A 56,867-nucleotide genomic window follows, 5' to 3' on the forward strand; every position below is an offset into this window, starting at 1 on the left:
CGCCACGCTGGTCACCTCGGGCACCATGACCAACCGGATCGACCGGCTGGCCGCCGCCGGGCTGGTCGAGCGGCATCCCGACCCGCAGGACAAGCGCGGCGTGCTGGTGCGGCTCACCGCGGCCGGCCGGGCCCGGGTGGACGCGGCGTTCGCCGACCTGCTCGGCCGCGAGCACGCCATCCTGGAGTCGCTCACCCCCGAGCAGCGCGACGCGCTGGCCGGGCTGCTGCGCACGCTGCTGATCCCGTTCGACGCCGACGCCGACACCGCGCCGCGGCACCCGGCGTGACGGCTCAGCCGGCCTCCTCGGCGAGCATCAGCCACTGCTCCTCGACCTGCGCGGCCTCGGCCTGGACCGCCTTCAGCTCGGCGTCCAGCTCCTGGAGGCGCTCGTAGTCGGTGGCGTGCGCGGCGAGCAGCTCGTGCAGTTCCGCCTGGCGTGCGGCGAGCTTGTCGAGCCGCCGTTCCAGCCGGTCGAGCTCCTTGCGGGCCCGCCACGCCTGGGCGGAGCTCTTCGGCTTGGCCTCGGGCGCCTTGGCCGCCTCGGCGGCGGGCGGCTTGCCGGTGCGGGCCGCCGACGTGCGGGTGGGGGCCGCGCCGCGGCGCCGCCGGTCCAGGTACTCGTCCACCCCGCCGGGCAGCAGCGACAGCCTGCCGTCGCCCAGCAGCGCCATGACGCGGTCGGTGACGCGCTCCAAAAAGTAGCGGTCGTGGCTGACCACGACGAGGGTGCCGGGCCAGCCGTCGAGCAGGTCCTCGACCTCGTTGAGCGTCTCGATGTCCAGGTCGTTGGTGGGCTCGTCGAGCAGCAGGACGTTCGGCTCGTCCATCAGCAGCCGCAGCAGCTGCAGCCGGCGCCGCTCGCCGCCGGACAGGTCGCCGACCGGCGTCCACTGCCGCTCGCCGCGGAAGCCCAGGCGCTCCAGCAGCTGGCCGGCGGTCCACTCGCGCTTGCCGACGGTGATGCGCCGCCTGATCTCCTCGACCGACTCCAGCACCCGGCGGCCCGGGTCGAGCTCCTCCAGGTTCTGCGACAGGTGCGCCAGGCGGACGGTCTTGCCGCGCACGACCCGCCCCGCCGCCGGGGCGACGCCGCCGTCCAGCAGCCGCAGCAGCGTGCTCTTGCCGCTGCCGTTGACGCCGACCAGCCCCACCCGCTCGCCGGGGCCCAGCCGCCAGGTCAGCCGCTCGAACAGGTCGGCGCCGCCGACCGTGACGGTGGCGTCCTCCACGTCGATGACGGTCTTGCCGAGCCGCGCGGTGGCGAAGCGGGTCAGCTCCACGGTGTCCCGCGGCGGCGGCTCGTCGGCGATCAGCGCCTGCGCGGCCTCCACCCGGAACTTGGGCTTGGACGTGCGGGCCTGGGGGCCGCGGCGCAGCCAGGCCAGCTCCTTGCGCAGCAGATTCTGCCGCTTGGCCTCGGCGGCCGCCGCGATGCGCGCCCGCTCGGCCTTGGCCAGCACGTACGCCGAGTAGCCGCCCTCGTAGCGTTCGACGCGGCCGCCGACGACCTCCCAGGTGCGGTCGGTGACCTCGTCCAGGAACCACCGGTCGTGCGTGACGACCAGCAGCGCAGTGCCGCGGGCCGCAAGGTGCCGGGCCAGCCAGTCGATGGCCTCGATGTCGAGGTGGTTGGTGGGCTCGTCCAGCACGAGCAGGTCGTGCTCGGGGACCAGCAGCCGGGCCAGCGCGACGCGGCGCCGCTCGCCGCCGGACATCCCGGCGACGGGCGCGTCCAGGTCCAGATCGGCCAGCAGGCCGGCGAGCACGTCGCGGACGCGGGTGTCGCCCGCCCACTCGTGCTCGGCGCGGTCGCCGAGCACCAGCGACCGCACGGTCGCCTCCTCGGGGAACTCGTCCCGCTGGGTCAGATATCCGAGCCGCAGCCCGCGCGCGTGGGTGACGCGGCCCTCGTCCGGCTCGATCCGCCGGGCGATGATCGACACCAGGGTGCTCTTGCCGCCGCCGTTGCGTCCCACGACGCCGACGCGGTCGCCGTCGTCGAGGCCGAGCGACACCGACTCCAGCAGCGGGACCGGCCCGTAGGCCTTGCCGACGTTCTCCAGATTGATCAGATTCACGACGTCCTCAAGGCTACCGATGCCGCCGGGTGCGCTGCTCGCGCGGCGTCAGCCGGTGAACGGCCCCTGCCCGTAGTACTGCTGCCCGTACTGCTGCGGCCCCTGGCCGTACGGGGGCTGCTGGGGCATGCCGGGGGGCGGCTGCTGGTACGGCGCCGGCGCGTCGCTCTTCCTGACCATGACGGCGACCACCACCACGAGCGCCACCAGCACGGCCGCGCCCAGGAGCACGAACAAGACCAGGAGGAGGGAAGAGACCATGCCGGGCTCCCAGGTGAGGACGGATCAGACAACGGCGGCGCCCGGAACGGGGCCGTGAGCGCACAGCAGGGAGGCGGCGACGCCTGTCTCCCCCAGGGCCGCGGCAAGGTCGGCGGCGTGGCCGCCGGTCTCGGCGAGGAAGGCGCACGTCGGGCCCGAGCCGGAGACCAGCGCGCCCAGGGCGCCGAGTTCGAGGCCGGCGTCGAGGGTGCGGCGCAGCTCCGGCTTCAGCGACAGCGCGGCCGGTTGCAGGTCGTTGTGCAGGGCCGCGCCGAGCTCCTTGGCGTCGCCCGAGGCCAGGGCCGCGGCGAGCGCGTCGGACGCCTCGGGCGGCGGGACGCGGCGGCCCGCGCGCAGCCGGTCGCACTCGGCGTAGACGGCGGGCGTGGACAGGCCGCCGCGGGCGGTCGCGAACACCCAGTGGAACGTGCCCACGGTGGGCAGCGGGGTCAGCCGCTCGCCGCGGCCCAGGCCCACGGCCGTGCCGCCCAGCAGCGCGAACGGCACGTCGCTGCCAAGGCCCGCGGCCAGTTCCATCAGGTCGAGCCGTTCGTCTTCGTCCCACAGCCGGGCGCACGCCAGCAGCGCGGCGGCGGCGTCGGCGCTGCCGCCCGCCATGCCGCCCGCCACGGGGATCGCCTTGCGGATGTGCAGCGCCACGCGGGGTTCGACGCCGAGCCGGGCCGCGACCAGCCGCGCCGCCCGCGCCGCGAGGTTGCCGTCGTCGACCGGGACGTCCTCGACCGGCACCGGCGACCCGGGCGCGGCCCGCACCTCGATCCGCAGCCGGTCGGCGGGCTCGGCGGTCACCTCGTCGAACAGGGACACGGCGTGGAAGACGTTGACCAGGTCGTGGTAGCCGTCCTCGCGCGGCGGGCCCACGCTGAGCCGGACGTTGACCTTGGCGGGCGCCCGAACGGTAATGGCGGTCACGGAACGACAACCCTATGCCAAACCCGATGCCGGGGAGCCCGCGCCGGATGAACCATGCCGCGCCCCTCAGCCGCCGCTGACCGGCAGGTTGCGCGGGTTGAAGTACGGGACGGTGGCGAACTCGCGCAGCGCCGAGACGGCGGGCCGGTCGCCGGTCACCGAGTACTTGCGGCGCTCGTCGCGCGGATCGGTGGCGTTCTCGTTGGAGTTGAAGTACACCACGGCCTTGACCTGCGGGTGCTGCAGCGTCTGGGCGGCCTTGCGCAGCCACTCGGCGCGCCGCTCGCCGTAGGAGCGCGGCACCCCGAACTCGGCCACCATGATCGGCTTGGGCCGGCCGCCGGCCCACTCCAGGAAGCCGCGGATCGGCTCGGACAGGTCCCGGTACTCGTAGTCGACGCCCGGGTAGACGTCGGCGCAGATCCAGTCCACCTGGTCGTCGCCGGGGTAGAACGGCTCGGCCGCGCCGGAGGCGAACCCGCCGGCGGTGGGGCACCACACCCACGCCACGTTGGCGACCTTCTCCTGGGCGAACAGGGTGCGGATGTGCTTCCAGGCGGCCACGTAGTCGCCCGCGGAGTGCACCTTGGTCTGCAGGCTCTCCTTGTCCATGTCGCGCTGCCAGCGCAGGAACACCGGCTTGCCGAGGGCCTTGACGGCGCGCGCCCGCTCCCGGATCAGCGCGTCGTGTTCGCCGCGGACGATCTCCCGGGTGTCGGTGCCGGACCAGGTGAGCAGCAGGTAGCGGGAGCTGCGCGCGACGGCGGTGTCGGTCTTGTCGGGGAACTGCGACTTCCAGCCGTGGAAGGTCTGCACGATGTCCAGGCTCCGGCCGAGCCCGCGCTCGAACCCGGTGACCGCCGCCATGCCGGGCCCGCCCGGCGCGTCGTCGGCGTCGGCGCCCTGGTCGGCGGGCGACACCCACGCGCCGAAGTACGCGCCCTTGCCGGGCGGCGTGGGGGCGACACCCGCCCGGGCGGTGGTGCTGATCTTGGGTGTGGTGACCGCGCCGCTGCTATCGCACCCGGCCGCGACCGCCGTCACGGCCAGAGCCGCCGCGGGCGCCAGGGCCCGCGCCGCCCGCGAACGCGCCTTCAACATGTTCCTCCGCCTCATTCCGGTTACGTCCGGTCGTCCGGTCGCCCGCCGGTTCCGGTCCGCCTCCAGGACCATACTGGGCAAGCCTGGCGAAGGCGGCCACGTCCAGAGCTTCGCCCCGGGTTCGCGGGTCGATGCCCGCCGCGCGCAGCGCCCGTTCGGCCGCGTCGGGGCCTGCGGCCCATCCCGAAAGCGCGGCCCGCAGCGTCTTGCGGCGCTGCGCGAAGGCCGCGTCGATCACCGCGAACACCTCCTCGCGGGTGGCGGTGGTGGGCGGCGGGTCGCGGCGTTCGAACGCCACCAGGCCCGAGTCGACGTTCGGCACCGGCCAGAACACCGTGCGGCCCACCGGCCCGGCGCGGCGCGCCTCCCCGAACCAGGCCAGCTTCACCGACGGCACGCCGTAGATCTTGCTGCCCGGCGCCGCCGTCATCCGGTCGGCGACCTCGGCCTGCACCATCACCAGCGCGCGCCGCAGCGACGGCAGCGCGGCCAGCAGGTGCAGCACCACGGGCACGGCCACGTTGTAGGGCAGGTTGGCGACCAGCGCGGTCGGCTCGGGCCCGGGCGGGCGGGTCAGCCGCAGCGCGTCGGCGTTGACGACCTCCAGCCGGTCGGCCAGGCCGGGCGCGCGCTCGGCGACCGTGCCGGGCAGCGCCTCGGCCAGCACCGGGTCGATCTCCACGGCCACGACCCGGCGCACCGCCGGCAGCAGCGCCAGCGTCAGCGAGCCGAGCCCCGGCCCCACCTCGATCACCACGTCGTCGGACGTCACCTCGGCGGCGCGGACGATCCGCCGCACCGTGTTGCCGTCGACGACGAAGTTCTGCCCGAGCGTCTTGGTCGGCCGCACGCCGAGCCGTCCGGCCAGCTCGCGGATGTCCGCCGGGCCCAGCAGCGCTTCGCAGTCCCCCACCCGTCCAGTGTCCCAGTGTTCGCGGCGGCTCACGCCACGCACGGGGACGCGACCGCCCGCTCAGGGCGGGGGTTCAGGAGAACAGGCGGCTTCCGCAGTTGGGCCACTGCCCCTGCCAGCGGCCGTTCACCTTGTTGTAGAGCAGCTGGGCGCGGTAGGTCTGCTCGGCGGCGCTGGCGTCGCTGGGCTTGCCGGTGCCGCCGACCGACGTCCACGTCTGGATGGAGAACTGGTACAGCCCGTAGTACCCGGCCGGGTTGACGGCCTTGGGGTTGCCGCCGGACTCGCACTTGGCGAGCGCCGCCCAGTTCAGCCGGGCGGCCGCGCCGACGCCGCTGGGCTTGGGGCCGACCCCGATGATCTGCGTCACCGGCTTGCGCTTGACCTTCTGCGCCAGCACGATCTTGACCTTCTTGCCGCGCCGCTTGGCGTAGGCGGTCTGCACGACCTTCAGTCCGTCCCGGCCCTTGCGCAGCACCTTCTCGCTGAACGGCGGCACCGACGACGACTTCTTGCGGACGACAGGGGCGGGCACCTTGACCGTCGTGGTCACCGGCTTGGACAGCAGCCGCCTGATCTTGATGGTGTCGCCGGCCTGGGCGGTCCTGGGCGGCGACACCAGGTCGTAGGGGCCCAGCGTGACCTTGGCCTGGGCGAGCACCTCGTCGACGGTCGTACCGGTCGTCATGGCCGTGGTCTTCTTGCCGTCCACCACGATCACGACCTTGCGCGCGGGCGGGGCGCTGGTGCGCGGGGCGTCCGCGACGGCGGCGGTGTTGCGCGGCGCGGGCTTGTCATCGCCGCCGCAACCGGCCGCCAGCGCGAGGGGCACCGTCAGGAGCACGCAGAACGCCGAGATACGGGGGGAACGACGCACCTAATCCTCCAGCTACGCCAAGGGGGCGCCGAGGCATACAAAGGGCCCGGCCGACGGCGCAGCACATTAGAGCCACCCGACCACCCTCCGCCACCACAACGGCAGATGTGACGGCCGATGACATAGCGGACGACCGGTCAGGCGGCGCCCGGAACCCGGAGGATCGAGCACACAGGACGGGAAAGGGCCGCCGATTCCAGACCGGAGCGTTCAGGCCGGGGGCGGATCACCAGGGGCCGAAGACGCGTTCCCCGGTCGCGGCGATCGCGGCGCACAGCTCGTCGGCGTCCATGCCCTTGACCTCGGCCATGAAGCGGACGGTGTGCGGGATCAGGTACGAGGAGTTCGGCTTGCCGCGGTGCGGGACGGGCGTCAGGAACGGCGCATCGGTCTCCACCAGCAGCAGGTCCGCCGGGGCCGCCCGCAGGGCCTCGCGCAGCGGCTCGGCGTTCTTGAACGTCACGTTGCCGGCGAAGCTCATCACGTAACCACGGTCGGCGCACTCCTTGGCCATGGCGGCGTCCCCGGAGAAGCAGTGGAACACCACTTTCTCAGGGGCGCCCTCCTCGCGCAGGATGCGCAGCACGTCGTCATGGGCCTCGCGGTCGTGGATCACCAGCGCCTTGCCGGTGCGCTTGGCGATGTCGATGTGCGCGCGGAACGAGCGGTGCTGGTCGTCCTTGGGGGCCCAGTCGCGGTAGTAGTCCAGGCCTGTCTCCCCCACCGCCCGCACCCGGGGCAGCGCGGCCAGCTCGGCGACGTCGTCGAGCACCGCGTCGCTGACGCCCGTGGTCTCGTTCGGGTGGATCGCCACGCCCGCGTACACGTCGTCGTGCTCGGCGGCGACGTCGGCGGCGAAGCGCGAGGACGCCAGGTCGCAGCCGATGGTGACGATCCGGGTGACGCCCACCGCCTTGGCCGCGGCCAGCGCCTCCTCCACCGGGACGTCCAGCATGTCCAAATGGCAGTGGCTGTCGAAGACGTGGACCGGCAGCGGGTCGGGAAGCGGGGGGAACCGCTCCGCCGCGTAGCCGTCGGACCTGCCGGATTCGCTCACTGCCCACCTTCCATCGCACCGTTCCTCGCCGAAGGGACGAGGCCGCGCTTTCAAGACTACGGGCCCAGCCGGACGCGTTCGACCCCGGTGGCACGGTGTTGGACGGCCCTTTGGGCCCGGTTCGCCGTGCCGTTCCGCGTTCAGCCGATAACCTGCGGGAGGCCCGGACCCGGACGCGGAGAGCAGCAGCCACATGACCGAGACCACGATGCGTGAGACGGCCGCCCCGACGAGCGCGTCAGAGGGGCGGTCGCGCGGACGGTGGCGGCGACCGCTTGCGTGGACGCGGCGGCTGTCCTCGCGGCGGCGCGCGGTGCTGCTGTCGGTGTTCGTGGCGGCGTGCGCGGTGCTGGCGCAGTGGGTGCTGATGGTGCCGCCGCTGTACTTCGACCCGTACTACGTGTGGGAGGCGGCCCGGCACTGGCCGGACATCCCGCTGGACCAGTGGCCGTTCAGCGAGGTCCCGCACCAGGTGACGCGGATCGGGCTGGTGCTGCCCGCCCGGCTGGTCATGGAGGTGCTGGGGCAGGGGCAGGCGGCCTACTTCACGGTCGCGGCGGCGGGCGGCTGCCTGTTCTTCGTCGGCTGCTACCTGGTGGTGCGGTCGCTGTTCGGGGACGCGGCCGGGGTGGCGGCCGCGCTGCTGATGCTCATCCACCCGTTCTTCACGATCACCAACCCGTTCGGCCACGAGATCACCTGGTCGACCGGGGTGATGCTGCCGGACATGCCCGGGGCCGGGCTGTTCGCGATCGGGATGGCCGCTCTGGTCACGGCGAGCCGCCGGACGGGGCGGGCGCAGACCCGGCTGCTGCTGGCCGCGGGGTTCTTGCTGGGGTCCTCGTTCCTGGTCCGCGAGTTCCTGGCGTTCCTGTTCCTGCCGATCCCGCTGTACCTGTGGCTCCTGCGGATCCCGTGGCGCCGCAACATCGTGGTGGGCGCGCCGATGGTCGCGGTCCTGGCGTTCAACCTGGTGCACAACGCGCTGGTGTGGGGCAACCCGATGGCGGGGCTACGGTCGGCGGCCGGGCACGGCGGGGAGCCCAACGAGCCGGTGACGCGGCCCTGGGCGGCGGGCTCGTTCCCCCGCGCCATGGAGGACTGGCACTGGCTCGGCGTGATCTTCCTGGTGGCGCTCGGCCTGACCGTCGTGGGCTGGGCGGTGACCCGGGACCGGCGGCTGGCGCTGGTGCTGGTGTGGTTCCTGGCGCTGTGCGTGCCGATCACGCTGCTGTCCGGGGTGATCGACCCGCACGACATCTCGCTGCGGGGCTGGCTGGTGCGCTACTGGTTCTCGGTGCTGCCCGCCCTGCTGGCGGGCGGTTTCGGCGCGCTCATCCTGCTGGCGCGGCGGCTGCCCGCGGGGGCCGCCCGGTTCCGCAGGGCGGGCGGCGTCGCCGCGGCCGTGCTGGCGGCGGCGTACACGATGACGGCCGTGCAGGCCGTGCCCGACCTGCCGCGCGACCGCGCCTGGAACGAGCTGCGGGTCTGGCTCGCCGGCCATGACGACATCCCGGTGATCTGGGCCGACCGGCGCCTGGCGCAGACCATGACGTTCTACACCCGCTCCATGTGGGGCGACGTGCAGTGGCACGGCCGGATCCGCGACTTCGAGCACTACACCCAGGCCCTGCCGGCGGGCGCCTACCAGGCCCCCATGCTCTACACGCACTGGCGCGGCATGGAGTCGCAGATCGCCGCCGGGTATCGGCCGGGCCCGCAGAACGGGTGGCGGCTGCTATGGCGTTCATCCGACGGCGTACTGGAGATCTGGGACCACTCCGGCCGCTACAGCTGACCCCCGCGGGCCGCTCACTTGTGGGCGGCGCTCGGCGAGGGGCGCTGCCAGGCGACCCAGTCGCCCTCGGCGGTGCGGTGCTTGGCCACGACACGCCATCCGGGCGGCGCGGTGCGCCAGGTGGCGGACGCCGACGTGCTCTTGTCCCACGCCAGGATCACCAGCTCCACGTCGGTGGGCGGCGCCTGGTTGAGGCCGTCGAAGCCGCGCACCTCGGTCCACCACACCCAGTACAACTGCGGCAGCCGGATCTTCCAGGCGACCGACCAGTCGATCGCCACGGTGCGCTGCTCGCGCGGGTCGGCGATCTGCCGCAGGTCGGTCATCGCGGTGTAGTCGCGCACCAGCGGCCGGGCGATGTACCGGGTGGCGGTGACGTTCATGGCCAGGTGCAGGCCCATGAACAGCACGGCGAGCGTCAGGTACCCGTACCTGGGCACCTGGACCGCCAGCAGCGCCGCGGCGAGCAGCGCCAGACCGGCGAACGTGGCGGGCCACAGCCGGAACTCGTTCCAGTTCCAGGTCAGGAACGACGGCTCGGGGAAGTCGTACTGGTTGAAGGCGTAGGTGGTGAGCCGGTCCCCCGCGTACCACTGGACGATCCAGGCGGTCAGCAGGGCCAGCCCGGCCGCCGCCCCCGCCGCGGCCAGCACGTCCCTGCGGGACGCGCGCAGCACGAACGCCGCCCCCACCGCGAACAGGATCGGCACCACGCACGCCAGGTAGCGCCCGTAGGCGTAGTTGCCCACGCGGTACTCGTCCGGCAGCGCCGCCGACGTGGCCAGTGCGATGCCCACCAGCAGCGCGAGCAGGGCCAGGGCCAGGGCGCGCAGCCGCGGCGGCGTGCCCCGGCGGACGGCCACCGCCGCCGTCACCACCAGGCCGACGCCCGCCAGGCCGCCCGTGACCGCGATCTGGTACCAGAGCTGGCCCGTGCCCAGCGACAGCATCCACCCCCAGCCGTCGACGGTGGTGAGCCGCTGCACGACGTTGGCCTCGAGGTTGTTGTCCCCGTGGGGGTACATGTGCGGCAGCAGGTAGCCGTTGAGCATCGTCCCCGCCGCGGTGGCGGCCACCGGCGGCAGCACGCCCAGGGCCGTGGCGCGCCAGGGCCGCCAGCGCAACACGGCGACCAGGCCGACCAGGCCCACGTGCACCAGCAGGACGATGATGCCGCGCGTGTGGGTCGTGTAGGCGTAGGCGGCCAGCAGCCCCGCGCCCGCCCCGTACAGCGTCGTCCGGGCCGTGGAGCCCTCGGAGGTCAGCCACGAGTGCGCGAGCAGCAGCCAGCCGAGCAGCACCACCGGCAGCACCGCGTCGGTCAGCACGAACTCGGCGAAGAACACGACGGCGGGGATGAGCGCGGTGGCGTGCGCCAGCGCGTACGCCCGGCGCCGCGACAGCCCAAGGCGGCGCAGCAGGACGAAGGACAGCGGCAACATGCCCGCGCTGACCAGCGCGTTGATGCCGATGCACAGGCGGTAGACGGAGACCGGCTCGTCGGCCAGCCAGTACGCCGGCATCAGCAGCAGCGGATAGCCGCCGCGGTAGATCGTGCTCCAGGACAGGTCGGCGTCGGGGCCGCCGGTCAGCACCCGGGCGGCGAACAGGTAGCCGGTCTCGTCGGGGGTGGCGACCGGCATGGTCTGCCCCGAGGCGAGCCACAGCCGCACCGCCACCTGCCCCAGCCAGCCGAGCAGGAGAAGCGCTTTCCAGCCGCGCAGCCGACGCGCCGCCCGCACGGCCCGGGGCCCCGCGGAGCGGACCGGTGTGCGCGCGACCGGAAGCGTCGCCGTCTGCGGACCCATCACAGCGCGCCGGGACGGTCGCCGGGATCCACGGGTGGATGATCCATCGCCGAGTCAGCCTGTCACAATCCGGCAGTCAAGGCGTACACGGGCAGAAAACGCTCAGCCGATTCTCGGAATCCGGCGCGGGACTCTCGCAATCCGGCGCGGGACTCTCGCAATCCGGCGCGGGACTCTCGCAATCCGGCGCGGGACGCGACATGCCGGTCACGCTGCGCCACGGTGCGGGGGCGTACGGGTTCGCGGGATGACATGACGTTGCGCTTTCGGCGGTCCAGCGGTGCGACGGGACGCGATCGGACGGCCGGGCGGCGGGACGCTCCGGCCGGATCGTGTCAGCGCTCGGCGTCCCCATCCTCGGCGGAGTCGTCCGCCTTCTTGGGCTTGACGTTGACGATCTTGACGTTGCCGCCGCCGAAGGTTTCCGCGGACTTGGGAGCCTCGGCGGCCTTGCCCCCCTTCGCCGACTTCGCGGACTTCGCAGCCTTCGCGGACTTCGCGGACTTGGCTCCGTTGGCGACCGCCGCGGGCTCGTCGCTGTCGTCGCTGTCGTCGCTGTCGTCGCTGTCGTCGCTGTCGTCCGCCTCGGCGGCCTTGGCGGCCTCACGGGAGACCCGGTGGGCGGCGGCGTCCACCACGCCCGCGGCCTCCTCGGCCACGTCCACGACCGGCGGGTGCTGGCGGCGGCGGATGCGCAGGATGCTCACGAACAGCGCGGCGAACACCGCCTGCAGGCTCATCATCAGGGCGGTGGCGGCCGGCACGACGATGCGCAGCGACTCGCGCGGGTTGAGCTCGCCGAAGTTGTTGACGCGCCAGTGCAGCAGCGAGGCGATCAGGCCGGCCAGGCCCGCCAGGGCCAGCAGCCCGCCGAGCACCAGGCCGCGCTCCAGACTCAACCAGTCGATGACGCGCTTGACCCGCGGGTCGTGCGGTAGGAATCCCTCCTGCATCGCATAGACCTTGGTGAGCAGGGCGAAGATCACCGACTGGAAGCCGATGATCATGGCCGCCGAGGCGCCGACCAGGGTGTCGACGTCGAAGGCGATCTCGCCCACGGTCACCGGGCCGAAGGAGAGCGCGATCCCCGCGATCAGCCCGAGCGTCATAAACAGCAGGCCGGGGATCAGAAACAGCCAGCGCGGGCTGTAGAGCAGGAGGAAGCGCAGATGACGCCAGCCGTCCCGCCAGGTGTTCAGGTGCGGCGGACGCGAGCGCCCGTCCGGCGACAGCGTGGTGGGCACCTCGCGGATGTCGTACTTGGCCAGCGTGGCCTTCACCACCATCTCGCTGGCGAACTCCATGCCGCCGGTCTGCAGGCCGAGCCGCATGATCGACTCCTTGTTGAAGGCGCGCAGCCCGCAGTGGAAGTCGCCGATCTTGCTGCCGAAGAACAGCCGGCCGATGAAGCTGAGCACCGGGTTGCCCAGGTACCGGTGCAGCGGGGGCATGGCGCCCGGGGCGATGCCGCCCTTGAAACGGTTGCCCATGACCAGGTCGGCGCCGTCCCGCAGCTGCTCCAGGAACGGCATCAGCGCGGTGAAGTCGTAGGAGTCGTCGGCATCGCCCATGACCACGTACTTGCCGCGGGCGGAGCGGATGCCGCCCATCAGAGCGTTGCCGTACCCCTTGTCGATGACGGGCACCACCCGGGCCCCGGCGTCGCGGGCGAGCTGCTGGCTGCCGTCGGTGCTGCCGTTGTCGGCGACGACGACCTCGCCGTCGATGCCGTGCTCCTCGAAGAACCCGATCGCCTTGCGGACGCAGGTCTCCACCGTCTCGGCCTCATTGAGGCACGGCATCACTACGGAGAGTTCCACACGATCTCCTTCGTTACCCCTGGTGACCGTCTGCGGTATTTTCCACTAATCTCGTCATGTCCCGCCGGGCGGCCCGTCCAACGCAATGATGCCTGCCCGGGAGGGGCGTTGCGCGCCGCTCCCACCAAGAGCGCCCGTATCGTGTTGCGCACTTGCTACCCGAACACCCGCTCCATCACGGCCGCGGGCGGCAGGCTAGAGGGGACAAGCATACGGGCACCGCGGTCCGGCGGGGGCGGGTCGGCCGTGCCGCGGCACGGCTCGATGACGCGGCGAGGGTGTGCCGCCGAACGGGGTACCGGCGACGGACAACGAGTGGGAGGTGCGGCCGTGGCGGGAATCGCGGCGCGGGGCACGATGCTCGGACAGGACGCGGAGAGCACGCGGTCCGGAGGGGCGGCGCTTGCGGGGGCGCGGCCGGACGGCTCCGGAGTCGGCGAGTGAGGGCCGCGCCGAAGACGCCGCGGAGCACGACGCGGCGCACCGGGCCCGACGGGGAGGAGCCGCCGGACGCCTCGTCCTCGCACTCGTCCACGTCCTCCATGTCCTCGTCCGCGTCCCGGGCGCGGGCCCTGGCCGGGCGGGTGCGCGCGCTGTCGTGGCGGCAGATCGGGCCCTGGACGCTGCGGACGGGCCGCCGCGCCGCGGAGGCCGCCGTACGCGGCGCGGTGCAGGTCGGGCGCGCGCTGCGGCCCTCGGCCGTGTGGGCGTCGGCGCGCCGCCACCCGGCCTTCGCCATGCTGCTGGCCCTCGCGGGGCTGCTGCGCATCGTGACGTTGATCGGCTACCAGCCGGCCCTGTTCTTCAACGACAGCTTCGACTACCTGCACGTGGCGATGAAGCCGTACCCGCACCCGCTGCGGCCGGACGGGTACTCCTTCATGCTGCTCGCGCTCAAGCCGCTGCACAGCTTCGCGCTGGTGGCGGCCGTCCAGCACGCGATGGGGCTGGCGACGGGCGTGATGATCTACACCCTGCTGCGGAACCGGTTCCGGCTGCCCGGCTGGGGCGCCGCGCTGGCCGCCGCTCCCCCGCTGCTGGACGCCTACACCGTCCAGCTCGAGCACCTGGTGCTGTCGGACACGCTGTTCACCTTCCTGGTGATGTGCGCGGTGACGCTGCTGCTGTGGCGGGACCGGCACACCCCGAAGATGGCCGCGGCGGTGGGGCTGCTGATCGGCCTGGCCTGGCTGACCCGCTCGGTGGGCCTGCCGGTGCTGCTCGGCGTGCTGGTGTTCCTGCTGATCCGGCGCACCGGCTGGCGGCTGCTGGCGGTGATGCTGGCCGCGTGCATGCTGCCGGTGGTGGCCTACATGGGCTGGTTCAAGGCCGAGCACGGCAAGTTCGCCATCACCGAGAGCAACGGCATCTTCCTGTACGCGCGGGTCTACAAGTTCGCCGACTGCCACAAGATCAACCCGCCGGTGCAGGAGATGCCGCTGTGCACCGAGCCGGAGAACCGGCTGCCCAACTCCCAGGACGGCATCTGGAACGCCGCGTCCCCGCTCAACCGGTACCCGGGCCAGCGGTTCAGTCCCGAGCAGAACGCCACCGCCAACGACTACTCCAAGCGGGCGATCCTGTCCCAGCCGCTGGACTACCTGCGCGTGGTGGCCTACGACTTCTTCCGTGTCTTCCGGTGGAAGCGCACGGTGTTCCCGGACCGGGCCACCTACCAGCAGTACGAGTTCGGCGAGACGTCCACGGCGCTGCCGAACTGGCGGATGGACAACGACACCACGGCCGCCGATGAGGCGGTCGCCTACGAGCGCGGCCGCGCCCGGCCCCGGGTGGTCGAGCCGTTCGCCGGGGTGATCCGCGGCTACCAGGACGTGTTCTACCTGCGCGGCACCATGGTCGGCGTCATCCTGCTGGTCGGCCTGGCCGGGGTGGCCGCGATGTGGCGCCGGGTGGGCGGCGCGGCGTTCCTGCCGTGGACGCTGGCGACCGGGCTGCTGCTGGCGCCCGCCGCGACGGCCGAGTTCGACTACCGGTACGTCCTGCCGTCGGTGCCGCTGGCGTGCCTGGCGGCCGGCCTGGCGTTCGCGCCCGAGACGCGGGCGCGGCTGGCGGGCCTGGTGCGGCGCCGCACCGCCGAGCCCGCCGAGCGGACCGGTCCCGAGCTGATCGAGGAGAAGGTCCCCGAGGTCGCCGCCAAGTGACGGCAGGCCGCAGCCGGGCGGCGGCGCGGGGCGCGGCTACCAGGCGTGCAGGCGGCGGAGGCGGAACACGATCTCCAGGTCGTCCCTGGCGGCGGTGCGGGACTCGGCCCGTTCCCGCCGCCGCGCCCCGGGGAAGGTCTTGACGTTCTGGCAGCGGCACCGCGGGCAGACGTGGTCGAGCCAAGGCGTGGTGCAAGGATGCCCCTCGTGGGAATACACCACCACCTCGCCGCCGTGGGCGTCGGCGGTATGGACCACCTCGAACTCCTCACGCCAGGTGGTCAGGCAGTTGAGGCATTCGTAGACCCAACTCTCGTGGCTGGACCATGTGTCGTGCACAGGCCCCCACCTCCCCGGTGAACGCCACATCGCGTCCGGGACAGCCGGTGTGTCGGGCGACGCGGTGCATGATTGAACATTCCCCGCCGACGGCGTTTGCACCGTGCCGGGCGGCGTCGGTGCGTGCGTCAGCGCTCATGTCCGTGCTGCGGTCAGGGCGCGCCGTGCCGCTTGGCCGCGACGACCGCGTCGTACACCTCCCGCCGGGGCACTCCGGCGGCCTTGGCGACCTCGCCGATGGCCTGCTTGCGGGGCGTTCCGGCGGCCTCGCGGGCGGCGACCTCGGCGGCCAGGTCGGCCGGGTCGGCGGTGCCGTCCGGCTCGGGCGTGCCGCCGACGACCAGGGTGATCTCGCCGCGCACCCCGTCCGCCGCCCACGCCGCCAGCTCGCCGAGCGTGCCGCGCCGCACCTCCTCGAAGGTCTTGGTCAGCTCGCGGCAGACGGCGGCGGGCCGATCGGCGCCGAACGCCTCGGCCATCGCCTCCAGCGTGGCGGCCAGCCGGTGCGGGGCCTCGAAGAACACCATGGTGCGCGGCTCGGCGGCCAGCGCCGCCAGGCGCCGCGCCCGCTCCCCGGGGCGGCGCGGCGCGAACCCCTCGAAGCAGAACCGGTCGGTCGGCAGCCCCGACACCACCAGGGCGGTCGTCACCGCGGACGGCCCGGGCAGCACGGTGACCGGCACGCCCTCGGCCACGGCCGCGCGGACCAGCCGGTAGCCGGGGTCGGAGACGCCGGGCAGGCCCGCGTCGGTGACCACCAGCACATCCCGTCCGGCCAGCAGCTCGGCGAGCAGCTCGGCGGCGCGGGCGCGCTCGTTCTGGTCGTAGTAGGACACCACCCGCGCGCGCGTCTCGACGCCGAGGTCGGCGGCCAGCCGGCGCAGCCGCCGGGTGTCCTCGGCCGCGATGATCTGCGCGTCGGCCAGTGCGGCGCGCAGCCGCGGCGACGCGTCGTCGGCCCGTCCGATGGGCGCCGCGGCCAGCCGCAGGGTGCCCGTCGCGCCGCCCGTCTCGTTCCCCGTCACCCCACCATTGTCCCGTCCGCCGCCCCGCGGCCGGGACGCCGACCTGACCACACAGGGTTCGCCATGCAACCATCGGGTTACCGTCCCGCCCGTACCATGGCGGAATGGCGATGACGGATGTGGCACCGGCCCGGGCCTCCGGCGAACCGCGGAGGACACCCTCGCTGCGCAACCGGCTGTCCCCGCCGGTTCCGGGAAGCGCCCTGCTGGGATGGCTGGGCCCGCTGCTGGTGACCGCGTTCGCCGCCTTCCTGCGCTTCGACCGGCTGGGCGTGCCCAAGGCGGTGGTCTTCGACGAGACCTACTACGCCAAGGACGCGCTGTCGCTGCTGAAGTTCGGCTGGGAGCACAGCACCGTCAAGGACGCCGACAAGCTCCTCATCCAGGACCCGAACGCGAACATCTGGGCGGAGGGGCCGTCGTTCGTCGCCCATCCCCCGGGCGGCAAGTGGATGATCGCCATCGGCGAGTGGCTGTTCGGCGCCACGCCGTTCGGGTGGCGGTTCATGCCCGCGCTGTTCGGCACGCTGGCGGTGCTGGTGCTGTGCCGGGTGGCCCGCAGGATGACCGGCTCCACCCTGCTGGGCTGCGCCGCCGGGCTGCTGCTGGCGCTGGACGGGCTGCAGTTCGTCACCAGCCGGGCCGCGCTGCTGGACGTCTTCGTGCAGTTCTGGATCATCGCCGCGTTCGCGTGCCTGGTGAACGACCGGTTCCGATCCCGCGCGCAGCTGGCCGACCGGATCAGCGCGCAGGGCGGCCCGGACGCCGGGTCCCCCTTCGGACCGTTCCTGGTGCACGGGTGGCGGATCGCCGCCGGGGTGTGCCTGGGCATGGCCTGCGCCACCAAGTGGACCGGCGTGTTCTACGTCGCCGCGTTCGGGCTCATGGTGCTGTTCTGGGACTTCGGCGCCCGCCGCGCGGCGGGCGTGCCCCGGCCGCTGGCCGGCACGATGCTGCTGACGGCCGGCTTGGCCTTCGTGCAGCTGGTGGTCGTGGCGGCGGTCACCTACCTGGCGTCCTGGTGGGGCTGGATCTTCCGGCCGGGCGGCTGGGGGCGCGGCGAGGTCGCCGGCAACCCGCTGCTGCGCCCGATCGAGGCGCTGCCGGATCTGTGGCACTACCACGCCGAGATGTGGAACTTCCACAACGGGCTGGACGCCAAGCACCCGTACCAGTCGTGGCCGTGGGACTGGCCGATACTGCGCCGTCCCGTGGCGTTCTTCTACACCGAGCCCAAGGGGGCCTGCGGCGAGGCCGTCCGCTGCTCGCGGGAGATCCTCGGCATCGGCACGCCCGCGCTGTGGTGGGGCGGGCTCATCGCCCTCGTGGTGGCCGTGGGGCTGTGGCTGGTGGCGCGGGACTGGCGGGCGGGCGCCGTCCTGCTGGGGTACCTGGCGGGCTGGCTGACCTGGTTCCCCAACGCCTTCGGCGACCGCACGATGTTCCTCTTCTACACGACCCCGGTGATCCCGTTCATGGTGCTGGCGGTGGTGCTGACGCTGGGCGTGCTCATCGGGCCGCAGCCGACGCGGGCCGCCGCGCTGACCCACCTGCCCCGGTTGTACGGGACGGCGGCGGCCGCCCCCGCGGAGACCGCGGCGAAGATCGGCGGGGTGCTGGCCCGGATGGAGACGCGCCGCATGGTGGGGGCGGCCATCGCGGGCGCGTTCGTGCTGGTGGTGCTGGCGAACTTCGCCTACTTCTACCCGGTGCTGGCGGCGAAGGTGATCTCGTACGACGAGTGGCACGCCCGGATCTGGTTCAAGGACTGGATCTGAGGCCCGGCCCGCGTCCGGGCGTGCCGTCCCGCCTCGGCGCTACTGCTTGAGCAGGGTCGTCATCTCGTCGATCTCGGCCTGCTGGGTCTTGATGATCGACGCGGCGAGGTTCTTGGCGGCCGGGTCGGCGCCCTTGGCCTGCTCCTGCCGGGCCATGGCGACCGCGCCCTCATGATGCTCGATCATCATGGTGAGGAACGCGCGGTCCATGCGTTCGCCCGTCAGACCGCTGAGCTTGCGCATCTGCTCGGCGGTCATCATGCCGTGCATGGCGGCGCCGTGCGCTTCGTGCCCGCTGTGGCCGCCGTCGCCGCTGGTGCCCATGGCGTCGTCCTCGGCCGGCACTTCGGCGCCCCAGGCGCGCAGCCACGTGGTCATGGTTTCGATCTCGGGCGACTGGGCCTTCGCGATCTGCCGGGCGAGCCGTTCGATCTGCGGGTCCTTGGTCTTGCCGATGACGATCCGGGTCATCTCCACGGCCTGTCGGTGGTGCGGGATCATCATCTGCGCGAACGTGACGTCCTGCGCGTTGTGCCGCGCCGTGGCGGACGCGGTCGCCGGCCCGCTCGCCGGGGCGGCCGCACCGTCCGCGCCGCCGTCGTCCCCGCCGCAGGCGGCCGTGCCGATCAGAACGATCGCGGCGATCACCGCGAACTTCGTTTTCAACTCGTTCTCTCCTTGCCGGATGAGCTGGTGAAGGGCATGCGGAAAGCGCGCTCGGCACCGGGAGGACCCCGGTACCGGCGTGCGGCCTGTCACAGCCTCAGCACGGAGAGCCGGTAGATGTCGGGCGGCCGCTCCCGGGGCGGCCCCCGGCGCGGCGCCGTGCGGCCGTGCGCCGCCCGCAGCGGCAGCAGGGCGACCGGACGCGCCGCCACGGCGACCAGCAGCAGCGCGACCGTCAGGAGGGCGAAGCACACGGTGCCCGCCGAGCAGCCCGCCAGGTGCCCGGCATTGTGCACCGGCCCGGCGGTGTCATGGCGGTCGCCCGCGGCGTGGACCTTCGCCGGCGCCGGCGGGTGAGCCGCCGGCACGGACAGCGGCACGGAGACGTGCACGGGGGACGGGGAGGCGGTGACGCCGTGCATCATGAACAGCCCGGCGAGCAGCCCCAGGCCCAGCAGCGTCAGCAGGACGCTGCGCGGCGACGGCCCCGATCCCCTCACGGCGTCCCACTCTAGTGCGTGTGCCCGCCGTCACGCTCGGCGACCGTCAGACCCGGGCGGCCTGCGGGCGGACGGGCTCGGGCGGCCTGCGGGCGAACGTCCGGCGGCCCAGCAGGCAGCATGCGAGCGCGAGCGCCCCGCCGGCCACCGCTCCGGCGAACGCGCCGGGCACTCCGGCGAGGTCCTGCCCGAGCCCCGCGACGGCCGAGCCCACCGAGTTGCCGACGCCGAAGGCCGCCACCACCCACGCGAACGCCTCGGTCACGGTGCCGGCGGGGGCGAGCCGGTCCACGACCGAGAACGCGCACGCCAGCATCGGCGCCAGGAAGACGCCGCTGAGGGCCGCCAGCGCGGTCATGAGCGGCAGCGCGGGCGCCCACACCAGCGGCACGTAGCCCGCCGCCAGCCCGCCCATCAGCCACGGCAGGCGGACATGCGGCTCGCCCCGCCACCGCCTGGCCCCGTACACCAGGCCGCCGACGAGCGCCCCGGCGGACATCGCGGCCAGCAGCAGCCCGGACGCGGCGTCGTCGCCCTCGCGTTCGGCGTAGGCGACGACGGCCACCGCGTACACGCCGAGGGCGATGCCCGCGCAGGACAGGGCGAGCAGCAGCACGCGCAGGCCGCCGGAGCGCAGCGGGCCCGCCCAGTGGGCGGCGCGCGCCTCGGCGCGCCAGCGGCGCGACGGCTTCGACAGCGCGACCACGAGGGTCCCGGCGATGCCGAGCGCGCCGGTCAGCAGCAGCGCGGCCTCGGTGGAGACCGCGGCGGCGGCCACCACGAGCAGCGGCCCGGTGGTGAACAGGATCTGCTGGGCGGCCGCGTCCAGCGCATAGGCGGCCTGGACCTGCGCGGGCCCGGGCAGCACGAACGCCCACAGCGCGCGCAGCCCGGCCTCCAGCGGCGGGGTGGCGAACCCCGCGAGGACCACCGCGCCGGCCGCGACCGGAAGCGGTTCGGCGCCGACGGCGGCCAGCAGGGCGAACCCGGCGGCGGCCAGCACGGCGGCGGGCAGCAGCACGCGGGGCTGGCCGTAGCGGTCCATGGCGCGGCCGAGCACGGGCTGCCCGGCGGCCATGGCCAGGCCGAACACCGCGGCCAGGGTGCCCGCCAGCGGGTAGCCGCCGCCGTCGGCGCGCACGTGCAGCACGACCGCCAGCACGCCCATGCCGTTCGGCAGGCGGCCGAGCAGCGTGCCGCCGAGCAGGCGGGCGGCGTACCGCGTCCGCAGGAGGCCGAGGTAGGCGCGCATTCCACTCCCGGGGGGTTCGTCATACGTATTACTTCCCGTCATACGTACCACTCCCCACCCCCCGCGCTCTAGCCTGTTTGCACTGCGGTCCGGTGCGGCTGGCCGATCGGGCCGACCGAAAGCCGACGGCGAGGAGGCGCTGCTCCCATGACCAGGCGCCCCACCAGCAGGGACGTCGCGCAGGCGGCCGGCGTCTCGCAGTCGACCGTCTCCCTGGTGCTGGGCGGCAAGTGGCACGGCCGCGTCTCCCCCGCCACCGCGCGCACGGTGCGGCGGGCCGCCGAGCGGCTCGGCTACCGGCCCAACCTGGCCGCGCGCAACCTGCGGCTCGGCACGACCCGCACGGTGCTGCTGGTGGTGCCGACGCCGAGCAGCACGTTCTTCGGCGCCGTCTATACGGGCGCCGCCGAGGTCGCCGCACGGCACGGGTTCGGCGTCGTGGTGTACCCGTGGCCGGACGACACGGGCTCCGGCGACGCCTCGGCGCAGGGCGGCCCGTTCGCCTCGCCCCGGGAGGCCATCGACGGGGTGCTGGCCTCCTCGCTGGCCGTGGAGGTGCTGAAGGAGTTCAGCCACACCCCGGCGGTGATGCTCGACAACGACCCGGCGGGCGCGACGCCGACCGTCGCCTTCGCCGTGGCCGACGGCATGCGGGCCCTGGCCGCTCATCTGGGCGCCCTGGGCCACCGCCGGTTCGGGCACGTGGCCGCAGCGGCCGACCAGTGGACGTTCCACGAGCGCGGCGGCGCGCTGGCCGCGGCCGTGGCCGCGCTGCCCGGCGGCGAACTGGTCCGCGCCACGTCGGTGATCGACGTGGGCGCGGCCAAGGAGGCCGCGGGCCGGCTGCTGGACCGCCCCGACCGCCCCACCGTCCTGGTCTGCGACGACGACCTCATGGCGGCGGGCGCCTACAAGGCCGCGCGGGCGCGGGGCCTGGACATCCCGCGCGACCTGTCGGTCACCGGGTTCGACGACGACGTGCTGGCCACCGCGCTGGAGCCGGAGCTGACCACCGTCCGGCTGCCCGCCCGCCGCCTCGGCGCCGAGGGCATGACGGCGCTCTTGCAGCTCCTGGACGGCCGCAGCCCCGAGCCCCGCTCCCTCCCCGCCGAACTCGTCGTCCGCGCCTCCACCGCCTCGCCCCGCCACTGACCGTCGACGATCGGCCCCGCGTGTTTCGCGGAACGCGCACCCGACTCCACGCGAGGGTAGTTCCGCGGCCTGGCCTGCATTGATAGCCGATCAGGTATCGCTCGTCGGGCCATATCCGTATTGGACATGGGCGTGCGGGGTCTGATCTGCTTCCTCCGTCTGGAAGATCACCGACCGACGAGGACCAGATGATCCAGCGTGAAGACGAACGCCGCCGGCGGCCGCGGCGGAGGCTGGGCGCGGCGGCGCTGGCGGCGTCACTGCTGTTCGGCGGGACCGCCTGCGGTGCCGCATCCGAGACCACCGCGGTCCCCCGCGGCGCCGCCTCCCAGCAGGCGACCGCCGCGGCGTCCGGCCAGGCCGAGGTCACCAAGCGGCTGCGCGAACTCGAGGCGTCGTACAGCGGACGTATCGGCGCGTTCGCCATCGACACCGGCACCGGTAAGACCGTCGGACACCGGGCGCACGAGCGCTTCGCCGGCAACTCCACCTTCAAGGCCATCCTGTGCGGCGCGATCCTCGACAAGGCGCGCACCACCGTCCCGGGCCTGCTGGACCGCAGGTTCCACTGGACGGCGGAGGAGGCGGAGAAGTCGGGCTACGCCCCGGTCACCGGCCTGCCCGAGAACATCGAGAACGGGATGACCGCGGCGCAGCTGTGCCACGCGGCCATCACCGCCAGCGACAACGCGGCCGCCAACGTGCTGCTCGAGCAGATCGGCGGGCCGCAGGGCCTGACCAGGTACTACCGTTCGCTCGGCGACCCGACCGGGCGGCTGGACCGGTACGAGCCCGACCTCAACGAGTGGGAGCCGGGCGGGAAGCTCGACACGGTCATGCCCGCGTTCATGGCCCGAAGCCTGGCCGCCCTCACCGTGGGCGACGCGCTGGTGCCCGAGGACCGGCGGCAGCTGGTCGCCTGGCTGAACGCCACCACCACCGGCTCCCAGCGCATCAAGGCCGGGCTGCCGGACGACTGGACCGTCGGTGACAAGACGGGGACCGGCGGGGGCAAGTACGCGCCGGCCAGTGACATCGCGATCGCCCAGCCGCCGTCCGGTGCACCGCTGATCATCGTCGTGTACACCAACCGCGACGGCGAGCACCCCGAGATCGACAACGGCGTCATCGCGCAGACCGCGTCCGTGCTGGCGCGCGGCCTGGGCAGGACGTCTTGACCGTCGCGTCCTCCGGCCACCCGCCGTCCGCCCCGAGCGGGCGGCGGGTGGCCGCCGTCGTGGCGGCCGCGAACCTGCCCGCCGCGCTCGGCTTCTACACGGTGATGGCGCACGTGGTGGTACACCTGCGCGACGACGTGGGCCTGCTGGCGGGGACGATCGGGCTGGTGCTGGGCACGCGCGTCGGCGTCCAGTACGCGCTGTACCTGCCGGTCGGGCCGGTCACCGACCGGGTCGGCGCGGTGCGGGCCGCGGCGGCCGCCTGCGTGCTGCGGGCGGCGGGGTTCGCCGTGCTCGGCGCCGCGGACGGCCTGCCCGGGCTGTTCTCGGCGGCGGTGCTGCTGGGGGTGGGCGGCGCGCTGTTCCTTCCCGCGACGCGTTCGCTGCTGGCCGGGCTGGACGCGCGGCACCGCGCGCTGGGGTTCGGCGCGTACACCGCCGCCGGTCAGGTCGCGGCCGTCGCCGGCCCTGCGGCCGGGCTGGTGCTGCTGTCGGACGGCGTGCTCGGCGTGCTGGACGGCGGTTTCGGCCTGCTGTCGGGCGTCGCTACGGCAGCGTGGGCGGTGGCGGGCGTGCTGTTCGCGTCGCTGCGGCAGCCGGGACGGTCGCGGCGCCGCACCGCGCCAGGTCTGGGACGCTCGGTGCCGGCAGTACTCAGGGACCGCCCGTATGTCCGGTTCGTCCTGCTGACCGCGCCCACGACGCTGCTGCCCACCCAGACGGCGGTGGTCGTCCCGCTGAGGGGCTTCGACACGGCCGCCACGACGCTGTACCTGTGCGTGTCGGCGGCGGTGGCGGCGGCCGTCCAGCCCTGGTGCGCCGGCACCGGCCGCCGGGACGGCGGCGTGCGGGCCGGGCACACGTGGGTCATGCCCGTCAGCCTGGCGCTGTCGGGCACCGGTTACCTGCTGCTGGTCCCGTTGGACGGGCACGTCGCCGCGCTGGCGGGGGTCGCGGTGCTGCACGGGCTCTCCGCCGGGCTGCTGGAACCGGCGGTGTTCCACAACGTCGCCCGGCACGCGCCGCCCGCGCAGGTCGGCGCGTACTACGGGGTGATGGCGTTCGTGGGCGGGGTCGTCGCGTTCGCGGGCGGCCTGGCCGTCGGGCGGCTGTTCGACCTGGGGCCCGCGGGTGCGGCGGCGGCGCTCGCCGGGCTGGGAGTGCTGGCGCTCGCCACCGCCGCCTGGCCCGCGGCCGGTCACGTCCGCCGGGCGGCCTCCCGTGGGACCGCGGGCCGTCAAGCCGCGGCGCGCAGGAATTCCGCTGCGATCGGCGCGGCCGCCTCGGCGCCCGTCCCGCCGCCCTCGACGACCACCGCGAAGGCCAGGTCGCCCCGGTAGCCGATGAACCAGGCGTGGGTCGGCGGGTCGTCGCCGGAGCCGTACTCGGCGGTGCCGGTCTTGCCCGCCGTCCCCGTCGGGAAGCCGACCTCGGCGGCGGTGCCCTCGCTGACCACGGCGGGCAGCAGGGTGCGCAGCGCGGACCGCACGCCCGGCTCCAGCTTGCGCGGCGCCTCGGGGCTGCGGCCGCCCGCGTCCAGCGCCTGCCGGGCCAGCGCGGCGTCCACCAGCCGGGGCGAACGCCATGTGCCGGTGGCCGCGGCGGCGGCCACGCTCGCCATGTTGAGCGGGCTGGTCAGCACCTCGCCCTGGCCGAACGAGGCGGCCGCGAGCGCGGTGTCGTCCTTGACCGGCGGGTAGGACGCGCGCACCGCCGGCAGCCCGCCGATGATCGGCGCGTTGAACCCGAACTGCTCGGCGACCTGCGCCAGCCGCTTGGCGCCGAGCCGGTCGACGGCCAGCCGCGCGAACGTGGTGTTGCACGAGTGCGCGAACGCCTCGCGGAACGCCACCGTCCCGAAGTCCTCGTTCCGGTAGTTCTTGAACGTGCGGCCGCCGACGTCGGTGGTGGCGGGGCAGCCGACCCGGCTGGTCACGTCCACCCCGTCGGCCACCAGCGCCGCCGCGGTGACGACCTTGAACGTCGAGCCGGGCGGGTAGCGGCCCATCAGCGCCCGGTTGTAGCCGCCCGGCTTGTTGGCCACGGCCAGGATCTCGCCGGTCGAGGCGCGCAGCGCCACCAGCGAGGCGGGCTTGCCGACGTCGGCGAGGGCCTGGCTGGCGGCGCGCTGCGCCTTGGGATCGACGGTGGTGCGCAGCGGCGTGCCGCCGGTGCCGCCGAACCGGTGCAGCGTCTGCACGACCCGGTCGTCGGCGTCGACGATCTGCACGGCCAGCGCCGGGGTCCCGGCCAGCCGCCGCTCGTACTGCCGCTGCAGCCCCTCGACGCCCGCCAGGTCGCCCGCGCGGTAGGGGGCGCCCAGCTCGCGGGCGGTCTCGGCGTCGATCTGGCCGACCGAGCCGACGAGCTGCTGCACCGAGCCGGACTGCACGCCGTCCAGGTCGCTGCCGTCGGCGGCCTGCACGGCGGCCCGGTCGGGCCAGGAGCGGGCGGCGCGCAGCCGCTGCCCCTCCCGCAGCGTCGGGTGGACGACCCGCGGCGACCAGTCCACCAGCCATGTGCCGTCGCGCCTGGTGAACGGCAGCGTCCCGGTGTAGGTCCAGACGCGGCCGCCCGCCAGCGTCAGTTCCGCGTGGTAGGAGCCGCCCGCCTCGTCGCCGTCGGGGTCGCCGACCGCCGTCACCCGGAACCGCTGCCGGACGACGCCCAGGTCGTCGCGCATCCGGGTGAGGCGCTGCCGGAGGTCTGCGGGCGGGTCGGCGGTGAGCGTCCGCATGGTGTCGGCGTCGCCGCGTTCCCACGCGGCCAGGAAGCGTTCGGCGGTGTCGCGCGGGCCGTCGCCGGAGCGCAGCACCCACACCGCCCCCGCTCCGGCGACCAGGGCCGCGGCCGCAACGAGCGCGGCGACCGAAATCCCCCGAGATCGGCGCATCGCCCCTCCCCTTCTCCATGTCACCCCGGACAGCACACCAGTCGACCAGCGAAAAGTCCAAGATCGGTATGAGTGTCGCAGCGATAGGCGGATGGATATGATCGCTGCTCGTGAACCTGGTCGGTCATCTCCAGTGCTTCGTCGCGGTGGCCGAGGAACTGCACTTCGGGCGGGCCGCGGACCGGCTGGGCATGGCGCAGCCGCCGCTCAGCCAGCGCATCAAGCGGCTGGAGCGCGAGCTCGGCGTGCGGCTGTTCGAGCGGTCCAGCCGCCGCGTGGAGCTGACCGCGCCCGGGCGGCTGCTGCTGGAGGAGGCCCGTGAGATCCTCGCCCGGGTGGACCGCATCCACTCCCTGGCCGAACGCGCCCGCCGCGGCGAGCTGGGCGCGCTGCGCGCGGGCGTGCCCGCCGACCTGACCGGCGCCGTCGTCGCCGCGCTGATCGCCGAGTTCCGCGCCCGCTGCCCCGAGGTGCGCCTGGAGCTGCGCGAGATCGGCACGTCCGAGCAGGTCCGCGCGCTGGCCGAGGGCGCGCTGGACGTCGGCGTGCTGCGCCACCCCTGCGAGGTGCGCGACCTGGGCCTCGGGTCCATGCTCGGGCAGCCGGTGGGGGTGCTGGTGCCCTCAGGCGACCCGCTGGCCGCCGCGCCCGAGGTGCACCTGGCCGATCTCGCCGGGCGCGACCTGGCGCTGTTCGCCCGTGACGAGGCGCCCGGCCCCTACGACGAGCTGCTGGCGGCGTGCCGTCGGCACGGGTACGACCCGGCCGCCGTGCACGAGGCGCGGCAGCCCCAGTTCGCCGTGGGGCTGGTGCTGGCGGGGTCGGCGGTGGCGCTGACGCCCCGCACCCCCGACACGCCCGGCGTCACGTGGCTGCCGCTCGTCGGCGAGCCGCTGCTGCTGCGCGTGTCGTGCGCCTGGCGCCGCGACACCGGGCACGAGCACGCGGTGGCCGAGTTCACCGCGGCCGCCACCGGCGTGCTGTGCGAGCAGGCCGGGATGTCGCCGCTGCCGTCCGCGCCGCCGCGCCGGGTCGTCCCCCGCCCGGCCTCGGGATTTCTGGCATGAAGGGGCGTATGGACAGCCGACTGGACCGGATCGAGGCGGCGTTCCGCGACGCCGGCGTGACCGGGTACCTGCACGCCGTCGACGTGGACTCGGGGCGGGAGATCGGGCTGCGCGCCGACGAGCCGGTAGTGCTGGCGTCGGTGTTCAAGGTGCCGCTGCTGGTGGCGTTCTTCCGGCACGCCGCCGCCGGGCGGCTCGACCCGGCCCAGCAGGTCACGCTGCGTCCCGAGGACCGCTGCGCCGGCCCCACGGGCGTGTCCACGCTGCTGGACGAGGTGCGCATGTCGCTGCGCGACCTGGCCTGCCTGATGATCACCGTGAGCGACAACGCCGCCGCCGACGCGGTGTTCGCCGCCGTCGGCCCGGAGGCGGTGGACGCCACCGTCGCCGAGCTGGGGCTGCACGCCACCCGGGTGGTGGGCTCCGGCAGCGACCTGCACGCCATGATGCTGGCCGACGGCGGCGTGGACGACCTCGGCGAGCTGTGGGCCCGGCTGGGCGAGCCGGGGGTGCTGCAGCGGCTGCGCGCCCTGGACCCGCTGAGCACCAGCCGCAGCACGCCCCGCGAGATGGCCCGGCTGATGGCGAAGATCTGGCGGGACGAGGCCGCGCCGCCCGCCGAGTGCGCGCAGATGCGGCGGATCTTCGGCCTGCAGGTGTGGCCGCACCGGCTGTCGTCCGGGTTCCCCTACGACGATGTGCGCGTCAGCGGCAAGACCGGGACGCTGCCCACGATCCGCAACGAGATCGGCGTCGTGGAGTACCCCGACGGCGGCCGCTACGCCGTGGCGGTGTTCACCCGGTCGCTGCTGCCGACCGCCGTGCTGCCGCAGGCCGACGCGGTCATCGGCACGTCCGCGCGGCTGGCCGTGGAGGCGCTGCGCCGTCCGCTGCCCGGGCGGCCGCAGGCGCGGGGCTAGCCCGCGCCCGGCCGGTCAGCCTTCGTAGGACTGCAGTTCCAGCAGGTTGCCCTCGGGGTCGCGGACGTGGGCCGTGCGCAGCGTCGGCCCCCACTCCGGCCGGTCGGCGGGCGGCGCGACGGGCGTGGCGCCGTGCCGCAGGCACACGTCGTAGGCCTCGTCCACGTCGTCGACGCGGCCGGCGAACATGACCCGGTCCTGTGCGGCGGGGGCCTGCGCGGGCAGCCCGGACGTCCCCGCGACCGCGGCCATCGCGGCGCGGTCGAACAGCACCAGCACCGCCTCCCCGTCGAGGTCCCAGTTGGCGTAGGGGCCCTCCTCGGTGCCCTTGACCAGTTGCGCGCCGAGCACTTCCGGCAGGACGGCCCGGTAGAAGCGGAACATGGCGCCGAAGTCTTCGACCAGCAGGCGGGGGTAGAGAGCGTCCATCGCGCACACCTCATTCTTGGGTTCGCACCAACATTAGGTCGAGCCCTACGATATCCCCATGACCGAGACACCGCCCACGCTGACCGCCCTGACGGCCTATCTGCTGTCCCGCACGGGCAAGGCCGCACGCGAGCGCGTCACCGCCCGCCTGGCCTCGGAGGGCATGCGGATGTGGCACATGGCGGTCCTGGCGGCGCTCGCCGACTTCGGGCCGCACTCCCAGCGCGAACTGTCCGCGCGCCTGAACATCGACCCCAGCGACGTCACCAAGGTGCTGGACGAGCTGGCGGCGCTCGGCCGGATCGAGCGCGCCCCCGACCCCGGCGACCGCCGGCGCCGGGTCGTCACGCTCAACGACGAGGGCGCCGCGGCGCTGCGGCGGCTCGACGCCCAGGCGCGGGCGATCCAGGACGACCTGCTCGCCCCGCTCGACCCCGCCGAACGTCGGCAGCTGCACGACATGCTCACCCGGCTCTTCGTCCACCTGTACGGCGGGGAGCGCGAGAACCGGGGGTGACCGGCAGGCGCACCGCGCGGACCGGGACGAAAGCAGCGGGCCGACCCGATACGGTCGGCCTATGCCTGATCGTGTGCTCGGCGGGCGATATCGCCTGATCTCCCGCCTCGGCGCCGGCGGCGCGGGATCGGTGTGGACGGCGTCGGACGAGATGCTGCGGCGCGAGGTGGCGGTCAAGGAGATCGTGCTGCCTGCGGGCCTCGGCGCCGAACAGCACCGGGTGGCCTGCGAACGTGCGCGGCGCGAGGCCCGCGCCGCCGCGCTGATCGACCACCCCAACGTCATCACCGTGCACGACGTGCTGGTTGAGGACGGGCGGCCGTGGATCGTCATGGAGCTGATCCGGGGCGAGTCGCTGGCGCAGGCGGCGCGCCGGGGGCTGACGCCGCAGCAGGTCGCCCGCATCGGGTTGCAGGTGCTGGACGCGCTGGAGGCCGCGCACGCCCGGGGCGTGCTGCACCGCGACGTCAAGCCCGGCAACGTGCTGCTCGACCGGGACGGGCAGCGGGCGGTGCTGACCGACTTCGGCATCGCCGCCCTGGACGGCGACCCTGGGCTGACCAGCACGGGCACGTTCGTCGGCTCCCCCGGCTACGTGGCGCCCGAGCGGCTCCGCGAGGAGCCCGCCGGGCCCGAGTCCGACCTGTGGTCGCTGGGCGCCACCCTCTACGCGGCCGTGGAGGGGCGCGGCCCGTTCGAGCGCGACAGCCCGATGGCGGTGCTGGGCGCGGTGCTGTCGGAGGAGCCCGCGCCGCCGCGCCGCGCCGGTTCGCTGGGGCCGCTGCTGTGGCACCTGCTGCGCAAGAACCCCGACGACCGGCTCCCGGCGGACGTGGTGCGGCGGGTACTGCGGGACGTGGCCGACGGCAAGCCGTCCGGGCTGCCCGACCCGGTTCCGCCCCCGCCGCAGGTGACGCCGGTGACGCATCCGCAGCTCGCCGCGGGCACGTATCCGGGCGCGGCCCACCCGGGGGCGCCGTACCCGGGCATGCCGCCGAAACGCGGCCGCGTGTGGCCGGCCGTCGTCGTGGGGGTCACGGGCGTGTTCGTCGCCGCGCTGGTCGTCGCGGGGGTGGCGGTGGCGGCCTCGTCCGACGGGAAGTCCGGCAAGAAGGCCGAACCGGTGGCCGGAAGCCCCACACCGCAGGTGACGCGGAGCACCCCGCGGGCTTCGGCGTCCCCCTCGGTGATCGCCGCGCCCGTCGACTTCTGCACGACGCTCACCGACCGGCAGACGCGCCGGCTGCTGCCCGGGGCGGCGCCCAAGCACGAGCGGGCGGAGGACAACGGCTGCTCGTGGTGGATCAAGAACCGGGGCCTGGTGGTGGAGGACGCCAACCGGCTGTCTGACGAGCCGTGGCCGTCGTCGGCGAGCGAGGCGCACACCAAGTTCGTCGGCTACCGCAACCAGCGCGCCAAGGGCTCGGATTTGATCATCTGGGGCTGGGACGAGATCGGGGTGCGCACCGTGCGGGCGCAGCGGTCCGCCGCCGCCGCGCTCGGCAGGGTCGGCGACGAGGCGTTCTCCTACACCTACCGGGGCACCAGCGCCCCCATGGACAAGGCGTTCGTCGTCTTCCGGAAGGGCAAGGCCGTGGTGGAGGTCGAGTTCACCTACCGGCGGGGCACCGGCGGGTTGGACGACGCGGTGCGGGCGGCGCGCTGGGTCGCCGCGTCGCTGGAGGGCCGCGTATGACGGCGCCGCGGGTGCTGGCCGGGCGGTACCGGCTGCTGGAACGGCTGGGCCAGGGCGCCATGGGCGTGGTGTGGCGGGGCCGCGACGAGGAGCTCGGCCGGGAGGTCGCGGTCAAGGAGCTGCTGCTGCCCGCGCATCTGGACGCCGCCGACCGCGAGCACGCCGCGCGGCGCGCCTTCCGCGAGGCCCGCGCCGCCGCAGCGCTCGACCACGAGTCGATCGTCACGGTGCACGACGTGGTCATGGACGGCGACCGGCCGTGCATCGTCATGGACCTGCTTCCCGGCCGGTCTTTGGACGCGGTCCTGGCCGCCCGGGGCGCGCTGCCGCCCGTCCAGGCCGCCCGGGTGGGTCTGGACGTGCTCCGGGCGCTGCGCGCGGCGCACGCGCGGGGCGTGCAGCACCGGGACGTCAAGCCCGCCAACATCTTCCTGCGCGACGACGGCCGCGCCGTGCTGACCGACTTCGGCATCGCCGCGCTGGAGGGCGACGCCACGCTGACGCAGGAGGGGTCGCTGATCGGGTCGCCGACGTACATGGCGCCCGAGCGGGTGCGGCACGAGCGCGGCGGGCCCGAGTCCGACCTGTGGTCGCTGGGCGCCACGCTGTACACGCTGGTGGAGGGGCGGCCGCCGTTCGCCCGGTCCACGCTGATGGGCACGCTGAGCGCCGTGCTGACCGAGGAGCCGGCCCCGCCCGGCGCCGCCGGGCCGCTCACCCCGGTGATCATGGGGCTGCTGGTCAAGGCCCCGGCCGCGCGGCTGTCGGCGCAGGACGCCGAGAACGCGCTGCTGACGGTCGCGTCGGGCGGGAAGGCTCCCCCGCCGCCCCCGCCGGGCTTCTCGCCGGTCCCGCCGGCGTCGCCTGCCGTGCCGAGCCCGGCTCCCGCGCCGCCCGTGCCGACGGCGCCGCCCGCGCCTGCGGGGCGGCCGTCCGGGCACGGCCGGGGCGTGGCGGTGCCGCTGGTGGCCGGGGCGGCCGTGGTGCTCATCGCCGTGGCGGCCGTGGTCGCGGTCGTGCTGAGCACCCGGGGGGACGGGGAGGCGCCGACGAGGTCCGCCGCCTCGCCGGGCCGCACCGGCACCGCGGCCGCGTCCGAGCCGGTCCGGTTCGCCAAGCCGCCGCCCGCCTGCGGCCTCATCACCGCCGACCAGGCCGAACGGCTGGTGCCGTCCTTCACCTCCCACGCCGACTCCGCGGACGACCATTCGACCGGCCTGCCCAAGTCGGAGTGCTGGTGGAGCGTCGCGGACCCGGGCACGAGCGGCGGACCGGAGCTGAGCGTCATCCTGATCGCCGACCGGTCCACCGCCGGTGCGCGGGCCCGGTTCCAGGAGGATCGCCGGACGGCGGCGCCGCTGCGGACCCCGGACCCCGAGCGGCCCTTCCGCGACATCACCGGGCTGGGCGACGAGGCGTACGGCTCGGACGACCTGTCCGACGACGCCGAGGCAACGGTGGTCTTCCGCCTCGGCAACCTCACCGCCGAGATCGAGTACCAGGCGCAGGGCCGGGCGATCGGTTCGCTACGGGAGAACGCACTGCAGGCGGCCCGGTGGGTGGAGGCTGCGTTGGAACGCCAGGGGTGAACGTCGCCGGTGAACGACACCGCACACTTCCGGAAAACGTAGGCTGTTACCCGGTTTGATCACTATTTGGGAGTGTGCGTTGCGGCTGCCGGAGCACCTGGAGCTACTGCTCACCGACGAGCCGGTCCTCGACGTCTACTCGTACGGCCCGTGGCGGGTGCCCGACGGGCTGTTCGAGGAGATCGGGGCGCGGATCGACGCGCTGGCGGGCGACCCGCGCTGCGCGGAGCTGACCACCGACGAGCACAAGCTGCTCACCCTGCCCGCGCCGCTGGTGGTCGCCGAGATCTTCGGCATCCTGGCGTTCCTGCCCGGCGGCGGCGCGATCAAGGGCGGGTCCTGGTCGCAGCTGCCCGAGCGGCTGCTGCGCCGCCACATGGTCAACCCCGGGCCGCTCAGCACCCGGATGACGCGCTGGGACGCGCCCGGCGGACGCTGGCGCCCCCCGGTGGACTGGCTGGTCGAGGCGCCCGACCGGAAGCTGGCGATCGAGCTGGCCCGCGACTGCCTGGCCGTGCTGGAGGGCATCGAGCCGCTGGAGCAGCGCCGCACCGCGCTGCTGCGCCTGTACGACGACCCGCCCGCGTGCGAGGTCAACCTGCCGAAGATGGAGCTGCGGGAGAACTGGCACGCGCACGCCGACGACGAGATCCTGGCGGCCGTCCCCGAGCTGCTCGGCCCCGTCGGCTACCTGGAGTGGGTGTGCTCGGGGCTGCTGGCCGCCCACGAGGCGCTGACCGCGGCGGCGCCGCGCGAGGAGCCCGTCGAGGTGCACCTGATCCATCTGATGCTGCAGGGCAGCATCGAGGAGGTCCCCGGCGAGCTGGCGGCCGCCCTCGGCCCGGACATGTACGGGGAGCTGAACGCCCGCTTCCCCGTGGAGCGGCGCGACTTCAAGCCGGGCCCGTGGCAGGAGCAGACCCGCGCGTGGCTGGTGCGGGCCCTGGTCGCCGGCGCCGCCGACGCCTGCCGCGCCTGGCTGGACATGGCGATGCGGTTCGTGGCGATCCTGCAGGGCCTGCCCGGCGACCCGTGGTTCCCCAAGCCCGAGTGGATCCCGGTCGGGCAGTTCCAGACCGACCTGCGGCGGCTGTTCGCGCCGCGCCGCCGCGTCGTCAACCCGCTCACCACCCGGCTCAAGACCGCCGCGAAACCCGCCGCCGAGGAAGGCCGGGCGGCCGCGGACGGCGGCGAGCTGGTCAGCACCCTGGTCGGCCAGCCCGAGGTGTCGGCCGTCCTGGCGGAGATCGCCGAGCAGCGCGAGCCCGTGCGGCTGCTGCTGGCCGGGCCGGACGGCACCGGCAAGCGCGACGCCGCCCAGGAGGTCTCCACAATGCTGCGGATGGGCCGCGACCCGCTGTGGCTCACCGACAACCTGTTCGCCGGGCAGCGGCTGTCGGACGCGGTCGCCAAACTGCACGCCGACGCGCGCGACTGCACCCACGAGCGGCTGCTGGTGATCGAGGGCCTGGACGACATCGCCACCGACCCCGGCAACGGCGAGGCGCTGACCGAGGAGCTGCACCGGCTGCTGGCCGTCCACCCCGACCTGAACCTGGTCGCGCTGTGCGACGAGGGCGGCGACGAGCGGATCCGGCAGGTCAACCCGGCGCTGCTGCAGCGCCTGCGCATCGCCCGCACCCGCCCGTTCACGGCCGAGGGGCACGCCGAGCTGTTCCGCCGCGCCCTGCGCCGGCACGGCGCCCGCGCCACCCGGCAGGCGCTGGCCGCGGCGGGCCGGCTGCTGGCCGCCACGCCGCCCGCGCAGACGCTGCGCAACGCCCGCCTGGCCCCGCACCTGGCGGACTTGGTCGTCGCGGCGGTGCGGGACCGCACCGAGCCCGGCGCCGAGCTGGTGGTGCGGCAGCGGGACATCCCGGCCACCCTGGAGACCGCGCCGGGCGCCGGGGACGCGCTGGCCGAGCTGAACGGCCTGATCGGGCTGGAGACCGTCAAGAACGAGATCGCGCTGCTGGTCGCGAGCACCCGCGCCGAGCAGCTGCGCAGCGAGTCGGGGCTGTCGCTGACCGCGCCGACCCGGCACATGGTGTTCACCGGCAACCCCGGCACCGGCAAGACGATGGTGGCGCGGCTGCTCGGCCGCATCTACAAGCAGCTGGGCGTGCTGTCGTCGGGGCACCTGGTGGAGGCGTCGCGCGCCCACCTGGTCGGCGAGTACATCGGGCAGACCGCGCCGCGCACCCGCCGCCTGGTGGAGCGCGCCCTCGGCGGGGTGCTGTTCATCGACGAGGCGTACACCCTCACCCAGTCGCCGCTGCGCGGCGACTACGGCCACGAGGCCATCGCCGAGCTGGTCAAGCTGATGGAGGACCACCGCGACGACCTCATCGTGATCGTCGCCGGGTACGAGCGGGAGATGGCCGAGTTCCTGGCCGCCAACCCGGGGCTGGACTCGCGCTTCCCCAAGCAGCTGCACTTCCCCGACTACTCCGACGACGAGCTGGTCGCGGTGTTCGAACAGCTCGCCGCCGCCGACGGGTTCCGCCTGGCCCCGGGGGTGACCGACCGGCTGCGGGCCATGCTGCGGCGCGCGCCGCGCGGCCCGTCGTTCGGCAACGGCCGCCTGATGCGCAACCTGCTCGACCTGGCCGTCGCCAACCAGGCGCAGCGGCTGGCGGCGCACGTCGCCCCGGCGGCGAACGGGCGGTCCCCGAACGGGAAGGCGCCCGCAGCCGGCAAGGCGCCCGCCAAGGGGAAGGCGCCGGGCAAGCGGCAGCTGGTCACCCTCACCGCCGAGGACCTGCCGGAGATCTTCGACCACCCCGAGGAGCTGTTCGGCCTCTACCTGTGAAGCGCGTCCGCCCGGCCGCGGGACGCCCGGAACCGCTCCGCCGCGGCGAACAGCACGTGCTCGGCGCCGGGCCGTCCGATGAACTGGGCGCCGACGGGCAGGCCGTCCACGGACCCCGCCGGGACGCTCAGCGCGGGCACCCGCGCCACGTTCCACGGGCAGGTCAGGGACACCAGCACCGGCTGCAGCGGGCCGAGCACGGTGTCGCGCTCCCCGATGGGCGGCGCGGTGAGCGGCACCGTGGGCAGCACCAGCACGTCGTACCGGGCGAGCAGGTCGGCGACCGCGCCGGCGAAGGCGTCGCGTTCGCGCATGGCCCGCACGTAGCGCCAGCCGGGGGTGCGCGCGGCGCGCCGGAGCCGGTCGAGCGTGGCGGGCTGGAACCGGTCCGGTTCGCGTTCGACCCGGTCGGCGTGCAGGTCGTAGGTTTCGCTGTCCTGGATCGCGGCGAAGATCCGGCGCGCTGCGGGCAGGTCGAGGCGTTCGGCGGGCAGGCCGGCGAGGGCGGCCCGCACGGTCCGCTCTACCTGCTCGTCCACCGGGGCCATGCCGTCGATCCAGGCCATGCGGATCTCGGCGGGGGCGGGCCGGTCGTCGGAGGCGGTGAGCACCCGGTAGGCGGTGCGGCAGTCGGCGGGGGCGGCGGCGAGCACGCCCACGTGGTCCAGGGACTTCGCCAGCGGGAACACGCCGTCGACGGGGATCGCCCCGAAGGCGGGTTTGAAACCGGTGATCCCGCACAGCGCGGCCGGAATCCGCACCGAGCCGCCGGTGTCGGTGCCCAGCGCCAGCGGCACCATGCCCGCCGCGACGGCGACCGCGCTGCCGCCGCTGGACCCGCCGGAGATGCGCGCCGGATCGTGCGGGTTGCGCGACGGGCCGGTCACGGAGACGTCGCCGCTCGCGCCGTAGGCGAACTCGTGCGTGGTGGTCTTGCCGACGATCACCGCGCCCGCCTCCCGCAGGCGCCGCACGCACGCCGCGTCGCCGGTGGCCACGTGCCCGTCGAACAGGGCCGAGCCCATGCCGGTGGGCAGGCCCTCGACGTCGATGATGTCCTTGACCGCGACCGGGACGCCGTGCAGGGGGCCGCGGTCGGCGCCCGCCGCCAGCTCCTCGTCCGCGCGCCGGGCGGCCTCGGCGGCGCCCGCGGCGTCGACGGTGACGAACGCGTTCAGGCCCGGGTCGATCGACTCCAGCGCCCGGTCCAGGAGCGCGGCGGCGCTCGTCCGGCCCGCCCGCAGGTCGCGTCCGAGGTCCGCCAGCGTCCGGCCGGTGAAGAAGCCCGTCATGCCTCGCCCTGCCCTTCCTGCCGTCCATCCCAGACATTCCCGGCGGAACGGTCAAGGGTCCGTCCGTTCGTCGCAGCCGGGCGACCGCTCGTCGACTGCCGTCCCGGTCCGGGGAACCCGCGCCCGCCGACACGACTAGTTTCGTCGCACCGACGGAGCGGCCCGCCCGGCGCGCTGGGGGGCGGGGCGGCAGTCCCGGTGGCGGCCGCCCCTGACGCCGGGGGCGCTTCACGGCGAGCGGGGGCACGGCGGCACGGCCGAAAGAGAGATGGCATGCCGTCCGCCGTGGCCCTCCGCGACCGCCGCCCCGCTCACAGGTCGTCCAGCAGGCGGCGCAGCGTGTCCGGCGTCCGGGCGGGCGGGTCGGCCTGCACCACCAGGCGGTTCATGACGTCGGTGTAGTGGTCCACCTCGCCGGGGCGGTCCGGGAAGTGGGCGTTGGTGAGCTGTTCGAGGTACACCATGTCCGGCAGGTCGGCCTCCTCGAACCGCAGCAGGGTGATCGGCCCGCCGACGGCGCCGTGCCCGCCCGCGCCGAACGGCAGCACCTGCACGGTGACGTTGCGCAGCGCGCACACGTCGATCAGGTGCCGCAGCTGGGCCCGCATCACCTCGCGGCCGCCGAACGGGCGGCGCAGCGCGGCCTCGTCCACCACCGCCCACAGCCGCGCCGGCTCGTCGCGGAAGAGGATGCGCTGCCGCTCCCGGCGCAGCTCGACCCGCCGGTCGATCTCCTCGGCGGACGCTTCCGGGTGGACGTGCGCAAGCACGGCGCGGGCGTAGTTCCTGGTCTGCAGCAGCGCCGGGACGACCTGCACCTCGTAGCAGCGGATGACGCCGGCGCCCTGCTCCAGCCCCAGGTACGGCTCGAACCAGGGCGGGACGATGTCGTGGTAGCGCTGCCACCAGCCCGGCACCGAGGCCATCCGCGCCAGCTCCAGCAGCGGCTCGCGTTCGGCGGGGTCGGACACGCCGTAGAGGGTCAGCAGGTCGGCCACGTCGCGCTCCTTGAAGCCGACCCGCCCCAGCTCCATCCGGCTGATCTTGGACGCGGAGCCGCGGATCTCGTACCCGGCCTTGTCGGCCGGCATCCCGCGGGCCTCGCGCAGCCTGCGCAGCCGCGCGCCGACCACCATCCGCAGCACCGTCGGCCCGGCCCGGCGAAGGCCGACGGCCTGCTCGTCCGCAGCGAAGCTCACCTCTCGCGCTCCCCCCTGCACCGAAGTCCGCCCTTCCAGCGTGCCATCTCCGACGCACGGAGAACAGCGGACCCGCAAACCGCGGTCGGCGGGCGGCGAGGCGGCGGCCGTGACGTCATTTCCGGCGGATCGGAAGGATTCCGCCACCCCTTCCCACCCCTTTGCGGCAGGCGATCCGCACAACACAAAGGAAACGCAAAAATAAGGGATCCGCGTGACATTGATCGCGCCAGTGCGTATCGCCGGTCGCGGCGTTTTCCTACAGAGGTCGCCCGGAAGGCCCGCTCGGCGGCCGCCTCCCCCGGCGACGACATGCCTGGTCACGACGCCGACGGACAGCAGGCTGATCCCCGCATGCCCTGGTAGGACTTGGTCAGGTATGCGGCGATTTGCTCGCGGCTTTGCAGGCAGACGTCAGCGGAACATGGTGCAGGGCGCGGCGAACGCGGCGCCGTCGGCGGCGGCCTTGATCCCTTGGGGGTCGGCCGCGTCGGTGTGGGACCCACGCTGCTGGAGCGGACATACGAATTCCTTTTGCCACCGGCTCTTTCGCCGCATTCGCAGCATCGCCCGTCCGCCGGACGCGCCGGACCTGGGACGGCCACCCGGCGATCCTGCGCATGCGTATTCGGCGTTCACGTCGATCTCGGAACACGCGGTCGATTCACTCCGGACGCCGCCGGGTGATGTGAGAAGAGAGTGCCCCGGCGCGCGGAGGGGGTGTCACCGGACGGTGTCCGCAACGAGGGGCCGGCCGACGCCGTGCAGATCGCCCTCGCTGTCGCAGAACCTGACGCCCGCCCGGCGACGGGTGGTCAACGTACCGCGCGGGGACGTGTCAGCCCGCCGGGACCTCACTGGGGAACGAGTGGTGCTCGTGGGCGATCATCCACTGCCCGTCCACCCGGCGAAGGCCCAGGGTCAGCCGGCAGCGCAGATCGACGATCGCGATCATGGCGTGGCACCAGGCGACGTCCTGCCCGGCGAACACCTCCAGGTCCAGCAGGTCGAAGCTGCCGTCGCCGAGCGGGCTGTACCGGAAGAACAGCTCCCACTGCCTGCGGTACTCGGCCAACCCGCGGACGCGCGGCGGCTCGACCACGTCGTACATCAGGATGTCGTCGGTGTGGTTGGCGAGCACGCCGTCCATGTCGCCGTCGCGGACCGCCTTCGCCCAGCGCTCGACGACGTCCCGGACCTGGCTCTCGTTCGACACGTCGGCCATTCGGCAGGCCACCTCGCTCCAGTTGTTCAGCCGATCGATGGCAGGACCAGGACGTCCGCGGGCATTCCTGGGATGTCGCTGTGCAACCAGACCGGCTCCCAGCGGGTCTCGAGGAAGCGCCGCAGCTCGGCGACGCCGCTGAGCCAGCCCACCCCATCCGGCGTAGGGCCTCGTCGAAGCGCTGTGCACGAACGTGAACCGGGTCTTGCCGCCCGAGCCCTCAAGCTCCCAGGTCGACACGAACGAGCCCCAGTCCGGGCCGACCCGGCGGCCGGGCTCCAATTCGAGGATCTCGGCGGCGGCGCGTCGCCAGGGGGCGGAGCGGCAGACACACCGCCACCGTACATGGCCGCGCCCCCGGGGAGGGCTCCCCCGGAGCATGCCGGGGGCGCTGCGGTCTGAGGGGCGGCGGCGCGGCATAGGTGACATATCGTCGAGTCCAAGGTCAGCGCATCGCGGCCACCTTGGGTGTTCGACCGGCCCGGCGGGGGCGACGTCAAGCTGGAGTTCCTCAGCCGGAGCGAGGCGCCTGGCGCGGCGAACCTGCTTCTTCGCGTCGCCGGCTGAGCGTCCCCGCAAGCCCGGAGGGGGAGGACGGGACGTCTCGTCCTCCCCCTCTGCTTCGCCGCCCCGCCCCGCCGGACCACCCGCGGCGGCGTGCCGCTGCCCGGCGGCATCGCCATGGGAGTCCACCACGCCCCCTCCGTTCCTCAGCGCGACGAGACGCCGGCGCGGAAAGCGGTGGAAGGCGGGATTGACCGCCGGACGCCGCCGGGCTACGAAGCGGAGAACAGGAAACCGCTTTCCAAAATCGCATGCCCAGGAGGATCCATGAGAATCTCAGTCGGCAGGCGCACCCGCCGACGCGCCCGCGTCACCGTCCTCGCCGCGCTTTCACTCGTCGCCTCGGGACTGACGGCCGTGGTGGCGGCGCCGCCTGCGTCCGCCGCCTGCGGCGACCTTTCGTACTACAACGCCGAGGCGGTGCGCAGCGGTGACACCTGGACCGCCCGCAACGGTTCCCGCACCGTCTACACCGGCACCGACATGCGGGCGGCCGTGCAGGCGGCGATCGACAGCCTGACGTCCGGCCGCACCTCCAAGGAGTGGGTGGTGGTGCGCGGCGACGGCTCGCTCAGCGCCGGATCGCGGATCTCCCTGCGCTCCCACACCGGGATCGACGTGTGCGGCACCGTCAACGTCACCGGTTCCGGTTCCGGCGACCAGGCCCCGATCTACGCCCGCGGCGTGAGCGACATCGAGGTGCGCCACCTGAACGTCACCGGCTCCCCGCTGTACGGGATCTTCATGCGGAACGTCGAGAACGTCACCCTCGGCGACATCCAGCTGCGCGTCTCCAGCGGCCTGGGGATCCGCATCGACAACCACGGCGACCGCAGCGTCCGGTCCCGCAACATTTACATCGACCAGGTGTACGTGTCGGGGACGTCCTCGCACGGCGTGGAGACCTACGGCGTGGACGGGCTGACCATCAACCGCGTCACCGCCCGCAACACCGGCGAGTCAGGGCTGCTGATGAACGACACGATCAACGCGACCGTCACCCGGGTGGACGCGGACGGCACGGGCACCGGCACCGGGTACGCCGCCCTGCGCTTCGCCAACCGCAACGGCCGCATCGGCGACTCCTACCCGACCAACATCCGGGTCGGCAGCGTCAAGGCCCGCGGCGGCGGACGCGGCATCTTCTGCGTCTCCGAAAGCGGCGGCGCCGTGATCGACGAGGTGGACATCGCCTACACCGGCAACAACGCCATCCTGCTGGAGAACTGCTACAACATGACGATCGCCGGGCGGTCCGGCGTGGTCGACGGCGGCGGCGAGGTCCGCATCGCCGCACGCGACGAGTTCGCCCCGTCCCGCGACATCACGTTGCAGAACCTGACCGTCCGCGACACCGCCATCCGCTGGAGCCCCTGCACGGGGACCAACATCGTCCTGCGCAACGTCACCCGCGAGAACTCCGCCCTGTACTGGTGCTGAGCCCGCGCCGGCATCGCGGCGGGACGGCCGTGTGGACGGGTTCCGGGGCCGTTGCCATGATGCGTGCGTGCTGGACGTGGACCTCCTCAAAGCCTCGGCCAACGACCGGAGGCAGCAGATCCCGGCATGGCGCCCGGAACGCTATTTCCCGCCGCGGCGCGACGGCGACCTGATCCGCGACGGCGTCTGCTCCCTGTTCATCGCCCAGAAACCGGGCGTCAGCCGGCCCACCTGCGGCGCGCACCTGAAGATCCTGGCCAGGGCGGGCCTGGTCCGCAGCAAGAAGATCAAACAGTGGGTCTTCTACCGGCGCGACGAGGCCCGCGTCGCCGAGGCCGAACACCGTCGGCGACTGGTGACTCACCGGGCCGGCTGGATCACGGCCAGGGGCGTCCCCACGGGGTCGCGCAGGAACGCGTAGCGGCCGGGCCGGATGTCGTGCGGGGGCACCTCCACTCGGGCGCCCAGCTTGGTGGCCTTGGCGACGGAGGCGTCGCAGTCGGCCACGGCGAAGTAGGGGACCCACTGGGGCCGCTCCAACGGCCTCAGTGGGCCGTCCAGCACGACCATGCCCCCCACGGAGCGGTCGGCGACCCGCCAGTAGGAGTAGGTGAGGCCGTCGTGGTCCCGCCGCACGAACGTCCAGCCCAGGACTTCGCCGTAGAAGCGCTGGACGGCCTCCAGGTCGCGGCAGGCCAGTTCCATCCAGCACAGCGCCCCGGGCTCGTCGACCACGCCGGCGCCGCGGAAGGCCCGCCCCTGCCACAGCGCGAAGCCCGCTCCCTCGGGATCGACCGCGAGGGCGAGCCGCCCGAGGTTGTCCAGCTCGACGCCGTCCACGAGCACCCGGCCGCCCGCGACCCGCACCCGCTCGGTGACGGGCGCGAGCTCGTCGACGGCGAAGTGGCACGTCCAGTACGGCGGCTGCCCGTCGTCGGCGAGCGGCTGCATCCCGCACACCATGGGCCCCTGGCGGCCGCCCAGCGACCACGTGTAGTAGTCGCCGAAGTCGTAACCGAACGCGTGGGAGTACCAGCCGAAGAGTTCCTCGTAGAACTCCCTGGATGCCGTGACCTGCGGGCTGGCCAGTTCGACCCAGCACGGCGCCCCGGGCGCGTATCCGGACACCTCGGTCATCGGGCCCCCCTTTCCCCATCCCACGGTACGAGGGCCCGCGTCATAGGCGCTGACGGCTTCGGACTTGCCGGCACCAAGCCCGCCCAAAGAGCCCCTACGCCGGAAACCACGAATCACAACCGCGGGAAATGCGCTCGTGTCCGCGGAATCGCCACCCGGCGGGCGGAGCGTCAGGCGGCAAGGGCGCCTGCGGAGGGGCGGTGCCCCGCGAACGCGTCGCGGACGTCCTGCCAGTGGCGGGTCCACCAATCGAGCATGCGGGAGTCGCGGACGAACGCCCGGCCGCAGGCGTTGAGCCACCAGTCCAGGGCGCCGGGACCGGAGCGGTGCGGGTGGCCGCAGCAGTGGCCGTAGTAGTACTCCAGGTGCCAGTTGTCGCACATGGTGGTCCACCACACGCGGCGCACCGCGTCGGCCAGGGCGCGCTCGTCGACCGGGGCGATCGAGCGGTACCCGTTGGTGAAGGCGGCGACGCGGAACAGGTCGATGGCTCCGTCCTCGCGAGTGAACAGGGCGAGGGCGGCGCGGGCGAGCTCCTCCATCAGGGGACGCACGGCCAGCCGGTCCCAGTCGATGACGGCGGCGATCGCGTCCCCCTGCCACAGGAGGTTGTCGGGACGCAGGTCGCCATGCGTCCAGCCGTAGGGGCCGAGGGGGCGGTCACGGGCGGGTCGCAGCGCGCCGTACCGCCGCAGCAGGTGGATGCGCCGCCGCAGGTGGACGACGAAGGTCAGGTCCACCGTCTGCGGGGAGCGGAGGGAGGAGATGTGGTCGAGCAGGCGACCGGCGCGGGCCAACGCCTGCTCGGGGGGTTCGACCACTGCCGCGCGCGGACGCGAGCGGGACACAGCCGTCGGCCAAGGCAGCAGGGGACCAGCCGACGCGAACCTGCCGGCAGCCAACGGCCAAGCGGTGCCGGAACCCGCATGCTGGGGGCCGCCTAGCTCGGACGCAGCCGCCGCCGGACCGACCAGCCCGGACGCGGGGCTAGACGACGCAGACACAGGGGCGGCTGACGCAGACGCGGTCGCCCCGAAGGCAGACGACGTTGACCCAGAAGCGCCCGCCCCAGAGCCGGCCGCACCGAACTCAGAGTCAGTCCATGCGGGCGCAGAGGCGGTGGCCGCGGACGCGGTCGTCCCAAAGGCGGATGCCTCAGAAGCGGCAGACGGGGGGCCGGACGCAGTTGCCCCAGAGTCGGCCGCCCCGGACGCGGAGGCAGCTGATCCTGACGCGGGGCCAGACGACGCGGGCGCGGGGCCAGACGCCCAAGACTCAGAGGCAGCCGCCCCGCGCGCAGAACCGGACGACGCAGATGCAGTAGCAGTTGCTCCAGAGGCGGATGGCGCGGAGGCGGTCGGCTCGGATGCAGGGGCGGCCTCCTCAGAGGCGTCCGACACGGAAGCAGAAGCGGTCGACGCAGGGCCGTCCGTTCCGGGCGCAGGGGCAGACGACGCAGATGAAGAGACGGCCGGCCCAGAGGCGGCCCGCGCGGCTCTAGGGACGGGCGGCGCGGGCGCGGTGTGGGACGGCGTGGATCCGTGGGCGGGGCTAGGCGTCGTTGGCGCAACGCCGGACGGCGTGGGGGCGGACGCCGATGCGGAGGACGACACTGAGAAGCGCGGCGCCGGCATAGAGGACGGCGAGACACGCGAACCAGTGGGCGGCCCGGGGGCATGAGGGGGCGCCGTGGCGCGGAGGAGGGCGTAGTGCAGGCGGGCAAGAAGGGCCCCCAGAGCACCGGCCTGCCGATCGGTCAACTCCACGCCGCGGATGTGGACGCCGTCGACCCACGGGAACACGCAGTAACCGCGCCCCGCGGCCTCGGCGACCAGAGCACCGCCGGGGGCGGGCAGCGCCGGGCGCACGGGCAGTCCGTCCTCGGCCAGGGCGGCGAGCACGGCGAGGTTGCGGCGGGCGGTGGGAAGGTCGACGTCCAGGATCCGGCGCAGGCAGAACACGCCGCGCGCGGTGACGACCCGCCAGTTGCGGTTCATCATCCCCTCGGGGATCATCTCCGCGTTCTCCACCGCACCCAACCGGAACATTTCCGCCAGGGCGAGTATTTCGCCCCCGGCTGCGCCGACTCGGTGTTGAGACACCGTGCCACGCTACCCGGGCGCCGGCGTCGGCGCGGGTAATCGTAAAACCGTGTCGCCGACCTTTTCTAAAGATCATTCCGGCGCACTGCGGGGCGGATCGCCCGGTCCGCCGCATTGTGCTGCGGAATCTCCGGAGAAGTGGCGGCCGCAGGCCCTGACCGGGCGATTACCTGACGCGCTGGCGAAGAAGTCGACGCGGGGGTCGCGGATACGGAATGGTTTCCCTCATGGATTACCGAATTCGAGGTGCCGCGGCGTCCGGTCCGGCCGAATGGCTGCTGGCCTTCCTGCGCGCCCGGGAGAAGTCGAGACGAGCCCGCACCGGCCGCGCCGGCGGACCGGCGGAATGGCTGCTGGTGTTCCTGGAGGCCGAACGCACCGAAACGGCGGCCCGGCAGCGCCCGTCGGTGCTGTCGCGGCGGAGCAAGAGCGAGGAGTACGCGTTCGGCCGGATGAACGCCCGGACGGCGTGACGGGACGGAGAAAATGATCATCGAAATGCTGTTCGCCGCCCTGATCGGCAGCGGGTTCGGCGGTGCCGAACTGATCGTCCGCTACCGCGACAGGCCCCTGGCGGCGTTCCTGTCCCCGGCCGGGCTGCTGTATCTGTTCGTCAACATCGGCGCGTCGGTCATCGCCCTGATCGCGATCACGGCGGCGGGCTGGACGTTCGGCCTGCCGGAGACCATGCCCCCGGTGAGCCTGCTGATCGTGCGGGTGCTGACGGCGGGCCTCGGCTCGGCCGCGCTGCTGCGCGTGTCGTTCACACTCGCCCACGACCGGGGCCCCGGGATCGGCCCCATCGCCGTCCTGGGCGGCATCCTGCGGATCCTGGACGGCGAGCTGGAGCGCAAGCGGGCGCTGAGCCGGCTTTCGCACGACGACCTGGCGGGGCTGTCGTTCGAGCGCGACCATGCGGCGCTGACCGAGCTGTGCTGCCACCTGCTGCGCGAGTTCGACCTGGCCGAGGCGCAGCGGCTGGGCGGGGTGGCCGCCGATCTCAGCCACCGCGACGACCTGACCGACGCCGACAAGCTGGACTGCTTCGGGCTCGAACTGGCCCGGCTGGTCGGCGAGCGCGCGCTGCGGCAGGCCGCGGCGCGGCTGCGGGACCGTCCCGACCACGGGCTCCACCCGGCCCACCACCAGATGGTCGAGGACGACCGAATCGCCCCCGTGACCATGGAGCACGAGGCCGTCGCGGAGCCGCCGTTGCCGCCGCGGTCGGCGGTCACCAAGCCCTCGCGGCTCGCCCCGGGTTCCAACGGCAGCAGGCTGGACCGCAAAGTGCTCAGCGACGTCTGAGCCCCGATTCCACCCGACGGACCAGAAAGCCGGTGTGTCCCGGAGTCTTCCGGAACACACCGGCTTTCGTGATTTTCGCAATCGCCCGGACGGGCGGTCAGCCGGCGTCCACTCCGCGGAGCCGGGTGTGCTCTCGTCTATCCTGGTTCTCAAGGGCGGAGGCGATGCGGTGCAATGCCTCGGCCATGGACACCAGCGCCTCGACCTGCGCGGCCGCCATCAGATTCTCCGGCGACGGGTCGGCGGCCTGCGCCTCCGCCGCGGAATCGCGGGCCTGCTGAATCCACCAATGCACGTGTCGATGATAATCCGGGGACGGACGGCGCACCCCGCAAGACCGCGCGGCGTTTCCTCCGTGAACATGCGCGAGCAGCACGGACTTCCACCCGCAAGAAAACGTTTCGTAGATCGCCGCCATAGCGTCCGTGACGCGATTCCCGCGGGGGCAATAGAAAACGGCTCCCGTCTCGGATGGATTCCGAGAGGGAGCCGAATTCGGTGCGCGTGCGGCGGCGGTGGTCAGCCGCGGGCGGGCGGGCCCGGCCCGAACCCGCTGTGCACCGCTCAGCCGGCCGGACGGGTTTCGGTCACTGCAGCGCCTTGGCGGCGTACGGGTTGAACTTCTCATCGGACATGGACCGGACCGCCACGTCCTGCTGCTGGCCCTGGTCGGTGCGCTTGGCGGTGCCCCGCAGCTTGGCGGCCGGCTTCATCAGCCGGCCCACGACCCCGCCGAGCCGTCCCTCACCGGACTTGCCCGGACGGGGCCGGGCCAGGGCCTGACGCTTGGTGGACGGCAGCGGGCGGCTGTAGCTGTACAGCTTGACCGGACGCGACCAGTGCGCCTTGGCGCGGTGGCTCCTGGCCTTGTGGGAGCGCGCCTTGCGCGGCTTGGCCTTGGCCTTGTACGACTTCACCTTGCGCGGCTTGGCCTTGTACTTCTTGACCTTCTTCTTCGGCTTGGCCTTGTGCGCGTAGGAGTCGTCGGGGTCGTTCTCGCAGCGCGAGCAGTACCCCCCGCCGCCGTAGCTGAAGGACTTGGTGATGTTCACCATCGCCAGCGCCCCGCCGTACGCGCTGATCGGCCCGGTCGAGCCGCCCCACAGGCCGAGGAAGCCGTCGTCGTCATCGTCGTGGTCGTCCTCGTCGTCCCAGTGGAACGAGGCGCCGGCGGCGCCGCCCGGCTGGGATTGGGTCTGGTCGACGTCGATCGAGTTGCGTTTCGACGTGAAGGTGCGCGCGTCGTTCGCCACCTCGCTCTCGATGTGGCCGTCCAGCCGCCCGTGCGGGTCGGCGACGTCGGCGGCGGCGAGCGCGACGAAGCCGCCGGAGCCGAACGTCACGGCGCCGGCGGCGACCACGGCCGCGCGGCTCAGGTTCTTGGTCCAGTTGCGCATCTGTGTACTCCTGTCTTGTGTGTTCGTGTTCGATGCACTTACGCGGCGGCGCATGAGGTGCGCTCGCCCGGCGACGGTGCGGCAGGGCACCGAGCGCCCCGGTGGGAGACTGGTCTTCGGCTGGGCCGGGTGGTGGCGCCGTCTCCGCCTGCACGTGTTGCGGCTCCTGTGGGCGGGACGCGATGCGGCCGTACGGGCGGCGCGCTGAAACGGGCCCGTCCCCGGGCAGCCCAGCCCATGGACGGCGTCAGTCGGGGACGGCCCCGGGTTCCTCGGCCGCGATCATGTCGTCCAGGGCCACGTAGGGGACGGTGGCGGCACTGCTGTCGCGGTGGATGCGCAGCGGGTGGGCCGGCAGCATTCCGGCGAGGGCCGGCTGGGGATGCGCCGCGGACACGTACGTCATGTCGGCCGGGACGTGGTGAGTGAACGGGGAGGGCCTGCGGGTCGGGGTGGGCTCGCTTTCGGCCGTGCAGGATCGGCAGTGATCGACGGCTGCGGGCCGCACGGTGGGGCCCGGCCAGGTGGTGTCGTCCGCTACGCGCACGCCTGCGGAGGGAGCTGCGCCGTAGTCGGGGGTCGAGGCGGGCTCCTTGGCGAGCTCGGCGATGTCGAGGGGCTGCGTGGACGCGTCGGCTGATGTCATGACGGGGATCGGCGGCCCGAACGGCAGCGGCTGCGCACCAACGGTGTTCGGCGGGAACTGCTCGTCCACTCCCCGGACACCACCGGTGGAGTCCAGCACCGGTCGCAGCCCGCCGCGAAGCGTCTCCGTGCCGAGGCCGGGGGCGCCCACCATGACGCGGGCGAGCGTCCTTCTGGCCTCGCGCAGCAGGTCCTGCGCCCGGGCGGTGGAACCTCCCGCTGATGAGGCTGCGCTCGTCGTGACCTGGTCCATCGCGCGGAAGAACGACCCGTCGCCGAGCGGACCACGACGTCCCATCAGGGCGCACACCCTGCAGTCGCCGCGCTCGGCCCGCCGGATGCCAGGCAGCGGCTCGGCGACGCGCCGCACCCGGTGCCGACGGACACCGCCTGCCGGCACCGTCTCCCGCTCCCGCATGTCCGCTTCGCCCGCCTCGGGTTCGTCCGCGGCCGCCAGCAGGCGCGACGCGTGACGCAGCGCCCCTGCCACGATGCGCGGGTCACGCGGCTCGACCGCCGTGCGCCCGCCGCCCGCCTCGGTATGCGCGACCCCGTCGGTGTCGGTGACGGCCGCGTCGGCGGTGTGCGCCAACAGCGCGGCGGCGATCCAGCTCGCCAGGGCCAGACCGCCGACGATCGCGATGCGCGCCGCGAACGGCAGCCGGGCAGGGCGGATGCGATCCCCGGGGCACCGCGCCCCGCGCTGGATCGATTCCGGCCACATGCCCCTGACTCCTCACTGACGATTCACCGGCGTCGGCCCGGACGCCGTCTCACCGCTGCCGGACGGCCGGCGGCTCCAGGCGGCGCCGGGCCGCCGCAACGGCCGGCGCGGCACGTGAAGTCGTCCACCGCCCGCACCATGGACGTCGATATCGATTTGGTGTCGGCGGGGTCCCGGCGGAACCGCCGCACGGCTGGTCGGTCGTTCAGTATCGCGCCGCCCCGCGCACCGTTCCGGAAAGGCGCGGCGGGACGGCCCCGAAAATGTCGGGAGTCACGGCGGGCCGACCGGTCCCCGCATCCGGCTGCCGAACGGCCGCCGGGCGAGACCGGTGAGTCCGCCGTCCCGAAGCTAACATTGTTCCACCGGCCGATCTCCGACATATATGTCGATCGCATCCATCATTTACTGGATACGGCCGGGTGCTTTACGGTCACGACGTCCGCGTCTCCGGCGAACAGAATTTTCGCGGGGCAAACCGGATTGCCGGGAGAAAATGCCAGAACACCCCATTCGCCATTCACAAAAGGCATCCCGAAGAGGCCGGCGACGATTCACACTGATACCCGGCGGGACAGGACGCTATGACAGCGAACGGCACGTCCACCGCACAACAGACCGGAACCCGAATTCACTCGACACGCGACCAGACGACCTGGCGCACAAGGAACCGAACGGAGCGAACTAGCGGGATGCACGCATCACGGGGCAGACATCACCGCCTCCGCCTTCAGGCATGAGAACACTTCAGCCCGACATTACCGCCCGGCCCATCCCCTACACGAGAAGCGAGCGAGCACCCCCCGCCCGAAACCGTCCATCCAAACCACAACCCGCACAGCACGATGCCCGCAAGAAAACACCCCCGCCGGCACTGACGCCGGGACAAACCCCACCCCGCGAGCGGATTTTCATCCGCGCACGCCAAAAGGGGTGCTGGGGCAGAAAACGCCCCAGCACCCCGCCAGGCCGTCGATCTCATCCAGGCCGCGCGTCGTCGCGACGGGATGGATCAGAACGTCTCGCCTATTCTCAGAACCCGCTGAGCAGGTCCAGGAGGCTGGCCTTGTTCCGGATGGTGTTGTGGTTGGCCAGGGTGTTCTTGTTGACGTTGTTGGCGGTGACGCTCACCGCCTGCTTCTGCTGCTGAGCGTTGACGTCCGGGTCGTCGCCCCGGCCGCTGGCGTGCGCGGGCGAGCTCAGGAGCAGGGCCCCAGCCGCCGCACCGATCACCAGGCCAGCCGCAGCCGTCGCCTTCTTCAGCATCGAGCTTCTCCTTCACCTGTCGTGGACAAGTTGTTTGATGGGGACGCTCTCGTCTTTCGTGGACTCACGATTTGGAGAGCACCGATGTCCACCGTCGCGATCAAGAGTATGGCCCGCAATGCAAAGCGCGAAGCAAGAGCACGAAAAACCGGTCAGAGTGAATCATAAATTGAGGACATGAAGCCTGCGGAGATCAACTCGATCCCCGGCAAACTAGACATGCTCCAGCCAATCCCGGTTAACCCCCACCCGAGGGAAGAGCCAACCGGTATCGCGCCACCGGAACAACTCGGGAAAAGGCGCCGTTCTCCGATATTGCCGCCCCTGATCCACCTCCTCTGCACCGTCCCGCGGCCCAGCCGGCCCCACACCTCCCGGCGACCACCGGAAGAAACACCCCGGTCCCGAACTGTCGGCCGGCCGCACGATAAAAGCGCGATGGCGACGGCCGCACCGCTCATTCCGCACCCGCCCCCCTGATCGAGCACGGACACAAAACAAGGGATGCCGGAACGCAAGGCGTTCCGGCATCCCTGGGTCAGGCAGTCGACCGGCTCATGCTGACCTTGGCTCAACCACCGGCCAGGGCCGTCAGAATCGCAACTCCGCGCTACGTCAGGAGTCGTCAGCCCAGCAACAGCGCCAGCGGGTCGGGGATGTTCAGCGTGGCCAGATTGTTGTTGTTGGTGTTCGTGTTCGAGTTCATGTTGTAGTTGTACACGTTGACGACGTTCCGCGGGCCCTTGTCCCGCCCGTCGGCGTCGGCGGGTGAAGACAGGAGCAGAGCCCCGGCGACCGCGCTAGCGACCAGGCTCGCGGCCGCGAAGGTCTTCTTGAACATCTCGCTTCTCCTCCGTCTGTCGGGAAAGGCGCCGAGCGTCGCAACGGACAACGCTCCCGTCACCTTGGGGGCGCCAGCACGACCCAGCCTGCCGACGCAAGGTTGCTACCAAAGCAAAGCGACACTCCCCCAGCGAAAAAATCCCCGCGCAGAAATCCACCCATCACGCACATGACTGATAAAGACGAGAACCCGCCACCTCCGCGCCCGCTCCCCCAGCCCACCGCACACCCACAGCCCCCGACGACCACCCCGTAGCGATCACCACGCGCTCCCCAAACCCCACGCTCCACCGTCAGCCTGGCCTCTCGCGCCGTGATCCACGAGCCGCCGTGATGCCGTTGACTCTGGCGACCTGACCGAGGTTCCTGCGCGGGTAGCCGGGCGTCGGCTTGATCTTGTGGGGGGTCATGCCGGTGTCTCCTCGATGGTCGCGATGATCGTGCGCGCGGCGGCGACCAGCTCGTTCGCGGGGGCGATGGCTTCGCCGGTGTCGTATCGGTAGAACCACCACGCGCCCATCCGCCTGTCGTAGCGGCACTCGACCGTCATCGCCATCCGTGACCGGAACCTGCCCGTGCAGGTCATTTGGCCGGAAGGCGCCTCGCGAGACTAGGGACGTCTACCGCGAGGCGCCGCAGGCGTTATACCGCGCGGCCACGGCACGGTGCCGTTCGAGCTGGTTGATGCCGCACCCGACGGCATGGTGCCGCCGACTATCAGTTCGGAGAACACCAGCGGCCGACACGGCGAGTCGCCCTGCTGACCTGCTGTGACCGGCAGCGATACGCGGCGGTTGCTTCTGCCGGTCTGGCTGCGTGCGGCCCCGCGCGGCGGGCTGATGTGCCCGGGCGGTCGCGGGAGTCATGTCCACCTCACCCGCGATAACTGGGTCTGAGGTGTCGTCGGGGGTGTTCCGGGGTGTGGCTTGGTGGGGGGTGCCGGGGCCCTTGTGGGGCGGTCGGCCGGCTGGGGTAGTGCCGGAATGCCCGGATCGCCGTCGGGCGTGGTGGGGTGACGCGCAATTCGCCGTGGCGGCGGGCGTTATAATCTTATGGCTCCGGAGAATCCGGAAGTGACACGCCCGACGCGGCGGACGTGGTTTTCGACAGGGGGCTCGGCGGGTGATTGCGTCGAGTGGACGAAAACGCGGGGCGGTGTGGGTTATGGTTGGTCACGACGCGAAGCCGCCCGGTGAGGGTTTCCACTCCGCATGCGTCAGACCAGGACTGTCCGACATATCTCGCAGCGTGGGATACTCGCAGGTCAGCCAGGCCACCAGGGTGGCGTGGTAGACGTCGAAGGCGCGCGCCAGGGCCCTGCGGTCGGCCGATTGCATCGGTGTCATCCGGAGCTTCATATGAAGATCGTCACGTGCTCGTTCCCATGTCTGCCGAAGCTGGTCTCGACTGGCTCGCATGTCTCGACACTACAACCCCGTCCGGGCATTGCTCCGCACGATTTCGCAGACGCGGCCTACCTCGGTCGCCACGGTTATCCGACACCGGCATGATGGTCCACAAAATTGTGGAGACTGCGACAGGTATTTCGAACCGACGGGGGATCGGGGCCGCGCCGCGGCCGCCGCGGCAGATCCCCGGCGCGGCGGTCAGCGGACCATGGTCGCGTCGTGGGGAGCGGCGGGCTTGTCCTGCCGGGCGGTGCCCGCGCCGACCGTCTCGGCCAGGTGGCCGACGATGCGGCGGGCGGCGAAGTCGGCGCCGTGGACGAACCGCATGACCGGGCCGAACGTGGCGGCGGCGGTCAGGCCCGCGAAGTACAGGCCAGGCAGCGACGACTGGAAGTGGGCGTCCAGGGCCGGGGACGTGTGGGTGCGCCGCAGCCGCCGCCGCAACTCCGGAGGCAGGGCGGAGATCCGGTCGACGTCGGGCACATAGCCGGTGGCGGCGATGACATGGTCGGCGCGCACCTCGGTGCGGTCGCCGCGCCGGTCCTCGACGATCAGACGCACCCGGTCGCCGTGCGGGGCCGCGTCGACCACGTGGCGTCCCAGCATCCGCCCCACGCGGCTGTCCAGGCGGTCGCGCAGCCACCAGGCCCCGGCCGGGCCCAGGGTGTTCTTCACGATGTTCCGGCGGGTGCGCGCGGGCAGGTACCGGACGGTCTGCGGACGCTCTGACCACAGCCAGGTGCGCCAGCCGCGCCCCAACCCCGACTGGGGGCCGCGCAGCAGTGCCTGCAGGAGGCTGCCGGTCCTGCCGGGCAGGGAGTTCCACGCCAGTTGCGGCGTGCGCGCCAGCACGACAGGGCGTGCGCCGCAGTCGGCGAGCAGTACGGCCGTCTCCAGGGCGGACTGCCCCGCCCCCACGACGACGACCTCCTTCCCCGCGAACCGGTCGAACTCGCGGTGGACGACGCTGTGCGTGACCAATGCCGTGGGCAGCGACGCCAGCCTGCGGGGCACGTGGGCGAACGGGCCGACGCCCACGGCCATCACCACGGCGCGGGCGCGGACCTCCTCGCCGGTGGACAGCGTGACCGTGTAGACGCGGCCGGGGTCGCCCTCGACGCGGAGCACCTGCGACGGCTCGGGTTCGGGGACGGCCTGCTCGGCGAACCACTGGCCGTAGCTGACGAAGGTGTGGAGGGGAATGGGGAGCCCCTCCGGCCAACCGCCGTTGTACTCGGTGAAGGTCAGGCCGGCGACGGGACTGCCCAGGCTGGAGGCGAACGGTTCGGACTTCAGATACATCCCCGCCGGCATGTGGTTGCGCCAGAAGTCCATGGGAGTGCCGATGACGCGCACGCGCAGCCCCGCATGATGCGCGTAGGCTCCCACGGACAGGCCATAGGGACCGGCGCCGACAACGAGCACGTCGATGACCGAGTCGTACATGTGTTCCCCCGTTTTCCTTGCCTTTTGCCGGCGGGTCAGGCGCTGACCGTCCGTTGCGTTTCCTCAGACGCCGCGCTCCTACCCCGCCGTGCCCCGGCAAGCCTCGGCGCGGCGATTTTTTCCGCCGCCCGGATGACGCTTTGCGCCCCCATGAGCAGAAATGGCTTGAGATCATCTGCGGCGAGCCAGGCATATTCCTCCGCCGTGCGCAGCAGCCGCATTCTGGGCATTCCGACCGCGGCCAGCAGCACCGACGGCCGCAGGTAGTGGTTCTCGACGAGCATGGTGCGGCCGTAACGGGGCTGGACGGGCGGGACCGGGCGGCCGGACAGGTCCAGGTGCATGACGCGCACCAGGTCCAGGCCGCGCCGGTCGGTGAACAGCCGGAACTGGGCGCCGAGCCGCGGGTTGAAGTCGAGCAGGAAGTAGGTGCCGGACTCGGGCACCAGGCGGAAATCCAGATCGAGCACGCCGCGGTAGCCGAGGACGCGTCCCAAAGTCCGCCCGATCTCCTCCAGTTCGGGATTGGGCAGCCATTCCCCGACCACGGTGTGCCCGGCCTGCGGCGGGCAGGCCAGTCGCTTGCGTCCGGTTCCGGCGAACAGGCACCGGGAGGCGTCGTCGAAGTATCCGTGGAAGAACCAGTCGGCCGCCCGCGGCGAGACGATCGCGCGCTGCAGGATCAGCGGACCGGCGGCGGGCCGGGCCGCGGCCTCGGCGAACAGCGCGTGGGCGTCCTCGGGCGTGCGGAGCACGGTGGTGCTGCGCTGCCCCGGGCCGAGGCGCCACGGCTTGGCCCATTTCGCGATGACCGGCAGGCCCCATTGTTTGATCGCCTCGTCGACGTCCTGGCCGGACAGCGGAAGGCGGATCTCGGGGTAGGCGACGCCGGCCTCGGCGCATCTGTCGGCCAGCGTGGACTTGTTCGCCAGCGTCCGGGGCAGCTGCCGCTCCTGCCGGGGGAAGACGAACCGTTCGGCGAGCGCGGCGGAGTTCTCGGCGATGAATATCGCGCCGCCGTCGTCCATCGGGACCAGCAGCGCGGGCCGGCCGATCCGCCGCCCGATCCGGTTCAGGTGGGCGACCAGCGCGGCCGGGGCGCCGTCGGGGGCGGGCGGGCCGAAGCGGTGCCGTCGCCGCAGGTAGCGGGAGGCGGCGGCGGGTGCGGCGCCGCTCTCCAGGACGGCGTGCACCGGCACGCCGGCGCGACCGAGCGAGCGGATCACGCCCACGGTGCCGTGGTGGAAGACGTTGGCGTCGGTCCGCAGCACCAGGACGGGGAATTCGGTGTCGAACTCGGCGTCGACGGGTTCGCGGCGTCTCATCGGCACCGCCCCACAAGGTACCGGCCCATAATGCCGACAACCGGACACTTGGCATTCAGCACCATATTCACTCCCAGAAAATCCGTCCCACGAAGGCTTGGTGATCTCATTGCCCGTGGCGGGGAGACAAAGGGCATAACCCAGCTATGAGTTACGGGACAGCCCGCCATGACGACGGCCCTTTCCCGCATTCCCGCGACCGCCGCTTCCGGCGGCGGCTCGGCCGCGGCCTGCTGGCCGCGGCGACGGCCGCCGCGGTGTGGGCCGTGACGATGGTGGGGATGCGTTGTCAGATAGGAGATTCGGCCGTTCGCACCGGGGCTTCGGTGGCGCTGGATCCGGCCGCTCCGGGAAGTTCGGCCGTACCGAAGGCCTCGCATTCCGCGCGGGCCTCGACCGTCGCAATCAGTTCGCCTCGTCGGGCGAGCCCGGCCGCTCCGGGGGGCACGCCCGCTCCGCGGCGCCATGCCGTTCCCCTGGGCGCGTTCGTCGGATCGGGCGCCGCCGGGGTGGAACGGCTCGCCGAATTCGAGCAATGGCTCAACGCGCCGGTCACCGTGGGCCACACGTATCTGCCCGGGGAGACCTGGAAGGGAATCGAGGGTCCGGGCAATCTGGTCAGGTCCTGGGGGGAATGGCGCGCGGCCGATCCGCAGCGCAAGCTCGTGGTGAACGTCCCCATGCTGGCGCCCAACGAGCTGCCGCTGCCCGACGACGTCGTCTCGGCGCTGCTGCGGGGCGGGGCGACGGGCGCGTTCGACAAGCATTTCGTCCGGCTCGCCGAACGGCTCGTCGACGCCGGGGCGCCGGACGCGATCATCGTGCTGGGGTGGGAGATGAACGGCATCACCTACACCGGCCGGTGCGCTCCGAATCCGGAGATGTGGAAGATCTACTGGCGGCGCATCGTCGCGGCCATGCGCTCGGTGAAGGGGGCGCGTTTCCGGTTCGATTTCACGCCCAGCCGGGGCATGGACGCGATCGCCTGGCCCGAGTGCTATCCGGGCGACGACGTGGTCGACATCATCGGCATGGACGTCTACGACCAGCCCGTCGGCAAGGACTTCGACGAGTTCGTCAAGGAGCCGTACGGCCTGCAGGCCCATGTCGACTTCGCCCGCGCGCACGGCAAGAAGATCTCCTTCCCCGAATGGGGACTGTTCCGCAACTCCGATAATCCGGACTACATCCGGGAGATGTTCGACTGGATGACCCGGCACGGGGCGGAATACCAGACGATCTCCGACTACTGCCCGCACGGGGTGTGGCGCTGCGCCGACAACCCGCAGTCGTCGCAGGTCTACCGGTCGCTGTTCGGCCGCGCCTCCGGCCTGCTGGACCCGTTCCGGGCGGCATCGCCGTCCGCGTCGCCGAACGCGTCGCGGTCGCCCTGAGGTCATCGGTCCGACACCCATCAGTCCGCACCCACGCCCGGCCCCGCCTCCGCCAGAGGACTGGCGGAGGCGGGGCGGGCCACCGGCTGAGCGACGGGCCTGTGCCCGCAGGCGGTCCCGGGCGCGCCTGCCACCGGGTACGCGGCGGTGGCGAGGTCCTTGGTGATGACGGCCAGCTGGGCGAAGGTCCGCACGGCGTCGAAGTCGGCGGCGCGCCGGGCGGCCGCCTTTCCCTCGATCTCGGCGAGTTCCGGGGAGAGCAGCCTGCGCGCGACCTCCGCGGCCAGTGCCGCCGGGTCTTCCGGGGGTACGAGCGCCCCCACGTCGGGGGTGACGACCTCGGTGAGCCCTGGGATGTCCGTGCCGACCAGGGGGCGGCCGATGGCCAGTGCCTCCAGCGCGGCCAGCGGCAGCCCCTCCCAGCGCGACGGCATCGTCACCACGTCGGCGGCGACCAGCCAGGGTCGGGGGTCGGCGACCGGGGGGACGAACCGTATGCCGTGGGTCGCATAGGCGCGCACGCGGCGCAGCATGTCGCCGTCACCGACCATCACCAGCTGTGCGTCGGGGCAGCGTTGCCTGACACGGGGCCACGCGGCGGTCAGCACGTCCTGGCCCTTCTGCCGTGTGATGCGGCCTATGCAGACCGCCAGCGGCTTGTCGGCGGGGACGTCCAGGAGCCTGCGCGCCGCGCCCCGTGCGGACGCGTCGGCCTGCTGGAAGCGGCGCAGGTCCACGCCGTTGCGCACGAGCGCGTAGGGCGCGTCCACCCCGGCCTGGCGTCCCTGCTGCAGTTCGCCCTCGCCCACGCACACGACCGCCTTGGCACGTCGGGCCGCGAACCGCTCCCAGCGGATGCTGGCCGTGCGCTGCACGCCGCGCGCCGCCAGCCACGACCACCCGTGCGGCTGGAAGATGAGGGGGGTGCCGTGCGTGGTGCGCATGCGGCCGGCCAGCCCGGCCTTGGACGAGTGCAGGTGGACGATGTGCGGGCGGTAGCGGCCGATGATGGCGTGCAGCTGCCGGGACTCGGCCAGGGTCTTCGGCCCCGGTGCGCGCCCGGCGTTCCACGGGATGTGGGGGACGCCGTGGGCGCGCAGGTTGCCCGGCAGTGTCCCCTCTACGGGGCATGCCACGGCGACCTCCCAGCCGCGGTGCGTCTGGTCCCGGCACGCCTGGGTGACGTAGCCGGCGACGCCGCCGTCGGTCGGCTGGGACACGTGCAGAACGCGGATCGGTTCTTGCTGGCTGGTCATGGCTGCCCCCGGAGACATGTGGAGTGGTGGCGTGATGGCGCGTGTCAGCGCGCGGCCAATTTCTTGGGCACGGCCCCTTTGCCCTGGGCCCGCCCGTTGCGTCGTCGTGGCTGGACGCGTTGCCGCGCGGGCTCGGTACGCGTCTCGGCCGGTTCGGCGGGCTGGCGGAACTGCTCGGGGTGCTGGCGCCGGTACTCGCGGAACTGCCCTCGTATGCCGGAGGCGACGGTGCCCAGCAGCGCGGCCAGGAGGATGCCGGTGGCCGTTCCGATCG

General features: G+C 73.2%; 51 protein-coding genes and 1 pseudogene (2 of these 52 only partly in view). 18 read left to right on the forward strand and 34 right to left on the reverse strand.

The genetic code is table 11. The features are described 5' to 3' along the window. A protein-coding gene (locus tag QSK22_RS01710) for a MarR family winged helix-turn-helix transcriptional regulator (protein WP_285492098.1) crosses the window boundary here: on the forward strand, window positions 1–289 show its 3' portion. Its footprint begins 230 nt before the window's first position; the window shows 289 of its 519 coding nt (coding positions 231–519); the start codon falls outside the window, past its left edge; it ends in the stop codon at window positions 287–289. Between the two features lie 4 nt (window positions 290–293). On the opposite strand, the gene QSK22_RS01715 is transcribed toward QSK22_RS01710, so the two are convergent. The 7 genes from QSK22_RS01715 to QSK22_RS01745 form a co-directional block, all read right to left on the reverse strand. Next, complete coding sequence (locus QSK22_RS01715; RefSeq protein ID WP_285492099.1) at window positions 294–2,081, reverse strand: ABC-F family ATP-binding cassette domain-containing protein; 1,788 nt, start codon at window positions 2,079–2,081, stop codon at window positions 294–296. Between the two features lie 48 nt (window positions 2,082–2,129). Continuing rightward, window positions 2,130–2,342: a hypothetical protein gene (locus QSK22_RS01720; RefSeq protein WP_285492100.1), complete on the reverse strand. Its 213-nt coding sequence runs from the start codon at window positions 2,340–2,342 to the stop codon at window positions 2,130–2,132. Window positions 2,343–2,366: 24 nt separating this feature from the next. Continuing rightward, window positions 2,367–3,266, reverse strand: a complete 900-nt coding sequence (locus QSK22_RS01725; protein ID WP_285492385.1) for a 4-(cytidine 5'-diphospho)-2-C-methyl-D-erythritol kinase — start codon at window positions 3,264–3,266, stop codon at window positions 2,367–2,369. 75 nt (window positions 3,267–3,341) lie between these two features. Next, a complete protein-coding gene (locus QSK22_RS01730; protein WP_285492101.1) occupies window positions 3,342–4,319 on the reverse strand; it encodes a glycoside hydrolase family 26 protein in 978 nt (325 codons plus the stop codon). Then, window positions 4,291–5,289 (reverse strand): 16S rRNA (adenine(1518)-N(6)/adenine(1519)-N(6))-dimethyltransferase RsmA, encoded by a 999-nt coding sequence (gene rsmA, locus QSK22_RS01735; RefSeq protein ID WP_285492102.1) that lies wholly within the window; start codon window positions 5,287–5,289, stop codon window positions 4,291–4,293. The genes QSK22_RS01730 and rsmA overlap by 29 nt, the downstream gene beginning before the upstream one ends. A 73-nt stretch (window positions 5,290–5,362) precedes the next feature. Then, entirely contained in the window at window positions 5,363–6,166 is an 804-nt protein-coding gene (locus tag QSK22_RS01740) for a resuscitation-promoting factor (RefSeq protein ID WP_285492103.1), read from the reverse strand. A gap of 226 nt (window positions 6,167–6,392) precedes the next feature. Beyond that, window positions 6,393–7,223, reverse strand: a complete 831-nt coding sequence (locus QSK22_RS01745) for a TatD family hydrolase (protein WP_285492104.1) — start codon at window positions 7,221–7,223, stop codon at window positions 6,393–6,395. 193 nt (window positions 7,224–7,416) lie between these two features. Between QSK22_RS01745 and QSK22_RS01750 the strand changes: the two genes are divergently transcribed. Continuing rightward, complete coding sequence (locus tag QSK22_RS01750; RefSeq protein ID WP_285492105.1) at window positions 7,417–9,021, forward strand: glycosyltransferase family 39 protein; 1,605 nt, start codon at window positions 7,417–7,419, stop codon at window positions 9,019–9,021. Between the two features lie 14 nt (window positions 9,022–9,035). Here QSK22_RS01750 and QSK22_RS01755 read toward each other — a convergent pair whose 3' ends face one another. Both QSK22_RS01755 and QSK22_RS01760 read right to left on the reverse strand, forming a co-directional pair. Beyond that, window positions 9,036–10,763 (reverse strand): hypothetical protein, encoded by a 1,728-nt coding sequence (locus tag QSK22_RS01755; protein WP_285492106.1) that lies wholly within the window; start codon window positions 10,761–10,763, stop codon window positions 9,036–9,038. 401 nt (window positions 10,764–11,164) lie between these two features. Next, a complete protein-coding gene (locus tag QSK22_RS01760; RefSeq protein ID WP_285492108.1) occupies window positions 11,165–12,649 on the reverse strand; it encodes a glycosyltransferase family 2 protein in 1,485 nt (494 codons plus the stop codon). A 440-nt stretch (window positions 12,650–13,089) separates the two neighbouring features. On the opposite strand from QSK22_RS01760, the gene QSK22_RS01765 reads away from it, so the two are divergent. Beyond that, window positions 13,090–14,811, forward strand: a complete 1,722-nt coding sequence (locus QSK22_RS01765; RefSeq protein ID WP_285492109.1) for a hypothetical protein — start codon at window positions 13,090–13,092, stop codon at window positions 14,809–14,811. 36 nt (window positions 14,812–14,847) lie between these two features. Here the strand turns inward: QSK22_RS01765 and QSK22_RS01770 are convergent, their stop codons facing one another. Together QSK22_RS01770 and rsmI are read right to left on the reverse strand one after the other, a co-directional pair. Further along, complete coding sequence (locus tag QSK22_RS01770; RefSeq protein ID WP_285492110.1) at window positions 14,848–15,150, reverse strand: hypothetical protein; 303 nt, start codon at window positions 15,148–15,150, stop codon at window positions 14,848–14,850. 152 nt (window positions 15,151–15,302) lie between these two features. Next, window positions 15,303–16,175, reverse strand: coding sequence for a 16S rRNA (cytidine(1402)-2'-O)-methyltransferase (gene rsmI / locus QSK22_RS01775; protein WP_285492111.1), 873 nt, complete (start codon window positions 16,173–16,175; stop codon window positions 15,303–15,305). 104 nt (window positions 16,176–16,279) lie between these two features. On the opposite strand from rsmI, the gene QSK22_RS01780 reads away from it, so the two are divergent. Beyond that, window positions 16,280–17,953 carry a dolichyl-phosphate-mannose--protein mannosyltransferase gene (locus tag QSK22_RS01780; protein WP_285492112.1) on the forward strand — a complete coding sequence of 558 codons (1,674 nt, stop codon included), beginning with the start codon at window positions 16,280–16,282 and terminating at the stop codon, window positions 17,951–17,953. Between the two features lie 39 nt (window positions 17,954–17,992). Here QSK22_RS01780 and QSK22_RS01785 read toward each other — a convergent pair whose 3' ends face one another. The 3 genes from QSK22_RS01785 to QSK22_RS01795 all read right to left on the reverse strand — a co-directional run bounded on the left by QSK22_RS01785 (window position 17,993) and on the right by QSK22_RS01795 (window position 20,371). Further along, window positions 17,993–18,619: a DUF305 domain-containing protein gene (locus QSK22_RS01785; protein WP_285492113.1), complete on the reverse strand. Its 627-nt coding sequence runs from the start codon at window positions 18,617–18,619 to the stop codon at window positions 17,993–17,995. An 89-nt stretch (window positions 18,620–18,708) separates the two neighbouring features. Continuing rightward, window positions 18,709–19,119, reverse strand: coding sequence for a DUF6153 family protein (locus tag QSK22_RS01790; protein WP_285492114.1), 411 nt, complete (start codon window positions 19,117–19,119; stop codon window positions 18,709–18,711). Between the two features lie 46 nt (window positions 19,120–19,165). Further along, window positions 19,166–20,371: an MFS transporter gene (locus tag QSK22_RS01795; protein ID WP_285492115.1), complete on the reverse strand. Its 1,206-nt coding sequence runs from the start codon at window positions 20,369–20,371 to the stop codon at window positions 19,166–19,168. Between the two features lie 147 nt (window positions 20,372–20,518). On the opposite strand from QSK22_RS01795, the gene QSK22_RS01800 reads away from it, so the two are divergent. From QSK22_RS01800 to QSK22_RS01810, 3 genes are all read left to right on the forward strand, one after another. Continuing rightward, window positions 20,519–21,523, forward strand: coding sequence for a LacI family DNA-binding transcriptional regulator (locus QSK22_RS01800; protein ID WP_285492116.1), 1,005 nt, complete (start codon window positions 20,519–20,521; stop codon window positions 21,521–21,523). 188 nt (window positions 21,524–21,711) lie between these two features. Then, complete coding sequence (gene bla, locus QSK22_RS01805; protein ID WP_285492117.1) at window positions 21,712–22,701, forward strand: class A beta-lactamase; 990 nt, start codon at window positions 21,712–21,714, stop codon at window positions 22,699–22,701. Further along, complete coding sequence (locus QSK22_RS01810) at window positions 22,698–24,041, forward strand: MFS transporter (protein WP_285492118.1); 1,344 nt, start codon at window positions 22,698–22,700, stop codon at window positions 24,039–24,041. The genes bla and QSK22_RS01810 overlap by 4 nt, the downstream gene beginning before the upstream one ends. Here the strand turns inward: QSK22_RS01810 and QSK22_RS01815 are convergent. Beyond that, window positions 23,939–25,594, reverse strand: a complete 1,656-nt coding sequence (locus QSK22_RS01815; RefSeq protein ID WP_285492119.1) for a penicillin-binding transpeptidase domain-containing protein — start codon at window positions 25,592–25,594, stop codon at window positions 23,939–23,941. The genes QSK22_RS01810 and QSK22_RS01815 overlap by 103 nt on opposite strands. Before the next feature lie 110 nt (window positions 25,595–25,704). Here QSK22_RS01815 and QSK22_RS01820 point away from each other — a divergent pair, with 110 nt between their 5' ends. Together QSK22_RS01820 and QSK22_RS01825 are read left to right on the forward strand one after the other, a co-directional pair. Continuing rightward, on the forward strand, window positions 25,705–26,661 hold the full coding sequence (locus QSK22_RS01820; RefSeq protein ID WP_285492120.1) for a LysR family transcriptional regulator: 957 nt from the start codon (window positions 25,705–25,707) through the stop codon (window positions 26,659–26,661). Window positions 26,662–26,669: 8 nt separating this feature from the next. Then, window positions 26,670–27,581, forward strand: coding sequence for a serine hydrolase (locus QSK22_RS01825; protein WP_285492121.1), 912 nt, complete (start codon window positions 26,670–26,672; stop codon window positions 27,579–27,581). A gap of 15 nt (window positions 27,582–27,596) precedes the next feature. On the opposite strand, the gene QSK22_RS01830 is transcribed toward QSK22_RS01825, so the two are convergent. Beyond that, entirely contained in the window at window positions 27,597–28,010 is a 414-nt protein-coding gene (locus QSK22_RS01830; protein ID WP_285492122.1) for a VOC family protein, read from the reverse strand. Between the two features lie 58 nt (window positions 28,011–28,068). On the opposite strand from QSK22_RS01830, the gene QSK22_RS01835 reads away from it, so the two are divergent. The 4 genes from QSK22_RS01835 to QSK22_RS01850 all read left to right on the forward strand — a co-directional run bounded on the left by QSK22_RS01835 (window position 28,069) and on the right by QSK22_RS01850 (window position 34,624). Beyond that, on the forward strand, window positions 28,069–28,527 hold the full coding sequence (locus QSK22_RS01835; RefSeq protein WP_285492123.1) for a MarR family winged helix-turn-helix transcriptional regulator: 459 nt from the start codon (window positions 28,069–28,071) through the stop codon (window positions 28,525–28,527). A gap of 61 nt (window positions 28,528–28,588) precedes the next feature. After that, window positions 28,589–30,223, forward strand: coding sequence for a serine/threonine-protein kinase (locus QSK22_RS01840; protein WP_285492124.1), 1,635 nt, complete (start codon window positions 28,589–28,591; stop codon window positions 30,221–30,223). Further along, on the forward strand, window positions 30,220–31,812 hold the full coding sequence (locus tag QSK22_RS01845) for a serine/threonine-protein kinase (RefSeq protein WP_285492125.1): 1,593 nt from the start codon (window positions 30,220–30,222) through the stop codon (window positions 31,810–31,812). Before QSK22_RS01840 ends, QSK22_RS01845 begins: the two co-directional genes overlap by 4 nt. A 79-nt stretch (window positions 31,813–31,891) precedes the next feature. Then, complete coding sequence (locus tag QSK22_RS01850) at window positions 31,892–34,624, forward strand: AAA family ATPase (RefSeq protein WP_285492126.1); 2,733 nt, start codon at window positions 31,892–31,894, stop codon at window positions 34,622–34,624. Here the strand turns inward: QSK22_RS01850 and QSK22_RS01855 are convergent. From QSK22_RS01855 to QSK22_RS01870, 4 genes are all read right to left on the reverse strand, one after another. After that, the gene (locus QSK22_RS01855) at window positions 34,615–35,916 is read right to left on the reverse strand and encodes an amidase (protein ID WP_285492127.1); all 1,302 of its coding nucleotides are present in this window, start codon (window positions 35,914–35,916) and stop codon (window positions 34,615–34,617) included. The genes QSK22_RS01850 and QSK22_RS01855 overlap by 10 nt on opposite strands. 311 nt (window positions 35,917–36,227) lie before the next feature. Then, window positions 36,228–37,115 carry a Sco1979 family transcriptional regulator gene (locus tag QSK22_RS01860; protein WP_352231397.1) on the reverse strand — a complete coding sequence of 296 codons (888 nt, stop codon included), beginning with the start codon at window positions 37,113–37,115 and terminating at the stop codon, window positions 36,228–36,230. An 838-nt stretch (window positions 37,116–37,953) separates the two neighbouring features. After that, window positions 37,954–38,340 carry a nuclear transport factor 2 family protein gene (locus tag QSK22_RS01865; RefSeq protein WP_285492128.1) on the reverse strand — a complete coding sequence of 129 codons (387 nt, stop codon included), beginning with the start codon at window positions 38,338–38,340 and terminating at the stop codon, window positions 37,954–37,956. A 26-nt stretch (window positions 38,341–38,366) separates the two neighbouring features. Then, complete coding sequence (locus QSK22_RS01870) at window positions 38,367–38,492, reverse strand: hypothetical protein (RefSeq protein ID WP_285492129.1); 126 nt, start codon at window positions 38,490–38,492, stop codon at window positions 38,367–38,369. Window positions 38,493–39,171: 679 nt separating this feature from the next. Between QSK22_RS01870 and QSK22_RS01875 the strand changes: the two genes are divergently transcribed. Then, complete coding sequence (locus tag QSK22_RS01875) at window positions 39,172–40,344, forward strand: right-handed parallel beta-helix repeat-containing protein (protein ID WP_285492130.1); 1,173 nt, start codon at window positions 39,172–39,174, stop codon at window positions 40,342–40,344. 67 nt (window positions 40,345–40,411) lie between these two features. Continuing rightward, window positions 40,412–40,765 (forward strand): ArsR/SmtB family transcription factor, encoded by a 354-nt coding sequence (locus tag QSK22_RS01880; RefSeq protein WP_285492131.1) that lies wholly within the window; start codon window positions 40,412–40,414, stop codon window positions 40,763–40,765. Here QSK22_RS01880 and QSK22_RS01885 read toward each other — a convergent pair. From QSK22_RS01885 to QSK22_RS33635, 3 genes and pseudogenes are all read right to left on the reverse strand, one after another. Then, window positions 40,705–41,481: a VOC family protein gene (locus QSK22_RS01885; protein ID WP_285492132.1), complete on the reverse strand. Its 777-nt coding sequence runs from the start codon at window positions 41,479–41,481 to the stop codon at window positions 40,705–40,707. The two genes, QSK22_RS01880 and QSK22_RS01885, sit on opposite strands and share 61 nt — an antisense overlap. A gap of 170 nt (window positions 41,482–41,651) precedes the next feature. Continuing rightward, entirely contained in the window at window positions 41,652–42,302 is a 651-nt protein-coding gene (locus QSK22_RS01890; RefSeq protein WP_285492133.1) for a phosphotransferase, read from the reverse strand. A gap of 861 nt (window positions 42,303–43,163) precedes the next feature. Beyond that, window positions 43,164–43,529, reverse strand: a pseudogene (locus QSK22_RS33635) (phosphotransferase); the annotation flags it as partial. Window positions 43,530–43,810: 281 nt separating this feature from the next. On the opposite strand from QSK22_RS33635, the gene QSK22_RS01895 reads away from it, so the two are divergent. Continuing rightward, the gene (locus QSK22_RS01895) at window positions 43,811–44,056 is read left to right on the forward strand and encodes a hypothetical protein (protein WP_285492134.1); all 246 of its coding nucleotides are present in this window, start codon (window positions 43,811–43,813) and stop codon (window positions 44,054–44,056) included. A gap of 13 nt (window positions 44,057–44,069) precedes the next feature. Continuing rightward, entirely contained in the window at window positions 44,070–44,888 is an 819-nt protein-coding gene (locus QSK22_RS01900; protein ID WP_285492135.1) for a hypothetical protein, read from the forward strand. 97 nt (window positions 44,889–44,985) lie between these two features. On the opposite strand, the gene QSK22_RS01905 is transcribed toward QSK22_RS01900, so the two are convergent. From QSK22_RS01905 to QSK22_RS01945, 9 genes are all read right to left on the reverse strand, one after another. Continuing rightward, window positions 44,986–45,306, reverse strand: a complete 321-nt coding sequence (locus QSK22_RS01905) for a hypothetical protein (protein ID WP_285492136.1) — start codon at window positions 45,304–45,306, stop codon at window positions 44,986–44,988. A gap of 169 nt (window positions 45,307–45,475) precedes the next feature. Then, window positions 45,476–46,285 (reverse strand): hypothetical protein, encoded by an 810-nt coding sequence (locus QSK22_RS01910; RefSeq protein ID WP_285492137.1) that lies wholly within the window; start codon window positions 46,283–46,285, stop codon window positions 45,476–45,478. Window positions 46,286–46,532: 247 nt separating this feature from the next. Further along, window positions 46,533–47,654, reverse strand: coding sequence for a hypothetical protein (locus QSK22_RS01915; RefSeq protein ID WP_285492138.1), 1,122 nt, complete (start codon window positions 47,652–47,654; stop codon window positions 46,533–46,535). A 1,032-nt stretch (window positions 47,655–48,686) separates the two neighbouring features. Then, on the reverse strand, window positions 48,687–48,920 hold the full coding sequence (locus QSK22_RS01920) for a hypothetical protein (protein ID WP_285492140.1): 234 nt from the start codon (window positions 48,918–48,920) through the stop codon (window positions 48,687–48,689). A gap of 625 nt (window positions 48,921–49,545) precedes the next feature. Continuing rightward, window positions 49,546–49,761, reverse strand: a complete 216-nt coding sequence (locus tag QSK22_RS01925; RefSeq protein ID WP_285492141.1) for a hypothetical protein — start codon at window positions 49,759–49,761, stop codon at window positions 49,546–49,548. Window positions 49,762–50,169: 408 nt separating this feature from the next. Beyond that, window positions 50,170–50,319 (reverse strand): hypothetical protein, encoded by a 150-nt coding sequence (locus tag QSK22_RS01930; RefSeq protein WP_285492142.1) that lies wholly within the window; start codon window positions 50,317–50,319, stop codon window positions 50,170–50,172. A gap of 616 nt (window positions 50,320–50,935) precedes the next feature. Continuing rightward, the gene (locus tag QSK22_RS01935) at window positions 50,936–51,121 is read right to left on the reverse strand and encodes a hypothetical protein (RefSeq protein WP_285492143.1); all 186 of its coding nucleotides are present in this window, start codon (window positions 51,119–51,121) and stop codon (window positions 50,936–50,938) included. A gap of 249 nt (window positions 51,122–51,370) precedes the next feature. Beyond that, a complete protein-coding gene (locus QSK22_RS01940) occupies window positions 51,371–52,618 on the reverse strand; it encodes an NAD(P)-binding domain-containing protein (RefSeq protein WP_285492144.1) in 1,248 nt (415 codons plus the stop codon). 35 nt (window positions 52,619–52,653) lie between these two features. Further along, a complete protein-coding gene (locus tag QSK22_RS01945) occupies window positions 52,654–53,943 on the reverse strand; it encodes a carboxylate--amine ligase (protein ID WP_285492387.1) in 1,290 nt (429 codons plus the stop codon). Between the two features lie 509 nt (window positions 53,944–54,452). Between QSK22_RS01945 and QSK22_RS01950 the strand changes: the two genes are divergently transcribed. Then, window positions 54,453–55,337, forward strand: a complete 885-nt coding sequence (locus tag QSK22_RS01950) for a glycoside hydrolase family 26 protein (protein ID WP_285492145.1) — start codon at window positions 54,453–54,455, stop codon at window positions 55,335–55,337. Between the two features lie 20 nt (window positions 55,338–55,357). On the opposite strand, the gene QSK22_RS01955 is transcribed toward QSK22_RS01950, so the two are convergent. Beyond that, window positions 55,358–56,593, reverse strand: coding sequence for a glycosyltransferase (locus tag QSK22_RS01955; protein ID WP_285492146.1), 1,236 nt, complete (start codon window positions 56,591–56,593; stop codon window positions 55,358–55,360). 44 nt (window positions 56,594–56,637) lie between these two features. Next, a protein-coding gene (locus QSK22_RS01960; RefSeq protein WP_285492147.1) for a Wzz/FepE/Etk N-terminal domain-containing protein crosses the window boundary here: on the reverse strand, window positions 56,638–56,867 show its final stretch. It continues 640 nt past the right edge of the window; 230 of the gene's 870 nt are visible here — the last part of the coding sequence; the start codon falls outside the window, past its right edge; it ends in the stop codon at window positions 56,638–56,640.

It is taken from the genome of Actinomadura sp. NBRC 104425 (genome assembly GCF_030269545.1).
In the GTDB taxonomy this organism is placed as follows: domain Bacteria; phylum Actinomycetota; class Actinomycetes; order Streptosporangiales; family Streptosporangiaceae; genus Spirillospora; species Spirillospora keratinilytica.

Excerpts from the sequence above, each read along its gene's own strand:
- QSK22_RS01720 (WP_285492100.1), bottom strand. The coding sequence starts at position 2,342 with ATGGTCTCTTCCCTCCTCCTGGTCTTGTTCGTGCTCCTGGGCGCGGCC.
- QSK22_RS01750 (WP_285492105.1), top strand. The coding sequence starts at position 7,417 with ATGACCGAGACCACGATGCGTGAGACGGCCGCCCCGACGAGCGCGTCA.
- QSK22_RS01780 (WP_285492112.1), top strand. The coding sequence starts at position 16,280 with ATGGCGATGACGGATGTGGCACCGGCCCGGGCCTCCGGCGAACCGCGG.
- QSK22_RS01795 (WP_285492115.1), bottom strand. The coding sequence starts at position 20,371 with ATGCGCGCCTACCTCGGCCTCCTGCGGACGCGGTACGCCGCCCGCCTG.
- QSK22_RS01800 (WP_285492116.1), top strand. The coding sequence starts at position 20,519 with ATGACCAGGCGCCCCACCAGCAGGGACGTCGCGCAGGCGGCCGGCGTC.
- bla (WP_285492117.1), top strand. The coding sequence starts at position 21,712 with ATGATCCAGCGTGAAGACGAACGCCGCCGGCGGCCGCGGCGGAGGCTG.
- QSK22_RS01815 (WP_285492119.1), bottom strand. The coding sequence starts at position 25,594 with ATGCGCCGATCTCGGGGGATTTCGGTCGCCGCGCTCGTTGCGGCCGCG.
- QSK22_RS01825 (WP_285492121.1), top strand. The coding sequence starts at position 26,670 with ATGGACAGCCGACTGGACCGGATCGAGGCGGCGTTCCGCGACGCCGGC.
- QSK22_RS01830 (WP_285492122.1), bottom strand. The coding sequence starts at position 28,010 with ATGGACGCTCTCTACCCCCGCCTGCTGGTCGAAGACTTCGGCGCCATG.
- QSK22_RS01835 (WP_285492123.1), top strand. The coding sequence starts at position 28,069 with ATGACCGAGACACCGCCCACGCTGACCGCCCTGACGGCCTATCTGCTG.
- QSK22_RS01840 (WP_285492124.1), top strand. The coding sequence starts at position 28,589 with ATGCCTGATCGTGTGCTCGGCGGGCGATATCGCCTGATCTCCCGCCTC.
- QSK22_RS01845 (WP_285492125.1), top strand. The coding sequence starts at position 30,220 with ATGACGGCGCCGCGGGTGCTGGCCGGGCGGTACCGGCTGCTGGAACGG.
- QSK22_RS01855 (WP_285492127.1), bottom strand. The coding sequence starts at position 35,916 with ATGACGGGCTTCTTCACCGGCCGGACGCTGGCGGACCTCGGACGCGAC.
- QSK22_RS01865 (WP_285492128.1), bottom strand. The coding sequence starts at position 38,340 with ATGGCCGACGTGTCGAACGAGAGCCAGGTCCGGGACGTCGTCGAGCGC.
- QSK22_RS01875 (WP_285492130.1), top strand. The coding sequence starts at position 39,172 with ATGAGAATCTCAGTCGGCAGGCGCACCCGCCGACGCGCCCGCGTCACC.
- QSK22_RS01885 (WP_285492132.1), bottom strand. The coding sequence starts at position 41,481 with ATGACCGAGGTGTCCGGATACGCGCCCGGGGCGCCGTGCTGGGTCGAA.
- QSK22_RS01895 (WP_285492134.1), top strand. The coding sequence starts at position 43,811 with ATGGATTACCGAATTCGAGGTGCCGCGGCGTCCGGTCCGGCCGAATGG.
- QSK22_RS01900 (WP_285492135.1), top strand. The coding sequence starts at position 44,070 with ATGATCATCGAAATGCTGTTCGCCGCCCTGATCGGCAGCGGGTTCGGC.
- QSK22_RS01905 (WP_285492136.1), bottom strand. The coding sequence starts at position 45,306 with ATGGCGGCGATCTACGAAACGTTTTCTTGCGGGTGGAAGTCCGTGCTG.
- QSK22_RS01910 (WP_285492137.1), bottom strand. The coding sequence starts at position 46,285 with ATGCGCAACTGGACCAAGAACCTGAGCCGCGCGGCCGTGGTCGCCGCC.
- QSK22_RS01915 (WP_285492138.1), bottom strand. The coding sequence starts at position 47,654 with ATGTGGCCGGAATCGATCCAGCGCGGGGCGCGGTGCCCCGGGGATCGC.
- QSK22_RS01920 (WP_285492140.1), bottom strand. The coding sequence starts at position 48,920 with ATGCTGAAGAAGGCGACGGCTGCGGCTGGCCTGGTGATCGGTGCGGCG.
- QSK22_RS01925 (WP_285492141.1), bottom strand. The coding sequence starts at position 49,761 with ATGTTCAAGAAGACCTTCGCGGCCGCGAGCCTGGTCGCTAGCGCGGTC.
- QSK22_RS01930 (WP_285492142.1), bottom strand. The coding sequence starts at position 50,319 with ATGGCGATGACGGTCGAGTGCCGCTACGACAGGCGGATGGGCGCGTGG.
- QSK22_RS01935 (WP_285492143.1), bottom strand. The coding sequence starts at position 51,121 with ATGAAGCTCCGGATGACACCGATGCAATCGGCCGACCGCAGGGCCCTG.
- QSK22_RS01940 (WP_285492144.1), bottom strand. The coding sequence starts at position 52,618 with ATGTACGACTCGGTCATCGACGTGCTCGTTGTCGGCGCCGGTCCCTAT.
- QSK22_RS01945 (WP_285492387.1), bottom strand. The coding sequence starts at position 53,943 with ATGAGACGCCGCGAACCCGTCGACGCCGAGTTCGACACCGAATTCCCC.
- QSK22_RS01955 (WP_285492146.1), bottom strand. The coding sequence starts at position 56,593 with ATGACCAGCCAGCAAGAACCGATCCGCGTTCTGCACGTGTCCCAGCCG.